40 protein-coding genes are annotated in these 48,875 nt (G+C 68.4%); 18 read left to right on the top strand and 22 right to left on the bottom strand.

The genetic code is table 11. From position 1 onward, the window contains the following. Positions 1–71: 71 nt before the first annotated feature. Together ACMZPQ_RS12965 and ACMZPQ_RS12970 are read right to left on the bottom strand one after the other, a co-directional pair. Complete coding sequence (locus ACMZPQ_RS12965) at positions 72–842, bottom strand: rhomboid family intramembrane serine protease (protein ID WP_197581215.1); 771 nt, start codon at positions 840–842, stop codon at positions 72–74. A gap of 105 nt (positions 843–947) precedes the next feature. After that, on the bottom strand, positions 948–1,910 hold the full coding sequence (locus ACMZPQ_RS12970; protein WP_010487446.1) for a TerC family protein: 963 nt from the start codon (positions 1,908–1,910) through the stop codon (positions 948–950). A 349-nt stretch (positions 1,911–2,259) separates the two neighbouring features. Here ACMZPQ_RS12970 and ACMZPQ_RS12975 point away from each other — a divergent pair, with 349 nt between their 5' ends. Continuing rightward, positions 2,260–3,429 (top strand): class I SAM-dependent methyltransferase, encoded by a 1,170-nt coding sequence (locus ACMZPQ_RS12975; protein ID WP_197582448.1) that lies wholly within the window; start codon positions 2,260–2,262, stop codon positions 3,427–3,429. Positions 3,430–3,524: 95 nt separating this feature from the next. Continuing rightward, entirely contained in the window at positions 3,525–4,766 is a 1,242-nt protein-coding gene (locus ACMZPQ_RS12980; protein WP_197582447.1) for a dipeptidase, read from the top strand. Here ACMZPQ_RS12980 and ACMZPQ_RS12985 read toward each other — a convergent pair. The 4 genes from ACMZPQ_RS12985 to ACMZPQ_RS13000 form a co-directional block, all read right to left on the bottom strand. Further along, the gene (locus tag ACMZPQ_RS12985; RefSeq protein ID WP_414486112.1) at positions 4,742–6,190 is read right to left on the bottom strand and encodes an amino acid permease; all 1,449 of its coding nucleotides are present in this window, start codon (positions 6,188–6,190) and stop codon (positions 4,742–4,744) included. The two genes, ACMZPQ_RS12980 and ACMZPQ_RS12985, sit on opposite strands and share 25 nt — an antisense overlap. A gap of 166 nt (positions 6,191–6,356) precedes the next feature. Further along, complete coding sequence (locus ACMZPQ_RS12990; protein WP_312646646.1) at positions 6,357–6,779, bottom strand: hypothetical protein; 423 nt, start codon at positions 6,777–6,779, stop codon at positions 6,357–6,359. Further along, positions 6,776–7,405, bottom strand: a complete 630-nt coding sequence (gene leuE / locus ACMZPQ_RS12995) for a leucine efflux protein LeuE (RefSeq protein WP_005411716.1) — start codon at positions 7,403–7,405, stop codon at positions 6,776–6,778. Before leuE ends, ACMZPQ_RS12990 begins: the two co-directional genes overlap by 4 nt. Positions 7,406–7,420: 15 nt before the next feature. Beyond that, on the bottom strand, positions 7,421–8,392 hold the full coding sequence (locus ACMZPQ_RS13000) for a LysR family transcriptional regulator (protein WP_197582445.1): 972 nt from the start codon (positions 8,390–8,392) through the stop codon (positions 7,421–7,423). Positions 8,393–8,483: 91 nt separating this feature from the next. Between ACMZPQ_RS13000 and ACMZPQ_RS13005 the strand changes: the two genes are divergently transcribed. Then, on the top strand, positions 8,484–9,491 hold the full coding sequence (locus ACMZPQ_RS13005; RefSeq protein WP_197582444.1) for a zinc-binding alcohol dehydrogenase family protein: 1,008 nt from the start codon (positions 8,484–8,486) through the stop codon (positions 9,489–9,491). Positions 9,492–9,653: 162 nt separating this feature from the next. On the opposite strand, the gene ACMZPQ_RS13010 is transcribed toward ACMZPQ_RS13005, so the two are convergent. Continuing rightward, positions 9,654–10,271 carry a glutathione S-transferase family protein gene (locus tag ACMZPQ_RS13010; RefSeq protein WP_197582443.1) on the bottom strand — a complete coding sequence of 206 codons (618 nt, stop codon included), beginning with the start codon at positions 10,269–10,271 and terminating at the stop codon, positions 9,654–9,656. Between the two features lie 44 nt (positions 10,272–10,315). Between ACMZPQ_RS13010 and ACMZPQ_RS13015 the strand changes: the two genes are divergently transcribed. The 3 genes from ACMZPQ_RS13015 (at position 10,316) to ACMZPQ_RS13025 (ending at position 12,974) form a co-directional block, all read left to right on the top strand. Beyond that, positions 10,316–11,872 carry a DNA recombination protein RmuC gene (locus ACMZPQ_RS13015; protein WP_197582442.1) on the top strand — a complete coding sequence of 519 codons (1,557 nt, stop codon included), beginning with the start codon at positions 10,316–10,318 and terminating at the stop codon, positions 11,870–11,872. A gap of 71 nt (positions 11,873–11,943) precedes the next feature. Continuing rightward, on the top strand, positions 11,944–12,342 hold the full coding sequence (locus ACMZPQ_RS13020) for a hypothetical protein (RefSeq protein WP_197582441.1): 399 nt from the start codon (positions 11,944–11,946) through the stop codon (positions 12,340–12,342). Between the two features lie 86 nt (positions 12,343–12,428). Then, positions 12,429–12,974, top strand: a complete 546-nt coding sequence (locus ACMZPQ_RS13025; RefSeq protein ID WP_010487473.1) for a glutathione peroxidase — start codon at positions 12,429–12,431, stop codon at positions 12,972–12,974. A gap of 84 nt (positions 12,975–13,058) precedes the next feature. Here the strand turns inward: ACMZPQ_RS13025 and ACMZPQ_RS13030 are convergent, their stop codons facing one another. Genes ACMZPQ_RS13030 through ACMZPQ_RS13055 form a run of 6 tightly spaced genes read right to left on the bottom strand, consistent with a single transcriptional unit; the run spans position 13,059 to position 17,158 of the window. Beyond that, positions 13,059–14,075, bottom strand: a complete 1,017-nt coding sequence (locus ACMZPQ_RS13030) for an MlaA family lipoprotein (protein WP_197582440.1) — start codon at positions 14,073–14,075, stop codon at positions 13,059–13,061. Between the two features lies 1 nt (position 14,076). Beyond that, positions 14,077–14,388: an STAS domain-containing protein gene (locus tag ACMZPQ_RS13035; RefSeq protein WP_197582439.1), complete on the bottom strand. Its 312-nt coding sequence runs from the start codon at positions 14,386–14,388 to the stop codon at positions 14,077–14,079. Next, the gene (locus tag ACMZPQ_RS13040) at positions 14,378–15,040 is read right to left on the bottom strand and encodes an ABC transporter substrate-binding protein (RefSeq protein ID WP_197582437.1); all 663 of its coding nucleotides are present in this window, start codon (positions 15,038–15,040) and stop codon (positions 14,378–14,380) included. The genes ACMZPQ_RS13035 and ACMZPQ_RS13040 overlap by 11 nt, the downstream gene beginning before the upstream one ends. Then, on the bottom strand, positions 15,037–15,561 hold the full coding sequence (gene mlaD, locus ACMZPQ_RS13045) for an outer membrane lipid asymmetry maintenance protein MlaD (protein WP_005411706.1): 525 nt from the start codon (positions 15,559–15,561) through the stop codon (positions 15,037–15,039). Before mlaD ends, ACMZPQ_RS13040 begins: the two co-directional genes overlap by 4 nt. Before the next feature lie 59 nt (positions 15,562–15,620). Next, the gene (locus ACMZPQ_RS13050; RefSeq protein ID WP_005414955.1) at positions 15,621–16,370 is read right to left on the bottom strand and encodes an MlaE family lipid ABC transporter permease subunit; all 750 of its coding nucleotides are present in this window, start codon (positions 16,368–16,370) and stop codon (positions 15,621–15,623) included. After that, positions 16,370–17,158 (bottom strand): ABC transporter ATP-binding protein, encoded by a 789-nt coding sequence (locus ACMZPQ_RS13055; RefSeq protein ID WP_197582436.1) that lies wholly within the window; start codon positions 17,156–17,158, stop codon positions 16,370–16,372. The genes ACMZPQ_RS13050 and ACMZPQ_RS13055 overlap by 1 nt, the downstream gene beginning before the upstream one ends. Before the next feature lie 189 nt (positions 17,159–17,347). Between ACMZPQ_RS13055 and recC the strand changes: the two genes are divergently transcribed. The 3 genes from recC to recD are packed head-to-tail and all read left to right on the top strand — an operon-like array spanning position 17,348 to position 26,249. Continuing rightward, the gene (gene recC, locus ACMZPQ_RS13060; protein WP_197582435.1) at positions 17,348–20,695 is read left to right on the top strand and encodes an exodeoxyribonuclease V subunit gamma; all 3,348 of its coding nucleotides are present in this window, start codon (positions 17,348–17,350) and stop codon (positions 20,693–20,695) included. Next, positions 20,692–24,372 (top strand): exodeoxyribonuclease V subunit beta, encoded by a 3,681-nt coding sequence (recB, locus tag ACMZPQ_RS13065; protein ID WP_197582434.1) that lies wholly within the window; start codon positions 20,692–20,694, stop codon positions 24,370–24,372. Before recC ends, recB begins: the two co-directional genes overlap by 4 nt. Then, a complete protein-coding gene (recD, locus tag ACMZPQ_RS13070) occupies positions 24,369–26,249 on the top strand; it encodes an exodeoxyribonuclease V subunit alpha (RefSeq protein ID WP_197582433.1) in 1,881 nt (626 codons plus the stop codon). Before recB ends, recD begins: the two co-directional genes overlap by 4 nt. 190 nt (positions 26,250–26,439) lie before the next feature. Here the strand turns inward: recD and ACMZPQ_RS13075 are convergent, their stop codons facing one another. The 6 genes from ACMZPQ_RS13075 to ACMZPQ_RS13100 all read right to left on the bottom strand — a co-directional run bounded on the left by ACMZPQ_RS13075 (position 26,440) and on the right by ACMZPQ_RS13100 (position 32,090). Continuing rightward, positions 26,440–26,838: a hypothetical protein gene (locus ACMZPQ_RS13075; RefSeq protein WP_197582432.1), complete on the bottom strand. Its 399-nt coding sequence runs from the start codon at positions 26,836–26,838 to the stop codon at positions 26,440–26,442. A 54-nt stretch (positions 26,839–26,892) separates the two neighbouring features. Continuing rightward, on the bottom strand, positions 26,893–28,932 hold the full coding sequence (locus ACMZPQ_RS13080) for an FUSC family protein (RefSeq protein WP_197582431.1): 2,040 nt from the start codon (positions 28,930–28,932) through the stop codon (positions 26,893–26,895). Between the two features lie 3 nt (positions 28,933–28,935). Then, positions 28,936–30,405: an efflux transporter outer membrane subunit gene (locus ACMZPQ_RS13085; RefSeq protein ID WP_197582430.1), complete on the bottom strand. Its 1,470-nt coding sequence runs from the start codon at positions 30,403–30,405 to the stop codon at positions 28,936–28,938. Continuing rightward, a complete protein-coding gene (locus ACMZPQ_RS13090; RefSeq protein WP_040006821.1) occupies positions 30,402–31,319 on the bottom strand; it encodes an efflux RND transporter periplasmic adaptor subunit in 918 nt (305 codons plus the stop codon). The genes ACMZPQ_RS13085 and ACMZPQ_RS13090 overlap by 4 nt, the downstream gene beginning before the upstream one ends. Continuing rightward, the gene (locus tag ACMZPQ_RS13095; protein WP_025875651.1) at positions 31,316–31,525 is read right to left on the bottom strand and encodes a DUF1656 domain-containing protein; all 210 of its coding nucleotides are present in this window, start codon (positions 31,523–31,525) and stop codon (positions 31,316–31,318) included. Before ACMZPQ_RS13095 ends, ACMZPQ_RS13090 begins: the two co-directional genes overlap by 4 nt. Before the next feature lie 109 nt (positions 31,526–31,634). Then, positions 31,635–32,090 carry a MarR family winged helix-turn-helix transcriptional regulator gene (locus ACMZPQ_RS13100; protein ID WP_008265191.1) on the bottom strand — a complete coding sequence of 152 codons (456 nt, stop codon included), beginning with the start codon at positions 32,088–32,090 and terminating at the stop codon, positions 31,635–31,637. A gap of 614 nt (positions 32,091–32,704) precedes the next feature. On the opposite strand from ACMZPQ_RS13100, the gene folE reads away from it, so the two are divergent. From folE to ACMZPQ_RS13120, 4 genes are all read left to right on the top strand, one after another. Beyond that, positions 32,705–33,316, top strand: coding sequence for a GTP cyclohydrolase I FolE (gene folE / locus ACMZPQ_RS13105; RefSeq protein ID WP_008267997.1), 612 nt, complete (start codon positions 32,705–32,707; stop codon positions 33,314–33,316). Between the two features lie 112 nt (positions 33,317–33,428). Beyond that, positions 33,429–34,898: a DUF3375 domain-containing protein gene (locus ACMZPQ_RS13110; RefSeq protein ID WP_197584145.1), complete on the top strand. Its 1,470-nt coding sequence runs from the start codon at positions 33,429–33,431 to the stop codon at positions 34,896–34,898. After that, complete coding sequence (locus ACMZPQ_RS13115; protein ID WP_197584147.1) at positions 34,885–35,586, top strand: DUF4194 domain-containing protein; 702 nt, start codon at positions 34,885–34,887, stop codon at positions 35,584–35,586. The genes ACMZPQ_RS13110 and ACMZPQ_RS13115 overlap by 14 nt, the downstream gene beginning before the upstream one ends. 16 nt (positions 35,587–35,602) lie before the next feature. Then, the gene (locus ACMZPQ_RS13120) at positions 35,603–38,983 is read left to right on the top strand and encodes an SbcC/MukB-like Walker B domain-containing protein (RefSeq protein ID WP_197584149.1); all 3,381 of its coding nucleotides are present in this window, start codon (positions 35,603–35,605) and stop codon (positions 38,981–38,983) included. Between the two features lie 94 nt (positions 38,984–39,077). Here the strand turns inward: ACMZPQ_RS13120 and ACMZPQ_RS13125 are convergent, their stop codons facing one another. Next, positions 39,078–39,857, bottom strand: coding sequence for a TSUP family transporter (locus ACMZPQ_RS13125; protein ID WP_197583772.1), 780 nt, complete (start codon positions 39,855–39,857; stop codon positions 39,078–39,080). Between the two features lie 81 nt (positions 39,858–39,938). Between ACMZPQ_RS13125 and ACMZPQ_RS13130 the strand changes: the two genes are divergently transcribed. After that, on the top strand, positions 39,939–40,331 hold the full coding sequence (locus tag ACMZPQ_RS13130; protein WP_197583768.1) for a YchJ family metal-binding protein: 393 nt from the start codon (positions 39,939–39,941) through the stop codon (positions 40,329–40,331). A 3-nt stretch (positions 40,332–40,334) separates the two neighbouring features. On the opposite strand, the gene ACMZPQ_RS13135 is transcribed toward ACMZPQ_RS13130, so the two are convergent. Continuing rightward, positions 40,335–41,615: a GGDEF domain-containing protein gene (locus ACMZPQ_RS13135; protein WP_197583766.1), complete on the bottom strand. Its 1,281-nt coding sequence runs from the start codon at positions 41,613–41,615 to the stop codon at positions 40,335–40,337. 150 nt (positions 41,616–41,765) lie between these two features. Between ACMZPQ_RS13135 and egtB the strand changes: the two genes are divergently transcribed. The 4 genes from egtB to ACMZPQ_RS13155 all read left to right on the top strand — a co-directional run bounded on the left by egtB (position 41,766) and on the right by ACMZPQ_RS13155 (position 47,069). Then, positions 41,766–43,037 carry an ergothioneine biosynthesis protein EgtB gene (egtB, locus tag ACMZPQ_RS13140; protein WP_197583776.1) on the top strand — a complete coding sequence of 424 codons (1,272 nt, stop codon included), beginning with the start codon at positions 41,766–41,768 and terminating at the stop codon, positions 43,035–43,037. Next, positions 43,034–44,008 carry an L-histidine N(alpha)-methyltransferase gene (gene egtD / locus ACMZPQ_RS13145; RefSeq protein ID WP_197583765.1) on the top strand — a complete coding sequence of 325 codons (975 nt, stop codon included), beginning with the start codon at positions 43,034–43,036 and terminating at the stop codon, positions 44,006–44,008. The genes egtB and egtD overlap by 4 nt, the downstream gene beginning before the upstream one ends. Positions 44,009–44,091: 83 nt before the next feature. Then, on the top strand, positions 44,092–46,281 hold the full coding sequence (locus tag ACMZPQ_RS13150; RefSeq protein WP_414486113.1) for a lytic murein transglycosylase: 2,190 nt from the start codon (positions 44,092–44,094) through the stop codon (positions 46,279–46,281). A gap of 26 nt (positions 46,282–46,307) precedes the next feature. Beyond that, complete coding sequence (locus tag ACMZPQ_RS13155; protein WP_414486114.1) at positions 46,308–47,069, top strand: GYF domain-containing protein; 762 nt, start codon at positions 46,308–46,310, stop codon at positions 47,067–47,069. 52 nt (positions 47,070–47,121) lie between these two features. Here ACMZPQ_RS13155 and ACMZPQ_RS13160 read toward each other — a convergent pair whose 3' ends face one another. Continuing rightward, positions 47,122–48,309, bottom strand: coding sequence for a benzoate/H(+) symporter BenE family transporter (locus ACMZPQ_RS13160; protein ID WP_197583763.1), 1,188 nt, complete (start codon positions 48,307–48,309; stop codon positions 47,122–47,124). Positions 48,310–48,875 lie beyond the last annotated feature (566 nt).

Genomic DNA, 48,875 nt, shown 5'->3' on the forward strand with positions numbered 1-48,875 from the left:
CTGGCCGGCAACCCAGGGATTCCCACCGAAGGTTCATGAGGTTGCCGCCCAGCGGCCGGCGCTACCGCACTTCAGCCGCGCGGATCGTCCGGCCGCCGGAACGGGATCACCACATAGTCCTGGCCCTCGCGCGGCTGCCAAAGCACCGGCACGCGCTGCGGTGACGGCGGCTCCAGCTCGTCGTCGGCCAGCGGTTCGGCGTCTTCTTCTTCGTCTTCCCAGCTGTAGCGCTGGCGCGGCGGCAGCGGGTCGGCATTGCGGAACAGCAGCGCGGCGATGATGCCGGCGAAGGCGCCGCCCATGTGCGACTGCCAGGACACGCCGTCGGCGTGCGGCAGGATGGTCATCAGCATGCCGCCGTAGAACAGCATGCCGATCAGGCCGGTGGCGATCGCTGCGCGGTCGCGGCGCAGCAGGCCCAGGCTGGCCAGCAGGAACATCAGCCCGTGGGTCACGCCACTGGCACCCAGATGCACGCTGCCGGGATTGCCGAGCATCCAGGCACCCAGGCCTGAGCCCAGCCACAGCAGGGGCAGGGCACGCACGGTCGCTTTGGGGTAGACGCTGCCGGCCAGCGTGCCGAGGATCAGGATCGCGATGCTGTTGGCAACGATGTGCTCGACCGAGGCATGCAGCAGCGGGCCGCCGACCAGGCCGAGCAGGCCCTTGGCTTCCAGCGGGGCCACCGCCCATGGCCGCCAGTCGAACGTACCCTGCAGGGCGAACACGGCCACCAGCACCAGCACGGCGGCCAGGCTGACATTGAACGCCCGCAGGATGCGCGAGCGGTCATTGCGGGGGGCCGGCACGTCGCCGGCGGGCAGGGGCGCGTTGTTGTCCATACCTCAGCAATGGCGGTGGTTGCCGCGAAACCAAGGCGGCCGCGGCGGGAGAGTGGCGCCGGCCGGCGGGACAATCCCACCGGCCGGCGGTTCAACGGGTCAGGCTCAGGCCTGGCCTTCGCCTTCCTTCGGCGGGTACTTCAGGCTCAGCACCACGGTGGCGGCGATGATCACGGCGACCACGCCCAGCGATACCGGGGTCGGGATCTTGAACAGGTCGATGATCATCATCTTGATGCCGATGAAGCCCAGCACCAGCGCCAGGCCATACGGCAGCAGGTGGAAGCGGTCGGCCATGCCGGCCAGCAGGAAGAACATCGCGCGCAGGCCCAGCACCGCGAACACGTTGGAGGTGAGCACGATGAACGGATCGGTGGTGATCGCGAAGATCGCCGGGATGCTGTCCACGGCGAAGATCACGTCGGTGACCGCGATCAGGATCAGCACCGCGAACAGCGGGGTGAACCAGCGCACGCCATCGCGCTTCACGCTCAGCGCGTTGCCGGCGTAGTCCGGCAGCAGGCGCAGGTGCTTGCGCATCCAGCGCAGGGCCGGGTTGGTCTCCAGGTCGGGTTCCTGGCCGGCGGCGAACCACATCTTCCAGCCGGTGAACAGCAGGAAGGCACCGAACACGTAGAGCAGCCAATGGAACTGGCTGATCAGCACGCTCCCAGCGAAGATCATGATCGTACGCAGCACGATCGCGCCCAGGATGCCGATGATCAGCACCTTCTGGCGCTGTTCCTCCGGCACCGCGAAGTAGCTCATGATCATCAGGAAGACGAAGATGTTGTCGACCGCCAGCGCCTTCTCGACCAGGTAACCGGTCAGGAATTCGAGGCCGACCTTGTTGGCCACGACCTGGCCGGCGGTCTCATTCAGGTAGTACCAGAGGCCGGCGTTGAACAGCAGGGCCAGCGCGACCCAGCCGATCGACCACCACAGGGCCTCCTTGAAGGTGACCTTGTGCGGTCCACCATGGCGCATCAACACGAGGTCGACCAGCAGGGCGATGACCACCACCGCTGCGAAGCCGCCCCACAACCACACGTTACCGATCGTCTGCATTGGGAATGTCCGTTGGAAAGATGAATGCCAAGCCGGACGGCGAGGATCTGCAACGGAGGATCGGGAGGGGATCCAGGGACAGAGCTTCGCCAGTACGGCGAAGGTCTCGCTCGCAGTTCCAAGGGCTGGAACTGCCGTTGCACCGGAGCCTGCGGGCTCGAATTGACGGCGACAACGTCTGGGAGCTACTCCCCTTCTGGCGCCGATTCTGCCGCCTGGCCGGGCCGCCGTCAAATGTCCAGGGGACGGGGTCGGATCCCCAACGGGGCTCCGACCCCACACCGCTATCGGCCAAGGGGTCAGGGCCCCTGCGGGGATCTGACCCCGGCGGCCGGTTTACAATAGGTGGATGAATACCCCCCTTCCGATTGTCCGCCTCAAGAACGCGTGGCGTTCCAGCCACCCGTGGATCTTCCAGAAACTGGTCGAAAAGCCGACCGTCCGGCCCAAGCCCGGTTCCATCGTCGACGTGGTCGGCATTGATGGCGAGTTCATCGGCCGCGGGTTCTACAACGGGCACTCGCGCATTGCTGTGCGCATCCTCGAAACCGACCAGAACGTGCCGGTCGATGCCGGCTGGTTCTCGCGCAAGATCGCCCAGGCGGTGTCGCTGCGCCGTGAGGTGCTCAAGCTCGATGCGGTGTCCGACGCCTGGCGCGTGGTGCACAGCGAAGGCGACGGCCTGTCCGGCCTGGTGGTTGACCGCTATGGCGACCTGGTGGTGGTCGAGTTCTTCGCCGCTGGCATGTTCCGCCACCGCGAGTGGATCTACGAGGCCCTGCGCGAGCAGTTCCCGGGCTGCCGCTTCCACAGCTTCGCCGACGAGCATGTGCAGAAGCAGGAAAGCTTCGACTTCCACGGCAACACCACCACCGAGGCGTCGGTGATCACCGAGTACGGCATCAAGTTCCGCGCCGATCCGGCCGGTGCGCACAAGACCGGCTTCTTCGCCGACCAGCGCGAGAACCGCGAATGGCTGAGCCAGCAGGTGGAAGGCAAGAGCGTGCTCGACCTGTGCTGCAACACCGGCGGTTTCGCGGTGTACGCGGCTGCGCGCGGTGCTTCGGAGGTGGTCGGCATCGACATCGATGAAGACGTGATCCAGATCGCCAAGGGCAATTCGCGCCTGAACAACGTGCGCCCGAAGTTCATCCAGTCCGACATCTTCCCGTGGCTGCGTGATGCTGCCAACCGCGGCGAGCAGTACGACGTGGTGATCCTGGACCCGGCGAAGATGACCCGTGACCGCGACCAGGTGATCACCGCGCTGAAGAAGTACCTGGACATGAACAAGCTGGCGCTGGGCGTGGTGAAGCCCGGTGGCCTGTTCGCCACGTTCTCCTGCACCGGCCTGGTGGCCGAGGACCAGTTCCTCGACATGCTGCGCCGTGCCGCCTACTTTTCCGGCCGCACGATCCAGATCCTGAAGGTGGCCGGCGCCGGCCCGGACCATCCGTTCATGGCCCACGTGCAGGAATCGCGCTACCTGAAGGCCGTGTTCTGCCGCGTGGTCGATTGACCGCGTGACGCTGTAGCGCCGAGCCCACGCTCGGCTCTACAAAACGGCGGGCCGCAGCGCTATGGTCGGGCTCTTCCCAATGCCGGTGAGAGCCCATGCCTTCGTTGCGCCACCTGTCCGTCGTGCTTGCCGTGCCGCTGTGTGTGCCACTGTCCGCCCACGCCATCGAGTTCAGCGCGCAGGAACTGGCGCGTGCCAAGACGCTGCAGCAGCGCCTGGTGACCCTCGACAGCCATCTGGATACGCCGGCCAACTTCGGCCGCAGCGGTTTCGACATCGAACAGCGCCACGACCGCAATGCGCTTTCGCAGGTGGACTACCCGCGCATGGTCGAAGGCGCGCTGGACGGCGGCTTCTGGGCGATCTACACCGACCAGGGTGACCGCAGCGCCGCCGCACACCTGGCCGAGCGTGACCACGGCCTGCAGCGGCTGCTGCAGATCCGCGAGATGCTGGCCGCCAATCCCGCGCGCTTCGCCCTCGCACTGACCGCCGATGACGCGGCGCGGATCAAGGCCGCCGGCAAGCGCGTGGTCTACATCAGCATGGAAAACGCCAGCCCGCTGGTGGCCGATCCCAGCCTGCTTTCGTTCTATCACCGCGCTGGCCTGCGCCTGCTCAGCACCGTGCACTTCGCCAACAACGAGTTCGCCGATTCGGCCACCGACCCCAAGGGCGCGGAGTGGAAAGGCCTGAGCCCGGCCGGCAAGGATCTGGTGCGCCAGGCGGTGAAGCTGGGCATCGTGATCGACCAGTCGCATGCCTCGGACGCGGTGTTCGATGACCTGCTGGCGATGATGCCGGTGCCGTTCGTGCTCTCGCACAGCTCGGCCAAGGCGGTCTACGACCACCCGCGCAATCTGGACGATGCACGCCTGCGCAAGCTGGCCAAGGCAGGTGGCGTGATCCAGGTGAATGCCTACGGCGGCTACCTGATCGACACCGCGAAGACGCCTGAGCGCAAGCAGGCCGAGGAAGCGCTGAGCAAGCAGCTGGGCGGCTGGGAAGGGATGGGCATCGAGCAGGGTGTTGCCCTGCTCAAGGCCGAGCAGGCACTGGACCACGAGCACCCGGTGCGCCATGCCAGCCTGGACGACTTCTTCGCCCACTTCGAGCACATCCTCAAGGTGGTCGGCCCCGAGCATGTGGGCATCGGCCTGGACTGGGATGGCGGCGGCGGCCTGAGCGACCTGCCCGATGTCAGCCAGTTGCCGAAGATCACTGCGTGGCTGCTGCGCAAGGGCTACACCGAGCAGCAGATTGCCGGCATCTGGGGCGGCAACCTGCTGCGGGTGATGCGCCAGGCGCAGGATTACGCAGCAAAACAGGGCGGGTGAAGCCCCCTGCGGTAGTGCCGGCGGCTGTACAGGAAGTACAGCACCAGGCCGGCCACGTTCCACAGCAGGAAGTACAGCTGGGTGCGGTGCGGCAGGCTGATGAACAGGTAGATGCAGCCCAGCGCGGCCAGCGGGCCAACCACGAAGGCCAGCGGGGTGCGGAAGGTGCGCTCGCGGTTCGGCTCGCGCAGGCGCAGCACCACCAGGCAGATGCCCACCGCAGTGAACGCGGCCAGGGTGCCGGCGTTGGCCAGCGCCGCGATTTCGTCCAGGCGCGCCACACCGGCCAGCGCCGAGACCACCACCGCAGTGAACAGCGTGGTTGCCACCGGCGTGCCGGTGCGGGCATTGACCTTGGACAGGCCACGCGGCAGCAGGCCATCGCGGCTCATCACGAAGAAGATGCGGCTCTGGCCATACAGGAAGGCCAGCAGCACGGTCGGCAGCGCGATGATCGCGATCACGCCGATCACCATCGCCGCGGTCGGGTGGCCCAGCTGGCGCATGATCAGGGCCAGCGGCTCGGCGCTGTGGCCGAACACCGCGTAGCTCATCGCACCCACGGCGGCCAGCGCCACCAGCACGTAGACGATGGTGCAGCCGATCATCGAACCGATGATGCCGATCGACAGGTCGCGGCCCGGGTTCTTGGTTTCCTCGGCGGCGGTGGAGATCGCATCGAAGCCGTAGAAGGCGAAGAAGATGATCGCCGCCGCCGCCATCACGCCGTGCTCGACGCCATCGGGGCCGATCGACTTGGCAAAGCCATAGGGCATGAACGGCTGCAGGTTGGCGCTGTCGAAGGCCGGCAGGGCCACGGCGACGAAGATGGCCAGCGCGATCAGCTTGAACACCACCAGGATGGCGTTGAGGGTGGCGCTTTCCTTGGTGCCGGCCATCAGCATGCCGGCCACCAGCCAGGTGATGATGATCGCCGGCAGGTTGATCATGCCGCCTTCCACGTGCGGGCCGGCGGCAAGCCAGGCCGGCAGGTGCACGTTCCAGCCGAACTGGGTGTGCACCCATTCGAGGAAACCGACGAAGTAGCCGGACCAGCCGACCGCCACCGTACTCACCACCAGCGAGTACTCCAGGATCAGGCTCCAGCCCACCACCCAGGCGAACACTTCGCCCAGCGCACTGTAGCTGTAGGTGTAGGCGCTGCCGGCGGCCGGCATCATCGTCGACAGCTCGGCGTAGGACAGCGCCGCGCAGGCGCAGACCGCGCCGGCGATGGCGAAGGAGATCAGCACGGCCGGGCCGGCCAGGTTGGCGCCGACGCCGATCAGCGTGTAGATGCCGGTACCGACGATGGCGCCGATGCCCAGCGCGATCAGGTGTGGCCAGCTGAGCGTTGGGATCAGACGCCTGCCGGCTTCATGGACGGTGACGGAATCAAGGGACTTGCGCCGGAGCAGGGACATGCAGGCCTCGGAAGGGGTGACTGAGAACGACAAGTTCCCGAGTGTGACCGAACGCAGCGCAGCATTGCCACTGACGGGGGTCATACCCGGGCGGCGGCGCGCTGGACCGCGAGCAGGCTGCCGGAATCGGCACAATGGGAAGGAGGGCCGCAGTGCCGCGCCCGCCTCAGCGGGGGCTGGACCAGTGGCAGCCGTCTTCCTGCCAGGCCTCGGGGTCATCGTGGAAGGGGGTGGTGCGGCCGTCGCGGGCACGTTCGTAGCGCAGGTCCAGCACCAGCGCGCCCTGCGTGCTGAGCCGGTAGCGGCCGTTGAGGCGGCCATCGACGTGCTCTTCCCAGACGCTGTCGAACTGGTACGGACGGTCTTCGGCCAGCGCGGTGGTCTCCATCGAAACCTGGCGCAGCAGCAAGCGTTCGTGGTGCCCGGCGTAACGCACGTCGGCCTGGCCATCCTCCAGCCAGCGCCATTCCAGATGGATGCTGTCGTTGCGACCGCCGCTCAGGCAGCGATGGTCCTGCGCGGTGCCGGCAGACGCAGTGCCGGCGGTCAGCAGCAACGCGCCGAGTACCACCGCCCGCGGCGCCTTCACCCGTTCAGCCCCAGGCGGATACCGAAGCCGACCAGGAACAGGCCGGCCACGCGGCGCAGCGCGTCGCTGATCCGCGGGTGCTGGATCAATCGGCGGCGGGCCAGGTTGCCCACGCCGATCAGCATCGAGCAGTAGGCGATGCTGACCACCAGGATGATGCCGGCCAGCGCGGCGAAGGTGGCGATGCCCTGGTGTGCCTTGGGATCGATGAACAACGGCAGGAAGGCCATGTAGAACAGGATCGCCTTCGGGTTGAGCAGGCTGACCAGGATCGCCTGCTGGAAGTAGCGGCCCGGCTGCATGCGGATCGGGCCGGCGTCACCGCCCTCGTGCTTCGGCGTGCGCAGCAGGCTGATGCCGACCCACACCAGGTAGGCCGCACCGAGGTACTGCACGGCGTGGAACACCAGCGGGTTGGCCTTGAGCAGCGCGGCCACGCCGGCCAGCGCCAGCCACATCAGGATCTGGTCGCCGACCAGAAGGCCGGCCAATGCGGTGTAGCCGCCACGCACGCCACCACGGCCGGTGGCGGTCAGCAGGGTGAAGGTGCCGGGACCGGGCAGGGCGAGGAACACCAGCACGGCGACCAGAAACGTCCACAGGTCCTGGATGCCCATCCACGGCATGGCGGCGTTCTCTTGTTACGGGGGGCCGTCATTGTCGGCCAGCGCCGCGATTGGCGACAGAGGGTTGGCGGGGCCACCGGGCATGCCAGACAGCAGCGGTTGCAGGTGCTGGCGCAGCTGCGCGTGCAGCTGCCGCACCGCCGGCGAGAACTGCTTGCGGTGCGGGCACACCAGCTGCAGCGGGATACTGCTGCCAACGCCGTCGAGCAGCAGCTGCAGGCGCCCGGCCTGCACATCCTCACGCAGGTCCAGCCAGGACTTGTAGGTGATGCCTTCGCCGGCCACGGCCCAGCGCCGCACCACATCGGCGTCATCGCAGACCAGCGGGCCACGCACCGGCACCACCACGCGGCGCCCCTCGATTTCGAACGACCAGCTATCATAGGCGCGTCCACCGAGCTGGTAGACCAGGCAATCGTGTTCGCGCAGGTCCTCCAGGCGGCCGGGCGCGCCGCGTCGCTGCAGGTAATCGGGCGAGGCCGCCAGTACGCGCCGGTTGCCTTCCAGCAGCGGCAGGGCGACGTAGCTGGCGTCATCGAAGTGGCCGATGCGGATCGCCACGTCCACCGGGTCGCGGAACACGTCGGCCACTTCATCGGACAGGCGCAGGTGCAGGCGCAGCCGTGGATGCGCGGCGCGGAACGCGGTCAGCCACGGCAGCAGCAGGTTGCGACCGAAGTCCGAGGGCGCCGACAGCTGCAGGGTGCCGTGCAGTTCGGCGTCTTCGCCCTGCACGCGGGCCTGGCCCTCGCGCAGGGTCGCCAGTACCTCTTGTGCATAGGGCAGGTACAGCGCGCCCTCGCCGGTCAGGCGCAGGCTGCGGGTGGTGCGCACGAACAGGCGCAGGTCCAGCTCGCGTTCCAGCCGCGCCACCGCCGCGGCGACCTGGCCGGGCAGCAGATCGGCCTCTCGGGCCGCTTGGGAGAAGCTGCCCAGCGCGGCGGTGCGGACGAACAGCTGCAGGTCGTCGAAGCGGATCATCTTCATTGCCCGAGTGAAAGTGCTGCCCGATTCTGCGCCTTTCTGCGGCAGCGCGCGCGGTGCAACCTGTGCGCTCCCTCCCCACTGGACCGCTGCCATGCGCGCCATTGCCTACACCCATGCCGGCCTGCCGATCGATGATGCGCAGGCCCTGATCGATATCGAGCTGGACCTGCCGCAGCCCGGCCCGCGCGACCTGCGGGTGGCGGTGCGCGCGGTGGCGGTCAATCCGGTCGACACCAAGGTGCGCCGCGGCGTGGCCACTGACGGCCCGCGCGTCCTGGGCTGGGACGCGGTCGGCATCGTCGACGCGGTGGGCAGCGAGGTGACCCTGTTCCAGCCCGGCGACGCGGTCTACTACGCCGGCGTGATCGATCGCCCGGGCAGCAATGCCGAGTACCAGTTGGTGGACGAGCGCAGCGTCGGCCGCAAGCCGGCCAGCCTCGATGATGCGGCCGCCGCCGCACTGCCACTGACCGCGATCACGGCGTGGGAGCTGCTGTTCGACCGCCTGCGCATCCCGGAGGGCGGTGGCGAGGGCCAGACCCTGCTGGTGATCGGTGCTGCCGGTGGCGTTGGTTCGATCCTGGTGCAGCTGGCGCGGAAGCTGACGAAACTGACGGTGATCGGCACCGCCTCGCGTCCGGATACGCAGGACTGGGTCTATGCGATGGGCGCGCATCACGTGATCGACCACAGCCTGCCGCTGGCCGAGGGCCTGGCGCGGCTGGGCATCAGCGAGGTGCAGCACGTGGCCAGCCTGACCCACTCCGACCAGCACTACGCGCAGATCGTGGAACTGCTGGCGCCGCAGGGCCAGCTGGGGTTGATCGATGATCCCGGCCAGGTCGATGTGATGGCGCTCAAGCGCAAGGCGTTGTCCCTGCACTGGGAGTCGATGTTCACCCGGCCGCTGTACAAGACCGCGGACATGCAGCGCCAGCACGACCTGTTGAACCGGGTGGCCGAGCTGATCGACGCCGGCGTACTGCAGACCACGCTGGGCGAGCACTTCGGCCGCATCGACGCGGCCAACCTGCGGCGCGCCCATGCGCTGCTTGAAAGCCACCGCGCCAAGGGCAAGATCGTGCTGGAAGGCTGGTAACACGTAGCGCCTCCTGTAGAGCCGAGCCCGCGATCGGCTGCTGTTCGCGCATGGGCCTCAGCCGAGCATGGGCTCGGCCCTACAGTGCTTCATCCACGCATGGCGTGGATCTACCGTGTCGATCAAGGGCGACACCTACCCACAACGGGCGGGACCCACTCCTCAGGCCACGCCGTTGTCGACGTGTTCGGCAAAGCCGGGTTGCTGGCGCAGGCGCTCGAACCAGGCCTCCACGTTCGGCAGCCTGGGCGTGCTGCCGGGCGTGCTGCCGGGCGTGCTGCGCCAGCGCTGGGTCGACAGTCCGAGCACGATGTCCGCGAGGGTGAACGCGCTGCCGGTGACATGGGCCCGGCCATCGGCCAACTGCGCGTCGAGCACGCCCATCAGGCGATTCCACTGCGCCAGGCTGGCCTCGGCGCGGGCATCGTCCGGGTAGTCCGGGTGGTGCCGCACCCGGGCCATGAACACATGGCGCCAGGCACTGTTGAGGTCGCTGGCCTGCCAATCCATCCACTGCTCCACCCGCGCACGGGGCTGCGCCGCGGCGGGCAGCAGGTCGTCGCGGCCAGCGCGGGCGGCCAGGTAACGGCAGATGCTGTTGGATTCCCACAGTACGAAACCGCCGTCACGCAGCACCGGCACCTGCCGGTTCGGGTTGAGCGCGGCCAGCAGCTCCGGCGCCGGTGCGGGATCGTGGTGCAGCGGCAGGTCGAGCCCGGCGCACAGCCACAGCACCTTGCGCACGTTGATCGAGGTCGGCTTTCCGTACAGTTCCAGCATGGCCCGGCGCAGCGTTTGAGACGGTGCCAGCCTACACTTGCCACATGCAAACCGAATTCCTGCTCATCGGCGGCCTTCTATTGGCCGTGCTCATCCTGCAGCTGGTCGCCCTGCTGCGCCGCCCGCCGCATGACCGCCTGGAACAGGCGGTACGCGAGGAGGCCCGCTCCGGGCGCAGCGAACTGCGCGAGCAGCTCGATGGCTTCGCCCGCGCGCTGACCGACCTGTCGACCCGCACCGACCAGCGCCTGGACCTGCTGCGCGAGGCGCTCGGCGAAGACGCCCGCAAGGCACGCGCCGAGGCCGCCGACAGCCAGCAGCGTGGCGCGGCACTGATGGGGCAGCGCCTGCAGGAACTGCGCGGCCAGCTGGAAACCTTTGGCCAGCAGCAGGAGGCACGCATCCATGCCTTCGGCCAGCAGCTGCAGGAACTGACCGTGCGCACCGACACCCAGCTCGGCGCGCTGCGCCAGACCTTGGTGGACGATGCGCGCAAGGGGCGCGAGGAAGGCGCGCAGTCACAGCAGCGCCTGACCGAAAGCCTGGGCCTGCGCCTGCAGGAACTGACCCAGCGCAACGAACAGCGCATCGCCGAGATGCGCACCACGCTGGAGGAGCAGCTGCGCGCGCTGCAGAACGACAATGCGCAGAAGCTGGAACAGATGCGCCACACCGTCGATGAGAAGCTGCAGTCGACGCTGGAAACGCGGCTGGGCAACTCGTTCAAGCTGGTCTCCGAGCGCCTGGAGCAGGTGCAGCGCGGCCTTGGCGAGATGCAGCAGCTGGCCACCGGCGTCGGCGACCTCAAGCGCGTGCTGACCAACGTCAAGAACCGTGGCAGCTGGGGTGAAGTGCAGTTGGAGAACATCCTCGAGCAGACGCTGACCCAGGAGCAGTACGCGCGCGCGGTGAAGGTACGCCCGGACAGCGGCGAGATGGTCGATATCGCGGTGCGCCTGCCGGGCCGCAGCAGCGACGACACGCCGGTGTGGCTGCCGATCGACTCCAAGTTCCCGCGCGAAGACTACGAACGCATGCTGGACGCGCAGGAGCAGGGTGATGCCGAGGGCGTGCGCCTGCAGGGCATCCAGCTTGAACGCGCGGTGCGCGTGCAGGCCAAGTCGATCTGCGACAAGTACATCGCGCCGCCGCACACCACCGACTTCGCGGTGATGTTCCTGCCCACCGAAGGCCTGTATGCCGAAGTGATCCGGCGCCCCGGCCTGGTCGACCTGCTGCAGCGCGAGCATCGCGTGGTGGTGGCCGGGCCGACCACGGTCACCGCGCTGCTCAACAGCCTGCAGATGGGTTTCCGCACGCTGGCCATCGAACAGCGCTCCAGCGAGGTGTGGAGCCTGCTGGGCGCGGTGAAGAGCGAGTTCGGCAAGTTCGCCGGCATCCTCGAGAAGGCCGAGAAGCAGATCACCACGGTCGGTCGCAGCATCGGCGAGGCCAGCCGCAAGACGCGCACCATCGAGCGCCGCCTGCGTGGCGTGGAATCGCTGGCCGCCGAACAGGCGCAGTCGCTGCTGGGCGATCTGGGCGACGCTGAAACCGCAGGCGAGGACGAGGGTGGCGACGGCGAAGGCGAGGAGGCCTGAGCCGCACCGACACGCCGCCTGCATCGTCGGTGCGTATGCTGGCGGCCTGTCCGCTTCGATCAGGTATCGCCATGCGCCTGCGCCTCTGTACCAGTCTTGTCCTGACCGTGCTGCTTGCCGCCTGCAGCATTGCGCCACCGACCGTGGGTCCGGCAATGCAGGCCGGGGCGGCCGCCACGCCCGAAGCCGCCGAGGCCTATCGCGAAGCACGCGACGTCGATTGCCAGGCCGCTGGCGGCACCCTGCAGCGGCTCGGCCGCCTGCAGCGCGAGCAGTGCGTGATTCCCTATGCCGATGCCGGCAAGGCGTGCAGCCGCAAGAGCGACTGCACCGGCCAGTGCCTGGCCGGGGGTGAGGTGGGGGCCGGTGGTGTGGCGTCCGGTACCTGCCAGCGTGACGCCAGCCAGAACTTCGGTTGCCGCCAGCGCATCGAGGACGGCAAGGCGCAGGGCACGATCTGCGTGGATTGACGGAACTGCCGGCCAGCGGCCGGCACTACCGGCATCGCGCGGCGCTATGCTGGTGGGCCATTCCCCGCTGTAGCCGGAGCCCCCGCGTGAGCACCCCGATCCAGGATATTTCCCTCACCACCATCGACGGCCAGCCGTCCTCGCTTGCCGACTACCAGGGCAAGGTGCTGCTGCTGGTCAACGTCGCCTCCAAGTGCGGCCTGACCCCGCAGTATGAAGGCCTGCAGGCGCTGTATGCGGAAAAGCACGCGCAGGGCCTGGAAGTGCTGGGCTTCCCCGCCAACAACTTCCTCGGCCAGGAGCCGGGCAGCGAGGCGGAAATCCAGCAGTTCTGCCAGCTCACCTACGATGTCAGCTTCCCGATGTTCTCCAAGATCAGCGTGGCCGGTGATGACACCCACCCGCTGTACCAGCAGCTGACCGCCGCCCAGCCGCAGTCGATCGGTGAAGGCCCGTTGCGCGAGCGCCTGGCCAGCAAGGAGATCCCGATCCACGCCGCGCCTGCAGTGCTGTGGAACTTCGAGAAATTCCTGGTCGGCCGCGACGGCAAGGTCATCGCCCGCTTCGCCCCGGACGTGGCCGCCGATGACGCGCGCCTTCGCGAAGCCATCGAGGCCGCGCTGGCGGCCTGAGCAAAGCGTGCCAACCAAGGTTGGCACCTACCGGAAAAGAAAAACCCCGCCGAGGCGGGGTTTTTCATGCACCGATGAGCGGCCTCAGTGGGTCCACTGCGGCATCGGCATCGCATCGACCGGGATCGGCGAATTGGCATCGTCGTGGCCGCGCTCGCGCTTGCTGCGCAGGTCATTCTCGATCTGGTAGTTGCGGCGCTGCATCCACGCATCGCGCACCAGCGAGTACTCGTCCACCGCGGTGTCACGCAGGTCGTCGATCGCCAGCAGCTGCGCGCGGGTATCGACCAGCTGCAGGCCCTGCAGGCCGATGCGGACCTTGTCCTCTTCGATGCGGCGGATCGGCGACAGCGGGATGTCACCGGCCAGGCCGAACACATCGCGCACGGTACGCGGGCCGAAGAACGGCAGTTCCACGTAGCGCGAGCGACGCCAGCCCCACACACCCAGGGTCTGGCCGAAGTCTTCATTGCGACGCGGCACCATCGCCTTGCTGGCCGGATCGAACAGGCCACCGATACCCAGCGTGCTGTTCATCAGGAAACGGCCCAGGCTGTCCCACGCATCGGCACCCCGGCCCTGCAGCAGCTGGTTGGTGATGGTCACCGGTGCGCGCAGGTTGCTGAAGAAGTTGCTGACGCCGGTACGGGCGAAGCGCGGCACCACGTGGGTATAGGCGGTGGCCAGCGGGCGCGCGATGCCGCGGTCGACCGCGTTGTTGAACGTGTGCACCTTGCGGTTGAAGGGTTCCCAGGGGTCGTAGGCCGCTGCGCTGCCGGTGTTGCCGGCGCCGCCATAGAGGGCATCGAAATCATCGTCGCCGCCCGGTGCGGTGGCTGCTGCGGTCTTCGCTGCATTGCCATCAACGGGCGCTGCCGGAGTGGCCGGCGATGGGGCCGAGGCAACCGGCGCCTGCGCCGCCGGACCGGCCACGGCAGGGTCGACTGTTCCGCCATCGGCAACTGCAGTGGGGGCTTCGGCAGCAGGGGTCGCCGGGACCACGGTGCTGGCAACCGGTGCATCGCTGCGCGCGGGCTTGCCGGCACAGGCGGTCAGCGCGGTGGCCAGGACGATCAGGGGGAGAGTGCGTACGACGTTCATGTCAGCTCGCAGCAGAAGTAGCGTTGAAATCCAGGTCGGGCGACAGCCGGTAGGCCGCGCTCAGCTCGTTGAGTCCGGCGGGGGCGCCGGAGATCGCCAGCGGGTGGCCGCCCTTGCGTGCACGTGCGGCCAGTTCGGCCAGCAGGGCCAGGCCGGCGCTGTCCAAGCGCTCGACTTCGCCCAGTTCCAACCGTGCCAGCTGCGCCGGCAGGGCCTGCAGCTGCGGCCACAGCGCGATCACCGCGGCACGGTCGAGCACCCCGCGCAGGCGCAGGGTGTCGCCTTCCAGCAGCGCCAGTGCGTTACTTGCCATTGCCCGCGGGCCCGGCCTGCATGCTGCCGCTGTGCAGCTCGGTGGCCACCTGCTTGATGCCCTTCTGGCGCAGCGGGGTATCGAACTGGTTGCGGAAGGTCTGCACGTAGGAGATGCCTTCGATGTTGACGTCGAAGATCTTCCACTGGCCGTTCACGTTGCGCATCCAGTACTCGACCGGGGTCGGCTCGTTGCCGGCACGGACCAGCTCGGTGCTCACGCGCACGCCGCGGTTGCCCGGCAGCGGGCTCTCACCCTTCAGGCGGAAGCTCGGCTTGCCCTGGATGTTGAGCAGGGTCGAGCCATAGCGCTGCATCAGGCTGTCGGCCATGGCGTCGGCGAACAGCTTGATGTCGGCGTCGGAGGCACCACGGGCATGCGGGCCCAGCACCAGGCGTGCGGCGTAGTCGCGGTCGAAGGTGCGGGTCAGTTCGCTGTCGATGTAGCTGCGCAGGCTGGCCGGGTTGCTGGTGAACTCGCTCTTGCGCTGCTGCAGGGTGGCCAGGATGCGGCTGCTGGCATCGATCACCACCTTGCCGGCCTGGCCCTGCGTCGCAGATGCGGCGGGGGCGGCGGCCTGGGCCTGGGCCAGGAACGGGGTGGCCACCAGCAGCGCCGAGGCGAGCAGGGCCGGAATCAGTTTCATCTTCATGGTTGCGGTTCCGTTGCAGGCGCCTGCGCGCCATCGTTGGGCTTCTGAGCAGCGCCGCCACCGGCGCCGCCACTGAACATGTACTTGCCGACCAGCTGGATCAGGTCCACGGCCGGCTGGGTGAAGACAATCTCGTCGCCGGCCTTCAGCACGTCCGGATCACCGCCCGGCTGCAGACCGATATAGCTCTCGCCGAGCAAACCACTGGTGAAGATGCCGGCCGAGGTGTCCGCCGGCAGGTCCTTGACCTTGCTGTCCATGCGCAGGGTCACGATGGATTCGAACTTCACCGGGTCCAGGTCGATCGAGGCGACCTGGCCGACGGTGACGCCGCCGATCTTCACCGGGGCCTGCTTGCGCAGCTGGCCGACCTGGGAGAAGCGTGCTTTCAGCTCGTAGCCCTGGCTGCCCCAGCTCCAGCGCTGGTTGGTCGAGGCCACGGCCAGCACCATCAGCGAGGCCAAGGCCAGCAGCAGGAAGGCGCCGACGGAGAATTCGAGTCTGGGACCGCGGATGGCCATGTGGATTACCTGATCGAGTCGTGGTGGCCGCGCGCGCCTGCGCACCGCCGGTGGAGGGGTTAGGTGAACAACATTGCCGACAGCACGAAGTTGAACATCAGCACCAGCAGCGAGGCGTTGACCACCGCACGGGTGGTCGCCACCGAGGTGCCCTCGATGGTCGGCTCGGCGTGGAAACCAACGTAGGCGGCCACCAGCGCGGCGGTGCCGCCGAAGATCGCCGACTTCAGCATCGCCACGCCGAAGTCATCCCAGAAATCGACGCTGTTGCGCAGTGCCGACCAGAACACGCCGTTGTCCAGGCCCAGCACGTGCACGGCCTCGAAGTAGCTGGCACTGATGGCCAGCGAACAGAAGATGCCGGTCAGCAGGGGGACGGTCAGCACGGCGGCCCAGAAGCGCGGCGCCACGGCCTTGGCCACCGGGTCGATTGCCATCAGTTCCAGCGCCTTGATCTGGTCGGTGGCGCGCATCAGGCCCAGTTCGGCGGCAATCGAGCTACCGGCACGGCCGATGAACAGCAGCGCGGTCAGCACCGGCGCCAGCTCGCGGTACAGCGACAGGCCGAGCAGGGTCGACAGCGCGTCGGCCGCACCGAAGGTGGTCAGCGTGCGGTAGCCCTGCAGGGTCAGCACCAGGCCGACGAAGGCGCCACCGACGGCAATGATCGGCAACGAGCGCGCGCCGATCTTGTAGATCTCGCGGGTCAGCTCGGCCAGGAAATCACGCGTGGGCAGCGAACCGCGCAGCACGGTCAGCGAGAACAGGCCGGCGCGGCCCAGCGAACGGGTGGCTTGCACGAACGGCATCAGGCGACCCTCGCGCGCGGCGCGGCATCGAACGGGATGGGGCCATCGGGCTGGCCGTGCAGGAACTGCCGCAGCAGCGGGTCCTGGCTGGACTGCAGCGCCTCGGGCGTGCCCTGGAACACGATGCCGCCATTGGCGATCGCGATCACCTGGTCGCAGATCGGCAGGGTCTCGTGCACGTGGTGGCTGACGATGATGCTGGTCAGGCCCAGGCTGTGGTTGAGGCGCTGGATCAGGCTCATGATCACCCCGGAGGCGATCGGGTCGAGCCCGGTCAGCGGCTCGTCGTAGATCATCAGCGGCGGGTCCAGGGCCAGCGCGCGGGCCAGCGCCACGCGGCGCGCCATGCCGCCGGACAGCTCACGCGGCCACGCATCGGCGGCGGCCAGCAGGCCCACCGCATGCAGCTTCATTTCCACCAGCCGGCGCAGCACGGCCCTCGGCAAGCGCGTATGCGTGCGCAGCGGCAGCGCGACGTTCTCGGCCACGGTGAGGTCGGTCAGCAGGCCATTGCCCTGCAGCAGCACGCCTACGCTCTTGCGCATTTCCAGCAGCGCGCTGTTGTCGTGCGGGATCGGCTTGCCGAACAGGGTGACGTCGCCAGCGACCGGGCGCAGCTCACCGGTAAGCGCGGCCAGCAGGGTCGACTTGCCGCTGCCGGACGGGCCGAGCACTGCGGTGATGCTGCCCTTGGGCACCTGCAGCGACACATCGCGCAGGATCGTGCGCCCGCTCCGGTCGATGCGGACGTTGGATAACTGCACCAGACTGGAGGCGGAAGCCGACATGGGCACCATTAACGTTTTTTAGACATCGAAGGATCGGGCCAGCCGGCTGAACATAAGCAGACTGGACGGTGCAGTATTGTTGCACGGCAAGGCCTTGGCCTGGCCGGGACAATCGACCGGGACGCCGGAACAATCCGTACCGGTGATGGGCCGACCATTGAATACTGCCTGCGCTCCTGCACACTGTGCATGATGAGTGACCCAGGCAGCGACTTCCGCCTCTACCATTCCAATTCCCTGGACGTGCTGGCCGCGCTGCTGGCACGCAACGTGCGTGCCCCTGTAGCGGGCCAACCGTTGCTGGCACCGGAAGTGGTGCTGATCCCGCAGGTGGCGATGCGCCGCTGGCTGCAAGCGACACTGGCGGCGGAGTTCGGCGTTGCCGCCAACCTCGAATTCCTCACCCCGGGCGAGTTCGTGGCGCGTGCGCTGAAGGCCAACGTCAGCGGTGAGCAGGACGATCTGGACGCCGCGGGGTTGCACTGGCGCCTGTACCAGGCACTGCGCGACCCGGCGTTGCTGGCGCAGCCACCGATGCGCGCGCTGCAGTCCTACCTTGCCGGTGGCGACGCATTGAAGCCGTGGGCGCTGGCCGGCGAACTGGCCTCGGTGTTCGAGAAGTACCAGGCCTGGCGCCGTGACTGGCTGCTGCGCTGGGCGGCCGGTGCCGATCCGGCCGACCCGCAGGCCATCCTGTGGCGCACCATCACCCGCGGCCACGACTACCGCGCGCGCCGCATCCAGGAGTACCTGGACCGCTTCGAAGGGGCGGGCCAGCCGCTGCCGAAGGGATTGCCGCTGCGCATGTCTGCGTTCGCGACGCTCAACATCTCGCCCGACGTGCTGCGGGTGATGGCTACGCAGGCCCGAGTGGGCGAGCTGCACTTCTACATGCCCACGCCCGTGCAGTCGTACTGGGGCGACCTGCAGACCCTGGCCGAGCGCCTGCGCACGGGCGCGCCCGATCCGTTCGGGGAAGCGGCCGGCGAGAACCGCCTGCTGGAAGCGTGGGGCGCTGCGGGCCGCGACTTCATGGCGGTGCTGGGCAGCTACGAGGTGGTGCACCCGGCCGGCGAAATCGCCGCCTATTCCGACCCGGAGGAGGACACCCGGCCGACCCTCGACGAAGGTGGCCTGTCCGACAGCCTGCTGCATCGCCTGCAACGCGACCTGTTCCACCGTCGTGCCCTGCCTTCGGGCGAACTGCGCGACGGGCTGCGCAGCGACGACCCCAGCCTGCAGGTGCACGCCTGCCACACCCGCCTGCGCGAGCTGCAGGTGCTGCACGACCAGCTGCGCAGCCTGCTGCAGGACGCGCGCTTCGACCCGCCGCTGCAGGCACGCGAGATCGCGGTGCTGGCACCTGACATCGATCCCTACGTGCCGTACCTGGAAGCCGTGTTCGGCGGCCGTGGTGGCGAAGAGGAGCACATTCCGTATGCGCTGGCCGACAGCAGCCCGCTGGCCGGTGAACCGCTGGCCGATGTATTCGTTCACCTGCTGGGCCTGCCGGTCTCGCGTTTCGGCCTGAACGAAGTGCTGGACCTGCTGGCCAGCGCACCGCTGGCCGAAGCGGCCGGTCTGGAAGCGGTGGACTTCGACCGACTGCATGGCTGGCTGCAGCAGGCGGGTGCGCGCTGGGGCCTGGACGCGAAGCACCGCAACCAGCACCAGGCACCGGCCGACGATGCCTACACCTGGCAGTTCGCACTGGACCGCCTGGTGCTCGGCCATGCCACCGGCAGCGAGGCCGACCTGGCCGGTGTGGCGCCGTGGATCGAGCTGGAAGGCGGCGCGCTGGAAGCGCTGGACCGGTTGCTGCGCCTGTTGCGCGTACTGGCGATCTATCAGCGCCGACTCGGCGAGCTGCTGACCCCGGCGCAGTGGCGGCAGCGCCTGCTGTCGCTGCTGGACGCGCTGCTGCCGACCGCGCCCAGTTCGCCCAACAGCCAGCGCGCGCTGGAGCGCTTGCGCAAGCTGCTCAACCAGTTTGCCGAGGACACTGCCAAGGCCGGCTTCAACGAAGGCGTGCCACCGGAGGTGGTGCGTGCGCACTTCGCCGGGGCACTGGGCGAGGCCGACACGCGTGCACCGCTGCTGACCGGTGGCATCAGCTTCGGCCGCATGGTGCCGATGCGCCTGCTGCCGTTCCGCGTGATCTGCGTGCTGGGCCTGAATGACGGCGATTTCCCGCGCCGTGATCCGGCCGCGGGCCTCAACCAGCTCACCGCCGAACTGGACACACCGCGGCGCCGCCCGGGCGACCGTTCCACCCGCGAGGACGACCGCTTCCTGTTCCTGCAGCTGTTTGCCGCTGCGCAGGAGGTGTTCTATCTGAGCTATCTCGGCGCCGATCCACGCGATGGCAGCGTGCGCGAGCCATCGGTGCTGGTCAGTGAACTGATCGATGCCGCCGCTGCATATCACCTGGATCCGGCGGCTGCGGTGCGCGACTTCACCGTGCGCCATGCCCTGCAGCCGTTCTCGCCCGCTGCGTTCGGCGATGGCGATCCGCGCCGTTTCAGCTATCGGCGGCAGTGGCATCCGGCGGCCGGTCGCCTCACCGGCCAGCGGGGCGGCCTGCTGCCCTGGTTCGACGCGCCGTTGCCGCCGCCACTCGACGATGCCGTGGAGAACGAGGTCGCACTGGATACCCTGCGCCGTTTCCTGTGCGACCCGGCCGGGCAGTTCCTGGCGCAGTCGCTGGGCTTGCGCCTGGCCGACGAGGTTGAAGAAGTGGACGACCTGGAGCCGTTGGTGCTGTCGTCGCGCGGCCCGGAAAAGCGCAGCGTGCAGGCGGCCGTGGTGCGTGCCACGCTCAATGGCGACAGCGAGCCGTTGTATCCGCGGTTGCGCGCGCGCGGCCTGCTGCCCTCCGGTGCACTGGGCGAGCGCCAGTTCGAAGTGGAGCAGCTGAAGACCCGTCCGTATGCCAGTGCCTTGCTGGGCTGGATGCAGGGCGAACCGCTGGAAAGCCGCCGCTACGAGGTGGATATCGACGGCGTGCGCCTGCATGGGCGGGTGGCCGATCGGCATCCCGAAGGGCTGGTGCGCCTGCGCGCCGGCACCCTCAACGGCAATGCGGTGATCCGCCAGGGGCTGGACTGGCTGCTGGCCAATGCCGCCGGTGATGCCTTGCCGCTGGTGCAGTTCCACGATGGCGGCGATGCCGGGCCCGGCCCGCATGTGTTGCCGGCGCTGAGCGTGCCTGCTGCCCGCGCGGCGCTGCGTGCGCTGCTGCAGCTGCGCCAGCGTGGCCTGCGCGAACCGCTGCGCTTTGCCCCCTATACCGGCTGGGTGCTGTACAACACGGTCGGCGAGAAGCAGCGCATCGAAGGCTGGAAGCAGTGGCATGGCAGCGACCGCAGCTGGGGTGAATCCAGCAGCGACGCCTGGCAGCTGCTGCTGCGCGGCGCCGATCCGTTCGCCACCGATGCCAGCTATGCCGATCTGCTGCGCAACAGCCAGGTGGTCTTCAGCGCGGTGCGCGAAGGCCGCACTCTGGGCGTCGCGGCAGGCCAGGAGGGCAACGCATGAACACCGCCATCGCCGACGAGCAATCCCAGCGCATGGCAGGCGATCCCTACCTGACCCTGCCGCTGCAAGGCATCCGCCTGATCGAGGCCAGCGCCGGCACCGGCAAGACCTTCACCCTGGCCACGCTGTTCACCCGCCTGGTGGTGGAGCAGGGGCTGCGCATCGGCCAGATCCTGGCGGTGACCTTCACCGACGCCGCTACCCAGGAACTGCGCAAGCGCATCCGCGAGCGCCTGGCGCTGGCCGCACGACTGGTCGATCTGGAACCGGCCGAGGGCGAGGCACCGGATGTGCACTTGACCCGCGCGGTGCTGCAGCGCCATCTACAGGGCGGAACCGAGAGCGCAGCCGCCTTGAAGCGTCGCCTGCAGGTGGCCGCCGACGAGATCGATTTGGCTTCGATCTTCACCATCCACGGCTTCTGCACCCGCGTGCTGCGCGAGCATGCGCTGGAGAGCGGGCACACCTTCGATCCGCCGGAGCTGCTGGCCAGTGACCGTGAGCTGCTGGAGGAGCTGGCGGCGGACCTGTGGCGCGTGCATGCCAACGACGTAGCGACGTTGGAGCCACTGACCTGGCTGTGGTCCACCCCGGATGCACTGGCCGCCGATCTGCGCGCGCTGCTGGCGGCGCCGCCGCTGCATCCGTTGCCCCAGGCGGTGGCGCTGGCCGATCCACCCCCGGCCCTGCACAGCGCGGCGGAAGACCTGTCCGCAAGCGTGCGCGAGCATGGAGAGCAGTTCTTCATCGACCTCTGTGATGCGGTCGACAACAAGTGGATCAACGGCGTGTCGTACAAGCTGGGCTGGCTGCACCCGCTGGGCCGGCAGTTGCTGGCCTGGGCCGAGCGGGCCGACCCGCGCGAGCTGCTGGCCAGCGAACGCCTGCCGGCGCTGCTGCCGGAGGCGCTGGCCGCCAAGACCAACAAGAAATTCGCCGAGCACACGCCGTCATCGCCACTGCAGGCGCCGCTGGCCCGCTACGTTGCGCTGCTGGCCGAGCGCGATGCCTGGTTGCGTGCCACTGCGCTGAATTTCCTGCACGCGCTTCGCGCCGAAGCCACGCAGCGCCTGCAGGCGCTGAAGCGCACGCGCCGGGTGCAGACCTATGACGACCTGATCGATGGCGTGGCGTTGGCGCTGGAAGGCCCGCAGCGGCTGGCGCTGGTCAGGCAGCTGCGCGCGCAGTACCGCATCGCGCTGGTCGATGAGTTCCAGGACACCGACGACCGCCAGTGGGGCATCTTCCACACCGTGTTCGGCGACTCGCCGGAAGTGCGCGAGCTGGGCCTGGCGCCCGCGCTGTTCCTGATCGGCGATCCCAAGCAGGCGATCTACGGTTTCCGCGGCGGCGACATCCATACCTACCTGAAGGCCAAACAGGTGGCGCAGCAGGCACCAGTGCTGGACCAGAACTTCCGCTCACGCCCGGCCGTGCTGCGTGCCCTGCAGGCGTTGTACGACAACGGCGGCGAAGACGCGTTCCTCGAGCGCGACATCCAGTTCGAACCGGTGCGCCCCGGTGGCGTGCGCATCGATGCGGATTACCTGCGCGACGGCCGTGCCGCCGTGGCACTGACCCTGCGCGTGCTGCGCAGCGGCGGCGACAAGGCGATGAGTGCCGATGCCTCGCGCGACGCGGCCACCCAGGCGTGCGTGGCCGCGATCCACCAGGTCCTGGTCGATGCGCGCGCCGGTAATGCCGTGCTGCGCGGGCGCCCGGTGCAGCCGGGCGACATTGCGGTACTGGTGCGCTCGCACCGCGAAGCGACGCTGGTGCAGCGCGCGCTGGCAGCGGTCGGTATTCCTGCCGTGGCGGCGGGCAAGCAGAGCCTGTTCGCCACCAGCGAGGCACGTGATCTGCGCGCGCTGCTGCTGGCATTGCTGCAACCGGCCGATGAAGGACGCCTGCGTGCGGCGCTGGCGACCGTGCTGCTTGGCCAGCGGGCGAGTGCGATCGCCGCAATGGAACGCGAGGGCGACCTGCAACGTGGATTCCAGGCGCAGCTGCTGCAGTGGCGTGAGCGCTGGCAGCGCGGTGGGCCGTTCGCAGTGATCGCCGATGTCTGTGCCGCACAGGGTGAACGCCTGCTGGCGTTGATCGATGGCGAGCGCCGCCTGACCAACTACCTGCAGCTGGGCGAACTGCTGCAGGAAGCCTCGGCACAGGCACTGGGCATGCACGGCCTGCTGGACTGGCTGCAGGGACAGATGGCCAGCGCCGACCAAGATGACGAGCAGCAGCTGCTGCGCCTGGAATCGGATGCGCGCCGCGTGCAGATCATCACCCTGCACAAGAGCAAGGGCCTGGAGTATCCGCTGGTGTTCCTGCCGTTCGTCGGCATCGACGGCGGTGCACCGAACACGGCGTCGCACTGCACCGTGCACGTGGCTGGCGAGCGCCAGCTGCACTGGAAGCTGGACAAGAACGAGGCCTGGGAAACGGCCAGTGCACAGCGCGAGCGTGAGCAGCGCGCCGAGGACGCGCGCCTGCTGTATGTCGGCCTGACCCGCGCCGAGCATGCGCTGTGGATTGCCGCGGGCGATCTTGCCGGGCTCGGCAGGACGCGACTGGCACCACTGCTGGGCGACCTGCAGGTGCTGCGCGCACATGCCGATGTGGTTATCGACGACAGCGAAGTGAGCGCCGCGCTGCCGCAGCTCGCCGCCGAAGTGGAAGGCGAGCTGCCTGCGGTGCGCGCACTGACCCGGCGTGTGCCGCACGACTGGTGGGTATACAGCTTCACCCAGCTGGCGCACGCCGATGCCGGCGCAGGCAGTGATATCGAAGCCGCCGCCACCGAGCTGCCGGCGCCCGCCGCCGACGAACCGGCGGGCCCGGAACTGCCGCTGGAACCGGCGCTGCCGGAACCCGCCGCGGCGGCCGAGGACAGCGCCCCGATCGATCCGCGCTTCATGGGCAGCCGCTTCGGCAATGTGCTGCACGAGGCGATGGAAAACGTCGACTTCGCCGCCTGGGGTGATTGGCAGCCCGGCCAGCAGGCGCCGGACGGCCAGGCCGAGGTGCTGCGCAAGGCGCTGCACGACGAAGGCTACGCCGACGCCGACCTGGACGATGGCGTGGCCGTACTGGTGCCGCTGGTCGGCCACACCCTGACCGTGCCGCTACCGGAGGGCGGTGCGCTGCACAGCCTGGATGAAGGCGAGCGCCGTGCGGAAATCGACTTCCATTTCGCCATCGAGCCGACCGCGGTGCCGGCGCTGCTGCAGGTGCTGCACGCACATGGGGTTTCCAGCGCGCGCCGTGGTTTTGGACAGCGCCGCCGGCTGGAAGGGCTGATGACCGGCATGATCGACCTGACCTACGTGCGCGATGGGCGCTGGTACGTGCTCGATTACAAGTCCAACCGCCTGCCCGGTTACAGCCCGGACCTGCTGGCCATTGCCATGCGCCACAGCGAGTACGACCTGCAGGCGCTGATCTATACGGTGGCGCTGCATCGCTGGCTGCGTTTCCGCCTGGGTGTGGCCTACGACTACGAGCGCGACATGGGTGGCATCCGTTACCTGTTCTGCCGAGGCCTGGATGCCGCCGGCAACGGCGTGCATGTGGATCGTTTCCCGCTGGCGCTGGTCGATGCACTCGACGCGCTGTTCGCCGGTGGCGAACAGGCCCAGGCCGAGCTGGCTGCACGTGCCCGTGGAGCCAGCGCATGAGCCTGCTGAAGGAACTGCACCAGAAAGGCCTGCTGCGCACCCTCGACCATGCGTTGGCGACCAGCCTGCAGCGACTGCGCGACGACACGCCCGAGAGCGTGGCGCTGGCCGCCGCCCTGGCGTCGCTGGCGGTGTCGCAAGGCCATGCCGCGTTCGATCCGGCACAACCGCAGCGGTTGCTGGAAGGCGTGCCCGAGTGGCCTGCCGCGCAGTACTGGCTGGCGCAGCTGCGTGCATCGCCGTGGGTGGCGACGCCGGAGCAGGCCGATGCCATCGCCGAAGATGCGCCGCTGGTGCTGGAAAACGGCCTGCTCTACCTGCGCCGCTACCGCGAGTACGAACGCCAGTTGGCCGCTGGCCTGCAACGCATTGGCCGGCATCCGCTGCCGGCACCGGACATGGCAGCGCTGGCACCGTTGTTTGCGCAGCTGTTCCCGCAGGCATCGGGCAGCGAAGATCACCAGGCGCGCGCGGCCGGCGTGACCTTGCGCCATCCGCTGGCGCTGGTCACCGGCGGCCCCGGCACCGGCAAGACCACCACCATCGCACGCCTGTTGCTGCTGCTGGCCGCGCAGGCCCGGCACACCGGCCAGCCGCTGCCCGAGGTGGCCTTGGCTGCGCCCACCGGACGCGCTGCAGAACGGATGGCCGAGAGCCTGCGCGTCGCCGTGCAGCGCCTGCAGGAACAGGGGCTGGACCCGGCGCTGTGCGCGGCACTGCCCAGCACCGGCACCACCCTGCATCGCCTGCTCGGGGTGATCCCCGATTCACCGCGCTTCCGCCACCACGCCGACAATCCGCTGCCGGTGGACGTAGTGGTGGTCGACGAAGCGTCGATGATCGATCTGCCGATGATGGCCAAGCTGGTCGATGCGATCGCCAGTGGCACCCGGCTGATCCTGCTCGGCGACCCCGACCAGCTGCCGTCGGTGGAGGCGGGCGACGTGCTCAGCGCGATCCTGCGTGCCAGCGGCGACGGCATCGGCACCCGCGCTGATGACGCGCAGGCACTGCATGGCCTGCTGGCGCCGGTTACCTTGCAGCCGCAGGCCACACCACGCGCCTTCGCCGGGCGCCGCGTGCAGCTGCAGCGCGGCTACCGGCAGAGCAATGCGCTGGACCTGGCACCGCTGGCCCATGCCGTGCGCGAAGGCGACAGCAGCGCCGCCTTGCAGCTGCTACGCAGCGGTGAACTGGCGGGCGTGCACTTCCACGAAGGCGAAGCCGACCCGTTGCGTGGGCAGCGCGAGCACCTGCTGGGCCACTGGCGCGCACTGGCCGACGCCGCCGATCCGGTACTCGCCCTGCAGCAGGCCGGACGCCTGCGCGTGCTGACCGCACTGCGCGAAGGCCCGCAGGGCGCACGCGGGCTCAACAGCCGCATTGAACAGCTGCTGGCCGGCAATGCGCCGGGCTATTTCCAGGGCCGGCTGCTGCTGGTCACCGAGAACAGCTACCGTCATCGCCTGTTCAATGGCGATATCGGCATCTGCCTGCGCGACGGCAGCGGCGCGATGGTGGCCTGGTTCCCCGGAGATACCGTTGACCAGCCGCGCGCCTTCCACCCGGCCGCACTGCCCGCGCACGAAAGCGCCTTCGCGATGACCGTGCACAAGGCGCAGGGTTCGGAGTTCGACGAAGTGTGGTTGCAGCTGCCGCGCCAGGACAGCCGCGTGCTGTCGCGCGAGCTGGTCTATACCGGCCTGACCCGCGCCCGCCAGGTGTTGCATGTGGCCGGCAGCGCCGACGTGCTGCAGGCCGCATTGAAGCGCCACGCCAGCCGATTGGGCGGCCTGGCCTGGCGGCTGGGTGCGGAAGACGTGGCCGAAGAGCCGGCGCGCATTGAACAGCCCACCGTGCAGGGCACGCTGTTCTGAATCGGGGTCGGATCCCGTTCCCAACGGGAACGGGCTCTGACCCCTTCACCTGAAATCCGATCATCCCGGCGTTCATCCACGCATGGCGTGGATCTACCGGCCACCGGACCCACCCCGGCATCCCGCGGAGTGCAGGCGTTTGACGTTGACGTTGATTCGGCAGGAGCAGGACGCAACCCTGACGCCACGTCTATTCCGCGATCAGCACCAGGCCATCGGGGAAGACGATCGCCGCTTCATCGGCACCTACATCGAAGAAGCCCACGCCGTGCTTCTCGGCCAGGTCCTGCACGCGGCCATGCGCGCGCTCGGCCACCGGGTACGCGAACGCGCCGTAGATCACCTGACTACCGATGCTGTACTCGGTCACCTCGGCACGATCATCGTCGTCATTGCTCAACGGCCCGTTCATTGGCGGAAATTCCCGTGCCATCTCCGCGAACCACGCCTGCAGTGCCGGGCTGCTGACCGCCGGGTCATCGTACTCGTGGCGCTCGTTCCACTGCGTCTGCTTCTCGAACCAGGCGATGAAAGCCGCGGCCTCGCGTGGGGCGGCGCTGGCCTCGAACACCATCATGTCGTAACTCATTGGGGCTTCCTGTGCAGAGCGGGGGCAGAGTCTGTGGACGCACAGGGTATCGCGCTAGGGCTGCGTCGCCGTGCTCATCGCCCACCCCGGCGCCAGCGCCTTGGCTTCCGGGAACAGCGCGAAGCGCAGGCCGATCAGGCCCATCAGGGCCTCGTCGCGCGCCTTGCAGGCGGCCACGCTGCCAACCCGGCCCAGCGAAGTATCCAGCCGCTCGCGCAGCGCCTCGGCCGCCACGAGCGGTTTGCGCGCAGCGATCTGCCGGCGGTAATGCACGGCGATCTCTTCCAGGATGTGCTCGACCGCTTCGCGGCTGCGCTCGGGCAGTTCCAGCCGGGCGCGGCGCAGCTGCAGGATGTTCAGGCCGATGCGAGCCTCGTTGAGCATGTCCACCGAGGCGATGTCGCTGCCCTCCGGTGTCGCCGCCAGGCGCGGTGCGAGCAGGCCCAGCAGGTCGAGCATGCGCGCGGCGAAGCGCTGGCGGTCCTGCTGGCCGCGGCCTTCGGCGGCTTCGGCCAGCGTGGTCCAGCCCTGCCGCACCAGTCGCCGTGCGGTCCACTCGGCACCCACCGAACGGAACAGGCGGGTCATCACCACCGCAAAGCCAATGCCGATGAACATCGCGATCGACGAATTGAGGAAGGTCTGGATGTTGGCGCTGTAGGTGTTCTGCAGGCTCAGCAGCGCGGCCAGGTTCACCGTCAGTGGCAGTGCGAACAGCGCGCTCTTCGGGTGATGCAGCATCAGCCCCAGCGGCAGGAACACCACCGCCAGCACCAGTGCCAGCAGGCCGAAGTCGTGCACGGCCGGGAATACGCCGAACAGGTACACGCCGGCCACTACCGAAGCGACCATGGCCCACACCAGGAACGACACCATGCTCGGCGCCGGGTCGTCCTGCGCGGCGAAGAATGCGGCCGTCACTGCGGCCATCATCGCGCCGTTGCCACCGCCTTCCCATCCCAGCGCGATCCACAGCACGCAGTAGCTCATCAATGCCACGCCGGCACTGAGCGCGGAGAACAGCGCCATGCCATAGTCGACGTGCTTGTCGGCGGCCGTGCGCTCGGTGCGGATGCGGTAGTGCGCGCGGTCCAGCGGTGCGGTGCCGTGGTCGATCGCATGCTGCAGCGTGCGGCAGTCCTGCCACAGGTCCACCAGTTCCTCCAGGCGCAGCAGCAGGCTGGCCAGCTGCAGGTGCTGCAGGTCGCGGTCCACCTGCGGCTTCAGCGCACTGATGCGCGCGCGCAGGCGGGCGTACTCGCTGGCGTTGGTCGGCCCGTCCAGCCAGTCGTGGAGGTCGTCGATCAGTTCCGGCAGGCCCTCCGGCAGCGCCTGGCCATCGCTGCGCAGCGCACTCAGCCGATCGGCGATCGACGACAGCACCGGCAACAGCAGCAGCATGCGCTCACGCAGGCGCTCCATCGACACCGCCGAACCGGCATGGCGCGGATCATCGCGGCGCAGGAATTCAATCAACGCCTCGAACTGCACCAGGTCGGCGGCCAACCGGTTGCGTGGCGCGTGCGCGCGTCCGCGTTCAAGAATCTGCCGGCACCACTGCGCGGCGTCCTCCATCCAGGTGCCGATGCGTGCGCGCAGCATCGGCCGCACCGAGGCCGGGAACAGCAGCGAAGCAAACAGCACTGCCACCACCGTGCCCAGGATGATTTCCTCGCTGCGCGCCACCACGGTGTCGAAGATGGTCTCCGGCGAGGTCACGGCCGGGAAGCCGATGAAGGCGGTGGTGTAGCCGGCCAGCAGGAACGCGTAGCCGCGCGGGCCGCGGTTGAGCAGCGCCATGAACAGGCAGCCGGCCAGCCAGATCGACATCGCCGCGCTCAGCACCAGCGGCGTTTCCACCAGTGCCGGCAGTACCAGCAGGGTGGCCAAGCCGGCCACCAGCGTGCCGACGATGCGGTACACGCCCTTGGCACGGGTCGGGCCCAGCAGCGGCTGGCTGACGATGTACACCGTGCCCATCGCCCAGTACGGGCGCGACAGGTTGCCGGCCATGGCGATGTACAGCGCGGCCACCGCGGCCAGGTAGGTCTTGATCGAGAACAGCCAGGCCTGGCGGTCGGTCAGCGCGTTCATGGCTTACTTCGCCGAGGCCTGTGCGGTGGTCGGAGCAGCCGGGGCGACCGTTGCCTGCCAGCCGCCGCCCAGCACCAGGAACAGGTGGATCTGGTCGCGCGACACCTGAGCCTCGGCCGCGGCCAGGGTGGCATCGCTGGTGGCCAGGCTGCGGTCGGCATCCAGGCTGGACAGGTACGGCGTGCGGCCGCCCTGGTACAGCCGGCGGTTCTGCTCGGCGGCCAATGCGGCCTGTTCCTGCGCGGTGCGCAGCGACTGTAGTCGGCGCAGGTCCTGCGCATAACGATCCAGCGCGGTCTGGGTCTCGCGCAGTGCCTGCAGCACGGTGTGGTCGAACTCGGCCAGCGCCGCATCGGCACCCGCCTCGGCGGCATGGATGCGGGCGTGGGTACCGGACGACGGCAGCGTCCACGAGATCAGCGGGCCGATCGACCACTGCTGGGTCATCGGCGTGCCGAAGTCTTCCAGCAGGCCGGCGGCACCGAGCGAGGCACCGAGGCGGATATCCGGGTACAGCTCGGCGGTGGCCACACCAATGCGTGCAGTGGCCGAGGCCAGCTTGCGCTCGGCCTGGCGCACGTCCGGGCGACGCTGCAGCAGCGCACGACCATCACCGACCGGCAAAGGCTGCGCCAGGGCGGGGGCGTGCGCGCAGTCGATCACGCCGGCCGGCAGCTGGCCCGGGGTCTGCCCGAGCAGCGCAGCCAGCGAATAGGCGGCCGCCGAACGCTGCGCCTGCAGCGGCGGCAGTGCAGCTTCCAGCACGGCCACCTGGGCATTGGCGCGGGCCAGTTCCGGCGGCGTGCCGCGGCCGGCATCGATCAGGCGCTGGGTGACCGAACGGCTGCGCTGCTGCAGCTGCAGGGAGTGCTGGGCCACATGCAGCTCGTGGTTGGCGTGGCAGATTTCCAGGTAGCTGTCGGCCACCTGCGCAACCACGCTGACCTGGGCCAGGTCGCGTGCCGCCGCCACCGACTGTTCGTCGGCGCGCGCCGCTTCGGCACCGCGCTTGAGCTTGCCGAACAGGTCGAACTGGTAGCTGACCGCGAACTTGCCGTCGGCCAGGTTGATCACCGGCAGCGCGTGTTCCTGCAGGAACGATTCGGCCGACAGCTGCGCGCGGCTGGCGCCGGCTTCGGCCTCGTACTCGAAGCCGCCGGCGTCCAGCGCCTGCTCGTATACGGCGGCGGCCCGGCGCAGGTGCGCATCGGCGGCCTTCAGTTCCACGTTGTCGCGCAGCGCCTGGGTAATCAGCCCGTCCAGCACCGGGTCGTTGTACAGCGACCACCAGCGGTCGGGCAGCGCCTGGTTGGCGGCCACCTGCGGGTTCTGCGTATCAATGAAGGCCGCATTGGCCTGCGGCCGCTTGAACGCCGAGCCTTCCGGCAGGGCGTAGTCGGGGCCGACGGTCCTGCACGCGGCCAGGCTGGCCAGCGCGACGATCAGGCCGAGACGGGGCAGGGCGGCGTTCACAGGCCCGCCTGTGTCGGCGCGGTGCCGGCCTTGTCTGCGTGCTTCGTGCTGCTGGTCTGGACGGTTACCGTGGCGGTGCGGCCGGCGATCAGTTCCACGCCCTTGGGCACCTCGTCGATGCGGATGCGCACCGGGATACGCTGCGCCAGCCGCACCCAGTCGAAGGCCGGGGTCACGTTCGGCAGCAGGCTGCTGCCGTTGCTGCGGTAGCGGTCCTCGATGCCGGCAGCGATGCTCTCGACATGGCCGCGCAGCGGCACCGATTCCCCCATCAGGCGGATATCGACGCTCTGCCCCGGCGCCACGCCGCGCAGGCGGGTTTCCTCGAAATAGCCATCAATGCGGAACGAGCCGGTATCCAGCAGCGCCAGCACTGGCTTGCCGGCCACCACGTAGTCGCCCACGCGCAGGGTGCGGTCGTTGACCCGGCCATCGGCCGGTGCGCGCACCTCGGTGCGGCCCAGGTTGAGTTCGGCCAGGTCGACCGCGGCCTGTGCGGTGGCCAGCGCCGCCTGTGCGGCCTGCAGCTTGGCGCGGCGCACTTCGGCGTCCTCGGCGGCGACCAGGTCCTGCAGGCTGCGGTCGCGGCCGATCTCGCGGCGCAGCTGCGCCACCGAGGCCTGGCGCTCGGCCAGGCTGGCCTTGGCCTGCTCCAGTGCGATGCGATAGCGGGCGCGGTCGACCACGAACAACAGGTCGCCCTTCTTCACTGCCTGGTTGTCGGCCACGTCCACCGTTTCCACCAGCCCGGACACGTCAGGCGCCATCTGCACCACGTCGGCGCCGACATGGGCATCGCGGGTCCACGGCTCATCCATGTAATAGACCCACAGCTGGCGCAGCACCAGCAGGGCCACGATCACGGCTGCGCTGGTGAGCAGCACCGGCAGGGTCTTCTTCACGATCTTGTTCACGATTGCATCCAACGCAGGAGGTGGAACAGCAGGCCAAGCACGATCCCGTACAGCGCCAGGTTGAACAGCGCCGGGTGCCATACATGGCGGTAGGCGCCGGCACGCTGCAGCAGCGCGTGCAGGCCGCTGTTGACCAGATAGGCCAACACCATCAACCCGAGCAGGGTCGGGACGAACACTCCGTGGAGACTGAATTCACCGGGCATCGGTAGGGGCGGGGGCGAGGTTGGGGGAGGGGAGGGACAACGAAACAACAGCAACGGGCAAAAGCCGCTGGCGTGTGCACGGCAGCGGCGGGGTTCGGGGGCAGCGGTCTTACGTAATGCGGTCGGCGGCCTCGGCCAGCAGGCGCCATGCCTTCAGCACGGCGTGCAGTTCATCCATGGAAAGCTCGCCGAACACGTCCTGGCGCAGGCCGATCAACTGGTCTTCCAGCTCGCTGACCAGGGCCTGGCCGGCGTCGGTCAGCCACAGCAGGTTGGCCCGGCGGTCGCTGGCGTCGCTTTCGCGGCGGACCAGGTCGCTGGCGCACAGCTTGTCCAGCAGGCGCACCAGGGAAGGCCCTTCCATGCCCAGCTGCTGGGCCAGCGCCACCTGGCGGATGCCACCGCCAGAGCGGCCGATCATCAGCAGCGGCATGGTGCAGGCGGTGGAGATCCCGTAGCTGCCGAGCCGGCTGTCGGCCAGGCGCTGCCACTGCCGCCCTGCGTACAGCAGGCCGGAGCTGAGCTGCATCTGCAGCACGGTGCGCTCGTCGAGGGGTCGGTCCATAAGAGATAGATAGGATACTACTAATTTCATTCCTATCAATAGGTTTTTATGAATGGGCGGGGTGTGATGAGGAAAGCGTTGCGCCTGCTGGCTACTGGCTGGGGTGGCGGAGGGCCGGACGGGGCAGGGCACGCTGCAAGTACGTCCATGTAAGCTCGATCGGCGCATCCATGCGCCTCACGGCCCTGCCCCGTCCGGCCCTTCGCCACCCACCCCACATCCCGCGAGCGCGGAGGGTTGGCTCTTTAAAGGCAAGGGCAGAAGCAGTGCGGACCAAGGGCCGCACCCACCAAAAACAGAAAACTCCGCAGCAGCGGCGCGCTGCTTCCGAAGCCATGAACCCCAGCTTTTGACCCCGCTTTCGGGCGGTCCGGCCGCGCTCGCAGGAAACCGTCAGGGAGGGGGAGAGGGGGCTGCGCAGGACCGTTGGCGCCATGGATGGCGCCATCGAGCCCCCAGGGACGGGTTTACGGCGTGTCCTGCGCAGCCCCCTCTCTCACTCCAGACCGATAGCAAGCACGCGCCGGAAGAACCCCCCGATGAACCGTCCCAACAGGACGACCCACCCCCCGGTCGGGTACGATGCTCGCCCCCCGTTCGGGACGCTGTACGCAATGAGCAAGAACAACGAAAAGGCCGCCCCGCAGGGCGACGTGACCCAGGACCAGGCCGAGGATGCCGTGCGCATCCTGCTGCGCTGGGCCGGTGAGGACCCGTCCCGTGAAGGCCTGCTGGATACCCCCCGCCGTGTCGCCGAAGCCTATGGCGACTGGTTCAGCGGTTACCGCGACGACCCGCGCGCCTACATGGAGCGGACCTTCGAGGAAGTGGCCGGCTATGACGAACTGATCGTCCTGCGTGACATCGAGTACGAAAGCCACTGCGAACACCACATGGCGCCGATCATCGGCCGCGTGCACGTCGGCTACCTGCCGGCCGGCAAGGTGGTGGGCATCAGCAAGCTGGCCCGCGTCGTCGAAGCCTACGCCCGCCGTTTCCAAGTGCAGGAGAAGATGACCGCGCAGATCGCCCAGTGCATCCAGGATGTGCTGCAGCCGATCGGCGTCGGCGTGGTCGTCGAAGGCGCCCATGAATGCATGACCACCCGCGGCATCCACAAGCGCGGCGTCAGCATGGTCACCTCCAAGATGCTGGGCAGCTTCCGCGACGACGCGCGTACCCGCGCCGAGTTCCTGCGCTTCATCGAAGTGGGCGGCAAGCGCTGAGCCGCTTGCCCGCACCTCGCCGGCCGCGTGTGGCCGGCATGCCCACGGCTGCCCGCGCGGCAGCCGTGCGTGGCGGCTCGTCCCTGTCAGCCCTACAGACCTCTTTCGCTGCATGAAGCATCGCGAACGCATCTCCCGTTACCGCCATCTGCGCGAACAGCCCCAGTGGAAGCTGCTTGCTGCCGACCACGCTCCGGAAATCATCGGCCTGCTGCAGGGACTGCTGATGGACGGCGAGCGTACGCTGCCATCGTCGGTGCTCAACGAGCGCCTGCAACGCGCGCTGGACCAGCTCAACGGCGACGAACTGTCGCGCGAGCTGCCGCGTACCGCGCAGGCCTACATCGCGCACTGGCTGGCCCAGGGCTGGCTGGAACGGCGCCTGCCCGAAGGTGCCGACCAGGAACAGTACGAGCTGTCCACCGCTGCAATGCAGGCGATCCGCTTTGCCGATGGCCTCGAGCAGGCCCGCGTGGCGGCCACCGAGAGCCGCCTGGCACTGGTCATCGAACAGCTCTCGCAGCTGGCGGCGCAGACCGAGTCCGATCCGGACGCACGCCTGTCGGCGCTGCGCGACGAGCGTGACCGCATCGACGCCGAGATTGCCCGCGTCGGTGCCGGCCGCGTGATCGCGCTGGATGGCAAGCGCGCGCTGGAACGTGCGCGCCAGATCATCGGCCTGGCCGATGAACTGACCGAAGACTTCCGCCGCGTGCGCGACGACTTCGAGCAGCTCAACCGCGATTTCCGCGAACGCATCATCGACGACGAGGGCGAGCGCGGCGACGTGCTGTCGCAGCTGTTCGAAGGCGTGGACGTGATCGGCGAGAGCGATGCCGGCCGCAGTTTCCAGGCCTTCTGGCGCCTGCTCAACGATGCCGAACAGAGCGCACAGCTCGACGCCGCGCTGGAAGCAGTGCTGGCACGCGGCTTCGCCCGCCGGCTGGACCGCAACGAGCGCAACTTCCTGCGCGGCTTCACCAGCACCATGCTGGAACGCGGCGGCCAGGTGCACGACGTGCTGCAGAACTTCGCGCGCAGCCTGCGTGGCTTCGTGCAGAGCCGTGGCTACCTGGAACAGCGCCGCCTCAACCAGTTGTTGAAGCAGGCGCAGTCCGAAGCGCTGGCACTGCGCGATGAGTTCCCGGCACAGCGCGGCATCGGCCGCGACCTGCAGCTGACCACCAGCCGCCTGCGCTCGTGGTCGCAATGGAAGCTGCATGACCCGCGCAGTGCCCAGGTCGATGGCAATGTCGAGTACAACGACGCCGCAGCCATCAGCCTGGAAAGCGTCGGCGATCTGGTCGCTTCGTCCGAAATCGACTTCCGCACCCTGCGCCGCGACCTGCACGATCTGCTCGATGCACAGCCGCGGCTCAGCATCGCCCAGGCCCTGTCGCAGCGCGAGGCGCCGCAGGGCCTCGGCAGTGTCATCGGTTACCTGTCGCTGGGCACGCGCTTCGGCAACGTGGTCGCCGGCGAGCAGGAGCTTGCCGAATGGCGTGGTGGCGACGGCCAGGTCCGTCGCGCCCGCATCCCGCTGGTTTGGTTCACCCAGGAGAGACGCCATGAGCTGGCATGAAGATCCCATCGACGCACCGCAGGCCGACGTGGCGGAAGACGCCTACGAAGCCGAACCGGTGGCGGCCGTGGCGCAGCCCCGCCGTGGCAACGACGTGTACTACCTCGGCGATACCGGGCGCCTGCCGCTGGATGCGCGCCGCGCGCTGTGCCAGCTGCTGATCGGCCCCAGCATCGACCAGCTGCGCCACGCCAAGCTGTGGCCGGCGCTGATCCGCAGCGAAGCCGCCATTCGTTCCGCGCTGGCCGACCTGTTCCTGGAACTGGTGCTCGATCGTGACAGCGGCGTGGCCTTCACCCGCCAGGCCGATACCGAAGACGTCGATGCGCCGGTGCTGCTGCGCACCTCGCCGCTGACCTTCATCGACTCGGTGCTGCTGCTGTTCCTGCGCCAGCAGCTGGCCGAGGCCGATGCGCGCGGCAACCGCGCGGTGGTCGCCGATGCCGAGATGGCCGAAGCGCTGGCCATCTACGAAAAGAACCTGTCCACCGACCGCGCCGGCTTCAATCGCCGCGTCGCCTCGGCGGTGCAGAAGATGAAGGACAACCACATCCTGACCCGCCTCAGCGGCCAGGAAGACCGCCACGAAGTCTCGCCGGCGCTGAAGCTGCTGTTCTCCGCCGAAGACGTGTCCCAGCTCTCGGCGGTCTACCGCCAGCTGCGCGAAACCCCGGCCGCCGAGGCCTGAGAGACCCGAACATCGCATGGCTATCTCCAAGCACACTCCCGCCCTGTTCAACGAAGGCCTGCCGGACCCGCGCCTGCAGCAGTTCCGCATGCGCCGCCTGCAGGTGCACAACTGGGGCACCTTCAACGGCCTGACCGAAGTACCGATCGCCGAGCGCGGCTTCCTGTTCGTCGGTCGTTCCGGCTCGGGCAAGTCGACCCTGCTCGACGCCATGTCCGCGCTGCTGACGCCGCCGGCCATCGTCGACTTCAACGCCGCCGCGCGTGAAGCCGAGCGCAGTGGCCGCGACCGCAACCTGGTGTCCTACGTGCGTGGCGCATGGGCCGACCAGCAGGACAGCGGCACCGGCGAAATCGCCACCCAGTACCTGCGCAAGGGCGCGACCTGGACCGCACTGGTGCTGGAATACCGCGCCGGCGATGGTCGTGTGGTCAGCCTGGTGCGCCTGCTGTGGATCTCCGGCAACGGCACCTCGGCCGGCGACGTGCGCAAGCACTACATGATCGCCGAGCGTCCGTTCGACATCGCCAAGGACCTCGGCGGCTTCGACCTGGACCTGCGCAAGCTCAAGCAGAAGCTGGCCGACCTGCACCATTTCGACACCTTCTCCGGCTATGCCGAGCGCTTCCGCGACCTGCTCGGCATCGACAACGAGATGGCACTGCGCCTGCTGCACAAGACGCAGTCGGCGAAGAACCTGGGCGACCTCAACGTCTTCCTGCGCGACTTCATGCTCGACACGCCGAAGACCTTCGACGCCGCCGAGCGCCTGGTCAGCGACTTCGCCGAGCTTGATGGCGCGCACCAGGCCGTGGTCACCGCCCGCCGCCAGGTGGAAACCCTGCTGCCGGCACGCGCGTACTACAACGATCTGAAGGAAATGCACCGCCAGCGCGGCGACGACGAAGCGTTGAAGCTTGGCGTCGACAGCTTCCGCGAAAGCCGCCGCCAGGCGCTGATCGAAGCCCGCCTGCGCGAAATGGATGTGCGCGACCGTGGCCTGCTCGGCGAAGAAGCCCAGCGCCGTGCCGCGCTCGACAACCACACCGAGCGCCTGGCCGAACTGGAACTGCAGCGCCGCCAGCAGGGCGGTGAGCGCATCGAGGAACTGGAACGCGAGCAGGGCCGCGCCGAAGCCGAGCGTGACCGCCGCCAGGCCAAGCGCGACCAGGCGCAGGACGCCGCACAGCAGCTGCAGGCCGAACTGCCCGATGATGCGCACGGCTTTGCCGAACTGGTCGAGCGTGCGCAGAACGAACTGCAGGACCGCCAGCGCGCCTCGGCAGCCCTGGACGATGCGATCAGCGATCGCCTCGGCGGCAAGCGCGATGACGAGCGCCGCTTCGGCGAAGTGCGCAGCGAACTGGAGGCGATGCAGCGCACGCCGTCCAACATCCCGGCGCCGATGCAGAAGCTGCGCGCGCGCCTGGCCGAGGAAACCGGCATTGCCGAGGCGGCGTTGCCGTTCGTCGGCGAGTTGATCCAGGTCCGCTCGGAAGAGCAGGGCTGGCAGGGCGCCATCGAGCGCGTGCTGGGTGGTTTCGCGCTGTCGCTGCTGGTCGACGACAAACACTACAACGACGTGGCCGAATGGGTGAACCGTACCCACCTGGGCATGCGCTTCACCTACTATCGCGTGCGCCGCAACGACGACGCGTTTGCCCGCGAGCCGTCGGCCAAATCGCTGCTGCACAAGCTGGAACTGCGCGAGCACGTGTTCGAAAGCTGGCTGCGCCGCGAGCTGGGCAAGCGCTTTGACTACGAATGCGTGGATGCCAAGCAGCTGCGCAACGTCGATCGCGGCATCACCCGCGAAGGCCAGGTCAAGCATCCTGGCGACCGTTTCGAGAAGGATGATCGCAGCGCCGTCGGCGATCGCCGCCGCTGGATCCTCGGCTTCAACAACCACGACAAGGTGGGTGCCTTCGAGCGTGAAGCCCAGGAACTGGCCAAGCGCATCGCCAGCTGCGAGACCGACATCGCGCGCCTGCGCGGCCAGCGTGACCGCGACAACGAGCGTCGTCTGGCCTGCCACGAACTGGTGAGCATCAGCTGGAACGAGATCGACATCGCCGCCCCGCAGCAGCGCCTGAGCGATATCGAGGCCACCCTGCGCGACCTGCGCGAAGGCAACGCCGACCTCGCCAAGCTGGCCAAGCAGATCGACGCCGTGCGCGCCGACATCGAGCAGTCCCGCCGCACCTATGAAGACGTCCGCGTCGAACGTGGCCAGCTGGTCAAGGAGCGCGATCGCCTGGACCGCGCGCGCCAGCAGAGCCGTGCACTGGTGCTGCCGAGCCTGGCCCAGGCGCAGGAGGCCGGCCTGGCCGAGCGCCTGCAGGAGCAGGGGCCGCTCAGCCTGGAAACGCTGGAAGCGCACATGCGCCAGGTCAGCAACGCGCTGAACGAGCAGCTGTCGTCGTCGCAGCAGGACCTCAACCGCATCGAGAACCAGCTGATCGGCTGCTTCCGCCGCTTCATCCAGCAGTGGCCGGAAGAATCGGGTGACTTCACCGTCTCGGTGGCTTCGGCCGAGGATTTTCTCGCCCGCCTCGAACGCCTGGAACGCGATGGCCTGCCGCAGCACGAAGAACGCTTCTTCGATCTGCTGCAGAACCAGAGCAAGAACAACCTGCTGGCCCTGCAGCGCCACAGCGCCGAGGCCCGCAAATCGATCGGCCAGCGCCTGGACGAAGTGAACGCCAGCCTGGAACAGGTGCCGTTCAACCGCGGTACGCTGCTGACCATCGAGCTGAGCGACCGCCGCCTGCCCGAAGTGGGTGAGTTCCATCTGCAGCTGCGCGAGGTGTTGTCGCAGCAGCAGACCGAGCAGCGCGAGCTGGCCGAATCGCAGTTCACCGTACTGCGCCAGCTGGTCAACCGCCTGGGCTCGCAGGAAGGCGAAGACAAGCGTTGGCGTGAGCTGGTACTGGACGTGCGCATGCACGTGGAGTTCATCGGCGTCGAGCTGGATGCGGAAACGCGCCAGCAGGTCGAGATCTACCGCAGCGGTGCCGGCAAGTCCGGTGGCCAGCGCCAGAAGCTGGCCACAACGTGCCTGGCGGCCGCGCTGCGCTACCAGCTCGGCGGTGCCGACAGCCAGCTGCCCAGCTACGCCGCGGTGGTGCTCGACGAGGCCTTCGACAAGGCCGATAACGAGTTCACTGCGCTGGCGATGAACATCTTCGACAACTTCGGCTTCCAGATGGTGGTAGCCACCCCGCTGAAGTCGGTGATGACGCTGGAACCGTTCATCGGTGGTGCCTGCTTCGTCGAGATCAGCGGCCGCCACGACTCCGGCGTGCTGCTCATCGAGTACGACGAAGAAGGCAAGCGCCTGAAGCTGCCGGAACGCAGCCGCCAGCAGGCCAATGAACCGGAAGATGCCGAGGCCTGACCGGGCCGGTTGAATGGGAATGCCGGCCAGCGGCCGGCACTACCCATGGGCGGGTTCATGACCCGGTAGTGCCGGCCGCTGGCCGGCACCCCCCTCACGCACTGCGGAACGTATCCCACGCCATCCGTGCGATCAGCACCACCACCAGGCCCACGAACAGCTTGCGGATGAACGGCGTGCCGCCCTTCAGCGCCAATCGCGTGCCCACCACCGAGCCGATGATGTTGGCCGCCGCCATCGGCAGCGCGAACAACCACAGGATGTTGCCGGTCGGCACGAAGAACGAGATCGCCGCCACATTGGTCGCCAGGTTCACTACCTTCGACGCGGCCGATGCACGCAGGAAATCCAGCCCGAAGAAGCGCACGAACAGGAAGATCAGGAAGCTGCCGGTGCCCGGCCCGAAGAAGCCATCGTAGAAGCCGATCGCCGCCCCGATCGCCAGCGCGATCACCAGTTCGCGGCGGCCGATCTCCTGCGGCCGGTGCAGCGCACCGAAGTCCTTCTTCCACAGCGTGTAGGCCAGCATCGCGATCAGCAGCACCAGCACCAGCGGGCGCACCGCGTCCTTGGGCAGCAGGCTGACCGCCGTGGCACCGGCGAACGAGAACACGAAAGCCGTACCCGCGGCGAACAGGACCGGCTTCCACGGAAAGCGCACATTGCGCGCATAGCGCCAGGCCGCCGCACCGGTGCCGAACATCGAACTGAACTTGTTGGTGCCGAACAGCATTGCCGGCGTCTGCTGCGGCAGCACCGTGAACAGACCGGGCAGCTGCACCAGGCCACCGCCACCGACGGCGGCATCCACAAGGCCGGCGATGAAGGCGATCACCACCAGCCACCACAACTCAGGGGGAACCAGTTCCAGCACGGCGGTCAATCAAGGTGGGGGCGCGACAGCATACGCCCTTCGCCGATGGATGCTGGCCGCCTCCCGGGCGACAATGGGCGCATGAGCCGAAAACCCGTCGATCCCTGTCCCTGTGGGCTGCCTGCCGACTACGCCGCCTGCTGTGGACGCTTCCATGCCGGCGAGGCCGCACCGGATGCCGAGCGCCTGATGCGCTCGCGCTACAGCGCGTATGTGCGTGGCCTTGCCGATTACCTACGCCAGACCTGGCACCCGGACACGCGTCCGGCCGAGCTGTCACTGGACGAAGCGCCCGGCCAGCGCACGCACTGGCTCGGCCTGACCGTGCACGAACAGACGAACACCGGCACCGACAGTGCCGAGGTGCGTTTCACTGCCCGCTACCGGGTGGGAGGCGGCAGTGCGGTGAAGATGACCGAGCACAGCCGTTTCCTGCGTATCGACGGCCGTTGGTACTACCTCGACGCGGTCTGAGCCTCAACCGCTGCGCACCGCCAGCACGCGCTGGCTGCCCTGCGCGCGGACCTGGTTGCGGCCTCCGTCCTTGGCCATGTACAGCGCCTGGTCGGCGGCCTTCATCACCGCCATAGGGCGTGGGTCCACGCGGCTGTCGGCCAGTCCGATGCTCACCGTCACCTGCACCACTTGGCCGCTGCCGCCGCGCCCGCGCTGCTGGCGACCCGCCTCGTCATCGCGGCTGCGCGTACCGCGGTCGCGCAACTGCATGCGGGTGTCCTCGATGCTCTGTCGAAGGGCCTCCACCGCGTCCACGCAAGCGGCCGCCGGGCGGTCGAGGAACACCACCGCGAACTCCTCGCCGCCATAGCGGAACGCGCGGCCACCATCGCCCACCCGCGCCAACCGCGAGGCCACCAGCCGCAGCACGTCGTCACCGGTGTCGTGGCCATGGGTGTCGTTGAACGATTTGAAATGGTCCACGTCCACCATCGCGATGCTGTAGGTGCCCCGCGCCCGCTGCAGGGTCTCGTTGAACGCACGTCGCCCCGGCAGGCCGGTGAGTTCATCGCGGAACGCCATGTGGAACGACTCCTGCAGCATCGCACCCAGCATCAACAGCAGGGCGGCGCTGCTCAGTGCCGGCAGCAGGACCGGCTGCAGGAACACCCGCGGCAGCATCCACCACAGGCACAGCAGCGCCAGCAGCATCGCTGTGTGCAGCGGGCGAGGGTGCCGCCAGGCCAGCCAGCCCAGGGCCGCGGTGGCGGTCAGGAACAGCAGGGCCGGCACCTGTGCCAGCGCGTTCCAGTCGGCCGGAATCCAGCGCCAGTGGCGGTTCGACAGCAGGTCATGCATGCCACGTGGCTGCTGCGAGGCCAGCAGCAGGAAGATCAACAGCACGGTGCCGCTGGCAACGCCGCGCAGCAGCAGGTCCTGGCGGCGGCGCCCACGTTCGGGCCACAGCGCCAGGCCGGCAAACAGCGCCGGCAGCCACGCCGAGATCGCGTGGAAGCGCAGCGGCGTCAGTGCACCCACGTGCCCGTTGCGCAGGTAGCCGGCAACGTCCTGGTGGAGCAGGGCGAACATCACCGCCACCACCAGCAGCAGGCACAGCGTACGCACCTGGTGGTAGAGCAGCGCCAGCCCGGCGCCAAGGCTGGCCAGCAGCCAGGGCAGGACGCGCTGGGCCGGGCTGGCCACATCCTCGTTGCCCAGCGCCGCCCACAGCACCAGTGCGACGAGCACGGCGGGCAGCACGAACAGGTAATGCGCAGGCTGGCGGAGCGGATGCAGGGGCAAGCAGGAATTCCAGCGCGGTGACGACGCGGCCGCAGCATTGCCGTTAGCGGCGTTCGCGCCTGCTTCTTGAATGCGCTGCGGTCAGGCGTGTGAATGCGTTGACGTGGCGCCATGACATTGCGCTCACCGGCCCGCGCCGATGCTGCAGGCATGGACAGCGTAGCCACCGCCGTCGCTGCCCCGCAGCATGATCTCGCCCGCCGGTTCGCCAGCGTGCGTGACCGCAGCGTGCAGCTGGCCGCCCCCCTCAGCGCCGAAGACGCCATGCTGCAGAGCATGGCCGATGCCAGCCCCAGCAAATGGCACCTGGCCCACACCACCTGGTTCTTCGAGCGCTTCGTGCTGGCGGGCTTTGCCGCCGCGCCTGCGCACGATCCTGGCTGGGACTACCTGTTCAACAGCTACTACAAGAGCATCGGCCCGGCACACGCACGGCCGCAGCGGGGCCTGTTGTCGCGGCCCTCGCTGCGGCAGGTGTACGACTACCGGCAGCAGGTCGATGCGCAGGTGCAGGCACGGCTGGCCAACGGCGATCTTGATCCACAGGCACTGCAGCATCTGCAGCTGGGCCTGCAGCACGAGCAGCAGCATCAGGAGTTGCTGCTGACCGATATCAAGCATGCCTTCTGGTGCAACCCGCTGCAGCCACCCTATCGCGAGGATCTGCGGTCTGCCCCTGGGGTCGCCAGCGCACAGGGCTGGGTCGAATCACCCGAGCGCATCGTCACCGTCGGCGCCGCCGCCTGGCCTGGCCACGCCGCGTTCGCCTATGACAACGAGTCGCCGCCGCACCGCGTGCTGCTGCCCGCCCATGCGCTGGCCGAACGCCCGCTCAGCAATGCTGAATACCTCGGTTTCATCGAGGCCGGTGGCTATGACGAACCGCACTGGTGGCTCAGCGAAGGCTGGGCGCTGCGCGAAGCCGAGGGGTGGCAGCACCCGCTGTACTGGGATGCGGCCCTGCAGCGCGAGTTCACCCTCGGCGGCTGGCGCAGCCTCGACCCGCATGCGCCGGTCTGCCATCTCAGCTACTACGAGGCCGATGCCTGCGCCCGCTGGGCCGGCGCGCGCCTGCCCAGTGAGTTCGAATGGGAAGCAGCCGCTGCATCACGTCCGGTGAGCGGGCATTTCGCCGATGACGATCACCTGCACCCGCAGGCAGCCCAGGGCCAGGGTCTGCGCCAGCTGTTCGGCGACGTCTGGGAGTGGACCCACAGTGCCTACGGCGCGTATCCGGGCTTCCGCCCGTTTGCCGGCAATCTCGGCGAGTACAACGGCAAGTTCATGTGCGGCCAGTGGGTGCTGCGCGGCGGCAGCTGTGCTACCCCACGCGGGCATGTGCGCGCCAGCTACCGTAACTTCTTCATGCCGCCGGCGCGCTGGCAGTTCTCCGGCCTGCGCCTGGCCCGGGACCTGACATGAGCACCGTGCATGACGCGTTGCGGGCATTGACCGACCTCACGCCCGGTCGCCAGCAGATCCTCGCCGACGCCGTGGCTGGCTTGTCGCGCGCCGAGCGCCAGCTGCCCTCCAAATACTTCTACGATGCGCGCGGCTCGCGCCTGTTCGAACAGATCACCCAGACCCGCGAGTACTACCCCACGCGTACCGAGCTGGCGCTGCTGGCCAGGGTGTTGCCCGACATCGCGCGGGTCGTGGGTCCGCACCTGCACGTGGTGGAACTGGGCAGCGGCAGTGGCCGCAAGACCGCGCTGCTGTTGGCCGCGCTGCAGGACCCGGTGGCCTACACCCCGATCGAGATCTCGCGGGCCGCACTGCTGTCCAGCATCGACCATCTGGCACCGGCACTGCCCGACGTGGAAATGCTGCCAGTGTGTGCCGACTTCACCCGTCCCGTCGCCGTGCCCACGCCCGAGCGGGAACCGGCGCGGCGGCTGCTGTTCTTCCCGGGTTCCACGTTGGGCAATTTCGCCGCCGACGACGCCGTGGCGTTGTTGCGCGCGATGCGCCAGACCATGGGCCGCGATGGCCTGGCGCTGGTGGGGATCGACCTGCACAAGGACCCGGCGCTGATCGAAGCGGCCTACAACGATGCGCAGGGCGTCACTGCGGCGTTCACCCTCAACCTGCTGGCCCGGCTCAACCGTGAGATCGGCAGCGATTTCGATCTGGACGGGTTCCGCCATCGCGCCCGGTATAGCACCGCGCGGCTGCGCATCGAGACCGATCTGGTCAGCCAGCACGAGCAGGACGTGCACCTTGACGGCCGCACCTTCCATTTCGAGGCCGGCGAGCCGATCCGGGTGGAATACAGCCACAAGTACACCGACGACAGTTTCGAATGGCTGTTGCAGCAGGCCGGTCTGCAGGTCGTGCAGCGCTGGGATGCCGAGAGCCCGGCCTACGGTCTGCGCCTGCTGCGCGCCACGTAGATCGGCCATCAGCCGGCCTGGCTTCAGGTTCGGCGGCAGTGCTCCGCCTAAGATGGCCCTGCAACGGCAACACGGAGGACGCCATGCCCATTCTGACCACGCTCGGCTTGGCGGCCGCGCTCGCGACGGCTCCGCAACCGCCGGTGCCAGCAGCGGCGACTGCCGTGGATCCAGCGTTCGGCCGCTGCCTGGCCGACGTGCAGTCCAAGGCCGCCAGCCAGGGCATCAGTGCCGACCGCTTCACCGAGATCACGGCAGGCCTCACGCCCGCCCCCAGCGTGCTCGGCCTGCTCGACGCACAGCCGGAATTCACCACGCCGATCTGGGACTACCTGGCCGCGCTGGTCGATCGCCAGCGCGTGGACGACGGTCGCGCCCTGCTGCTGCAGCACCGTGATCTGCTGGAACGCGTGTCGGCGCAGTACGGCGTCGATCCGGCCACCATCGTCGCCGTCTGGGGCGTGGAGAGCGACTACGGCCGTGTGTTCGGCAAGCGCCCGCTGCTGCAGTCGCTGGCCACGCTGTCCTGCGCCGGCCGCCGCCAGGCCTTCTTCCGCGGTGAACTGCTGGCCCTGCTCACGCTGATCAATCGCGGTGACCTGCAGCCGCAGGGGCTCACTGGTTCCTGGGCCGGTGCCTTCGGCCATACCCAGTTCATGCCCAGCACCTATGCGCGCATCGCCGTCGACGGCGACGGTGATGGCCGCCGCGATCTGGTCGGCAGCATCCCCGATGCGTTGGCGTCCACGGCCAACTATCTCAAGCGTGCCGGTTGGCGCACTGGCGAGCCGTGGGGCATGGAAGTGCGTGTCCCGGACGGCTTCTCTGCCAGCCAGGCCGGTCGCACCCAGCGCCGGTCGCTGGCCGACTGGCGAGCGCAGGGCGTGACCGCGCTGGATGGCAGCGCGCTGGCCCCGGCCAACCTGGCGGCCGATGCACGCGCCGCGCTGCTGCTGCCGGCCGGCAGCAAGGGCCCGGCACTGCTGGTGTTCCGCAACTACGACGCGATCTACAGCTACAACGCCGCCGAAAGCTATGCGCTGGCGATCGCTACGCTGGCCGACCAGCTGCGGGGCAGCAAAGGCCTGGCCACGCCCTGGCCGACCGACGATCCCGGCATCGGCCGCGATGAGCGCCGCCAACTGCAGGCCCTGCTGCTGGCCCGCGGCCACGACATCGGCGCCGCCGACGGCATGATCGGCGCCGCCACCCGCCGCGCGATCCAGGCCGAACAGCAGCGTCTTGGCTGGGCCAATGCCGATGGCCGCGCCGGACAGCGTATCCTGCGCGCACTGCAGAACACGCCGGCTACTGCGCCGGTGCCCACCCGTTTCACGCTTCCCAGCAACTACAGTGCCGTGCAGTCGCCGGCCATACGGAGTCGATCCAACGTGCAGCAGATCCAGGGCGTACGCAGCGGGCAGTACCAAGGGCTCGATGCCTGGCTGGTGGAAACCGCCGAGGCCAGCGCCGCCATCAGTGTCTTTGGTGGCCAGCTGCTTTCCTTCGTGCCCAAGGGCCAGGCAGACGTGATGTGGCTGTCACCGCGACGTGCCGAATTGCCCACGCCCATCCGGGGAGGCAGCCCCGTATGCTGGCCGTATTTCGGCCGACAGGGCCAGGGCAATGACGTGCCCGCCCACGGCTTCGTGCGCACCTTGCCGTGGGAACTCCAGCAGGCCCGTCGCCTGGATGACGGCAGCATCGAGCTGATCCTGGCGCCGCCGGTCCTGCAGAGCCTGGACCTGCGCCTGCGCATGACCGTCCGCGTGGGACGCCAGTTGACCCAGCAGCTGATCACCGAGAACACCGGCAGCGCGCCCGCCACCATCACCCAGGCGCTGCACAACTACTTCCGCGTGGGGGATGCCAGCGCGGTGGAAGTGGATGGCGTGGACGGCCTGGACTATCTGGACAAGTTCGAGAACTATGCGCAGCCGCGTCGGCAGCAGGGCCCCTGGTCGTTGCGCGACCCGCGCGACCCCGGCCGTAGCGATCGCATCTATACGCAGGCCAAGGGCCACTATGTGCTGCGTGATCCGGTGCTCAAGCGCCGCATCGACATCCGTACCGACGGAAGCCGTTCCCTGGTCGCGTGGAATCCCGGTGCCGAGGCTGCGGCGAAGATGGCCGACGTCGGCGCGGGCTGGCGCGACTATGTTTGCCTGGAAGCCGCCAATGCCGGACCGGACGTGGTGACCCTGCCGCCGGGCGGCAGGCATGTGTTGTCACAGACGTTGTCTGCGGCACCATGGACGCCGGCCAACCAGTAACGCATCAACGCAACAAGGACGTTGTCATGCAGGAAGCACAGTGGTGGTACGCCAATAGCCGGCAGAGCGAAGAGCCGGTCGATCTGGCCGGGCTGCGCCGCCTGCAACAGCAAGGCACGGTGACGGCGCGTACCCTGCTGTGGCGGGAGGGAATGCCCTCGTGGCGACCGCTGGCCGAGCTCGACCCTTCGGTGGTCGCCGCCGGGCCGGTCGCTGCGCCGCTTGAACATGCCGTGGTTGCACCCGCCGCCGCTGCAGATCCCTCCGATCCCTACCGTGCGCCCGCGACGGTGGACGTGGCCGCACCCGCCTTGGCGCTGGCGGGCGACATGGCGTTGTATGCCGCCGTGGTCGGTGGCAATTTCCCGATCTATCGCCAGCGCTGGCGGCTGGACCAGGGTGTCGCCGAGAGCGCCGGTACCTGGCACTGGCCGGCGTTCCTGATCGGCTTGATCTGGATGATGTACCGCAGGATGTACCGCCTGGCGGCCATATGGGCTGGCACCCTGGTGTTCTTCAGCATCGCCGAGGTCCTGCTGGATGTGCCCGAGGGTGTGTCCATGCTCATCACCTTTGTGCTCAACATCACCGCTGCGGTGTATGCCAACCGCTGGTATCTGTCGCACTGCCAGCGGGAGATCGCGCAGGCACGCGTCGTTGCCGACGACGATGAGGCGCGCCTGCACAGCGAATTGGTGGCCCGCGGCGGCACCAGCGTACCGGCGGCAGTCGGGGCCATCTTCTTCGTCCTCGCGATGATGTTCGTGGCGCAGGCGATGGTCGGCTGAGGCGCAGGCGATGACCGGCAACCCCGTTTGCTGGCAGTCCTGAGTCCATTGCTCAGGCCGGTGTCCGTGCCCGCAGCACCAGCAGGCACAGCGCGCCGGCCACCAGGCCCCAGAACGCCGAACCAATCCCGGCCAGCGATACGCCCGAGGCGGTGACCAGGAAGGTGACCAGTGCCGCCTCGCGGTCACGCTCCACCGCCAGTGCACTGGCCAGGCTGTTGCCGATGGTGCCGAACAGTGCGATACCGGCCACGCAAGCTACCAATTCCCTCGGGAAGGCGGCGAACAGCGCAGCGACCGTGGCACCGAACAGGCCGATGACAATATAGAAGGCGCCTGCAGCCACCGCGGCGGTGTAGCGTCGCGCCGGATCTTCATGGGCATCGCGACCCATGCAGATCGCTGCGGTGATCGCCGCCAGGTTCAGCGCATAGGCACCGAACGGCGCCAGCAGGGTGTTGACCACGCCGATCCAGCCGATCAACGGCGACACCGGGGCGTCATAGCCGGAGGCACGCATCACCGCCACGCCTGGAATGTTCTGCGAGGCCATGGTGACCACGAACAGGGGCAGGGCGATGCCGGCGACGGCGGTCCACGACAAGGACGGCGTGACCCATTGCGGTACCGCCAGCTGCAGCTGTACCTGCTGGGTATGCAGCAGGCCACGGCTGGCGGCGACGATGATGCCGACCAGCAGGGTGGCGATGACCGCATAGCGCGGAAACAGGCGCCGTCCGGCCAGCCAGGTCGCGAACATCGCCAGGGCCAGGATCAGTTGGGTGTTCATGGCCACGAACACGTCCAGGCCGAAGCGCAGCAGCACCCCGGCCAGCATGCCCGCGGCCAGCGCCATCGGCACCCGCTGCATCAACCGGGCAAAGACGCCGGAGAAGCCGGCCAGCATGCCCAGCAGCGCAGCAAGCAGGAAGGCGCCGGTGGCTTCCGAAAGCGAGGCGCCGCCGGTACCCACCACCAGCATCGCCGCACCCGGGGTCGACCACGCGGTCACTACCGGCACCCGATAGCGTAGCGACAGCCCGATGCAGGTCACGCCCATGCCCATGCCCAGCGCCCACATCCATGAAGCAATCTGCGCCTGGTTGGCACCGACCGCCTGCGCGGCCTGGAACACGATCACCGCCGAACTGGCGAAGCCCACCAGCACCGTAATGAAGCCAGCAACGATCGCCGGCATCGAAAGATCGCGCCACCACGTGCGTGCCACCTGCATGCTCATTGCTGTCTCTCCACTGTGCATCCCTGCATTGATAGCGGCTACGGCGTTGACCGCGCAACGCGCGGGCAACGCCGCAGTGATCTTCGAGCGTACGTCATGCGTGATGTAACCGCGCTTCTGTAATCACCCTGCAAAAAAAGCCTTGACGAAATCTGCAGGATCTCTAGAATTCGCTCCCTTGCTGCAGCGCATCGCTTCTTCGGAAACGGCACGCGAGCAGCGACGCCACCACCGACGAACGAGTTGATCGAACGAAGGTGTTGACGGACTCGAAAAGTCCGGCATAATAGGCGGCTCGCAACGACGAAAGGCCTTCGGGCTCAACGACGAAGCGGCATCGGCAACAGCGTCCACTCCGGTGAGGCGACCTTGAAAAAAGGTGTTGACGAAGCGGAAAAGCCGGCTATAATGGGCGGCTTCGCTACGAAGGAAACTTCGCAGCACACGGGAACGGCGTTGAGGCCACTTCCTCTGATCTTTGAAAGTATGCGCAGGTATCTTGTGAAGGCGCCTGCAGGAAGGATGATTGTCCATCTTGCAGACGTTTGATCAAGCAACTATTAATT

Source organism: Stenotrophomonas maltophilia (assembly GCF_047497515.2).
Classification (GTDB): Bacteria; Pseudomonadota; Gammaproteobacteria; order Xanthomonadales; family Xanthomonadaceae; genus Stenotrophomonas.

Excerpts from the sequence above, each read along its gene's own strand:
- ACMZPQ_RS13015 (WP_197582442.1), top strand. The coding sequence starts at position 10,316 with ATGCAAACCGAATTCCTGCTCATCGGCGGCCTTCTATTGGCCGTGCTC.
- recD (WP_197582433.1), top strand. The coding sequence starts at position 24,369 with ATGAGCCTGCTGAAGGAACTGCACCAGAAAGGCCTGCTGCGCACCCTC.
- ACMZPQ_RS12975 (WP_197582448.1), top strand. The coding sequence starts at position 2,260 with ATGAATACCCCCCTTCCGATTGTCCGCCTCAAGAACGCGTGGCGTTCC.
- ACMZPQ_RS13040 (WP_197582437.1), bottom strand. The coding sequence starts at position 15,040 with ATGAAGATGAAACTGATTCCGGCCCTGCTCGCCTCGGCGCTGCTGGTG.
- ACMZPQ_RS13080 (WP_197582431.1), bottom strand. The coding sequence starts at position 28,932 with ATGAACGCGCTGACCGACCGCCAGGCCTGGCTGTTCTCGATCAAGACC.
- recC (WP_197582435.1), top strand. The coding sequence starts at position 17,348 with ATGATGAGTGACCCAGGCAGCGACTTCCGCCTCTACCATTCCAATTCC.
- ACMZPQ_RS13010 (WP_197582443.1), bottom strand. The coding sequence starts at position 10,271 with ATGCTGGAACTGTACGGAAAGCCGACCTCGATCAACGTGCGCAAGGTG.
- ACMZPQ_RS13055 (WP_197582436.1), bottom strand. The coding sequence starts at position 17,158 with ATGTCGGCTTCCGCCTCCAGTCTGGTGCAGTTATCCAACGTCCGCATC.
- ACMZPQ_RS13160 (WP_197583763.1), bottom strand. The coding sequence starts at position 48,309 with ATGAGCATGCAGGTGGCACGCACGTGGTGGCGCGATCTTTCGATGCCG.
- egtB (WP_197583776.1), top strand. The coding sequence starts at position 41,766 with ATGGACAGCGTAGCCACCGCCGTCGCTGCCCCGCAGCATGATCTCGCC.
- ACMZPQ_RS13150 (WP_414486113.1), top strand. The coding sequence starts at position 44,092 with ATGCCCATTCTGACCACGCTCGGCTTGGCGGCCGCGCTCGCGACGGCT.
- ACMZPQ_RS13050 (WP_005414955.1), bottom strand. The coding sequence starts at position 16,370 with ATGCCGTTCGTGCAAGCCACCCGTTCGCTGGGCCGCGCCGGCCTGTTC.
- ACMZPQ_RS13095 (WP_025875651.1), bottom strand. The coding sequence starts at position 31,525 with ATGCCCGGTGAATTCAGTCTCCACGGAGTGTTCGTCCCGACCCTGCTC.
- folE (WP_008267997.1), top strand. The coding sequence starts at position 32,705 with ATGAGCAAGAACAACGAAAAGGCCGCCCCGCAGGGCGACGTGACCCAG.
- ACMZPQ_RS13130 (WP_197583768.1), top strand. The coding sequence starts at position 39,939 with ATGAGCCGAAAACCCGTCGATCCCTGTCCCTGTGGGCTGCCTGCCGAC.
- ACMZPQ_RS12970 (WP_010487446.1), bottom strand. The coding sequence starts at position 1,910 with ATGCAGACGATCGGTAACGTGTGGTTGTGGGGCGGCTTCGCAGCGGTG.
- egtD (WP_197583765.1), top strand. The coding sequence starts at position 43,034 with ATGAGCACCGTGCATGACGCGTTGCGGGCATTGACCGACCTCACGCCC.
- ACMZPQ_RS13120 (WP_197584149.1), top strand. The coding sequence starts at position 35,603 with ATGGCTATCTCCAAGCACACTCCCGCCCTGTTCAACGAAGGCCTGCCG.
- leuE (WP_005411716.1), bottom strand. The coding sequence starts at position 7,405 with ATGCCGTGGATGGGCATCCAGGACCTGTGGACGTTTCTGGTCGCCGTG.
- ACMZPQ_RS13155 (WP_414486114.1), top strand. The coding sequence starts at position 46,308 with ATGCAGGAAGCACAGTGGTGGTACGCCAATAGCCGGCAGAGCGAAGAG.
- ACMZPQ_RS13020 (WP_197582441.1), top strand. The coding sequence starts at position 11,944 with ATGCGCCTGCGCCTCTGTACCAGTCTTGTCCTGACCGTGCTGCTTGCC.
- ACMZPQ_RS12965 (WP_197581215.1), bottom strand. The coding sequence starts at position 842 with ATGGACAACAACGCGCCCCTGCCCGCCGGCGACGTGCCGGCCCCCCGC.
- ACMZPQ_RS13000 (WP_197582445.1), bottom strand. The coding sequence starts at position 8,392 with ATGAAGATGATCCGCTTCGACGACCTGCAGCTGTTCGTCCGCACCGCC.
- ACMZPQ_RS13005 (WP_197582444.1), top strand. The coding sequence starts at position 8,484 with ATGCGCGCCATTGCCTACACCCATGCCGGCCTGCCGATCGATGATGCG.
- ACMZPQ_RS13075 (WP_197582432.1), bottom strand. The coding sequence starts at position 26,838 with ATGAGTTACGACATGATGGTGTTCGAGGCCAGCGCCGCCCCACGCGAG.
- ACMZPQ_RS12985 (WP_414486112.1), bottom strand. The coding sequence starts at position 6,190 with ATGTCCCTGCTCCGGCGCAAGTCCCTTGATTCCGTCACCGTCCATGAA.
- ACMZPQ_RS12980 (WP_197582447.1), top strand. The coding sequence starts at position 3,525 with ATGCCTTCGTTGCGCCACCTGTCCGTCGTGCTTGCCGTGCCGCTGTGT.
- mlaD (WP_005411706.1), bottom strand. The coding sequence starts at position 15,561 with ATGGCCATCCGCGGTCCCAGACTCGAATTCTCCGTCGGCGCCTTCCTG.
- ACMZPQ_RS13110 (WP_197584145.1), top strand. The coding sequence starts at position 33,429 with ATGAAGCATCGCGAACGCATCTCCCGTTACCGCCATCTGCGCGAACAG.
- ACMZPQ_RS13035 (WP_197582439.1), bottom strand. The coding sequence starts at position 14,388 with ATGGCAAGTAACGCACTGGCGCTGCTGGAAGGCGACACCCTGCGCCTG.
- ACMZPQ_RS13115 (WP_197584147.1), top strand. The coding sequence starts at position 34,885 with ATGAGCTGGCATGAAGATCCCATCGACGCACCGCAGGCCGACGTGGCG.
- recB (WP_197582434.1), top strand. The coding sequence starts at position 20,692 with ATGAACACCGCCATCGCCGACGAGCAATCCCAGCGCATGGCAGGCGAT.
- ACMZPQ_RS13100 (WP_008265191.1), bottom strand. The coding sequence starts at position 32,090 with ATGGACCGACCCCTCGACGAGCGCACCGTGCTGCAGATGCAGCTCAGC.
- ACMZPQ_RS13030 (WP_197582440.1), bottom strand. The coding sequence starts at position 14,075 with ATGAACGTCGTACGCACTCTCCCCCTGATCGTCCTGGCCACCGCGCTG.